Here is a 54840-nt window from a genome sequence, read left to right on the forward strand (position 1 = left end):
CCGCTATGGCGAGGAAGGGCCGCGGCAGACCCGCTGGTTCGTCGACGGCGTGGTCAAGCACCATCGCACGATCGAGACCTATGTCGGCACCCTGATCGCCGCCGGGCTGGTGCTGGCGCGGCTGGAGGAGCCCGGCCCGGTGCCGGAGGCGGTGGCGTCCCGGCCGGGGCTGGAGGAGGAACGCCGCCGGCCCCCCTTCCTGCTGCTTGCCGCGGACAAGCCGGCATAGCGGCCGCCGACCGCACGCCGTTCTTGTCATGAGAGGGCTGCGCTGCGACGCTGGCAAAGCCGGGGGCGCGGGCGTATAGCCTCACATCCGGTCCCGTCCGCAAGGGAGAGCGTGGGCGGGGGCGCAAGGTGCGGAGTGTACGGTGATGGCGGAACGGTGGACCCCTGACTCCTGGCGCGCGATGCCGGTGAGGCAGATGCCGCAATATCCCGACGCAGCCAAGCTGGCGGCGGCGGAGCAGACCTTGTCGAAATACCCGCCGCTGGTCTTCGCCGGCGAAGCCCGCTCGCTGAAGTCGGCGCTGGGTCGAGTCGCCGCGGGCAAGGCGTTCCTGCTGCAGGGCGGCGACTGCGCCGAGAGCTTCGCCGAGTTCCACCCGGACAAGATCCGCGACACCTTCCGCGTGCTGCTGCAGATGGCGGTGATCCTGACCTTCGGCGGCGGCCTGCCGGTGGTGAAGGTCGGCCGCATGGCCGGGCAGTTCGCCAAGCCGCGCTCCGCCGACATGGAGACGATCGACGGCGTCTCGCTGCCCTCCTACCGCGGCGACATCGTCAACGGCGTCGGGTTCGACGAGGCGTCGCGCATCCCCGATCCGGCCCGCATGGTGCAGGCCTTCAACCAGTCGGCGGCGACGCTGAACCTGCTGCGCGCCTTCGCCCAGGGCGGCTATGCCGACCTGCACAAGGTGCATCAGTGGAATCTGGGCTTCGTCACCCGGTCGCCGCAAGGTGAGCGCTACGAGGCTTTCGCCAGCCGGATCGACGAGGCGCTGGAGTTCATGGCCGCCTGCGGCGTCACCGCAGAGACCACGCCGGCGATCCGCGAGACCGATTTCTACACCAGCCACGAGGCGCTGCTGCTGCCCTATGAGCAGGCGCTGACCCGGATCGACAGCACCACCGGCGACTGGTACGACGTCTCGGCCCATCTCCTGTGGATCGGCGACCGCACCCGCCAGGCCGACGGCGCCCATGTCGAGTTCCTGCGCGGGGTGAAGAACCCGCTGGGCCTGAAATGCGGCCCGTCGCTGGACCCCGACGATCTGATCCGCCTGATCGACGCGCTGAACCCGGACAACGAGGCCGGGCGGCTGACCCTGATCGTGCGCATGGGCGCCGACAAGGTCGTCGACAAGCTGCCGCCGCTGCTGCGCCGGGTGCGCGACGAGGGCCGCACCGTGGTCTGGTGCTGCGACCCGATGCATGGCAACACCATCAGCTCGCCCTCCGGCTACAAGACCCGGCCGTTCGACCGGATCCTGTCCGAAGTGCGCGACTTCTTCGACGTGCACCGGTCCGAGGGCACCCATCCCGGCGGCGTGCATTTCGAGATGACCGGCGAGGACGTCACCGAATGCACCGGCGGCGCCCAGGCCATCACCGACGAGGCACTGTCGCTGCGCTACCAGACCGCGGTCGACCCGCGGCTGAACGCCAGCCAGTCGCTGGAGCTGGCCTTCCTGATCGCCGAGAAGCTGAAGCAGGAGCGCAGCGCCCAGGACGCGGCCCGCCGGGCCGCGGCTGCGGAATAGCAACCCAGGGAACGGCGTCCATGACCCCTTCGGTCGACGAACTGTCGCGCTGGACCGACAAGTATTTCCTGCGCACCAAAGGGATCGTGGAGCGCTTCGGCGACACCCGCGTCACCTATGCCGTGTTCATGCGCCGGCCGGTGGTGGCGGCGCCGCGGCTGGCGATCGAATGGCTGCAGCAGGTGGCGAAGGAGCGTGGCTTCACGGCCGAGATCGAGCTGCGCTACGCCGAAGGCAAATGGGTCGGATCGGGCGAGCCGCTGCTCTACATCACCGGCCCGCTGCGCCATCTGGTCGATTGCGAGACGGTGCTGCTGCAGAAGCTGGGCCCCGCCTGCGTCGCCGCCTACAACGCCTACACCATGTGCGCCGAGCTGTCCCGCGCCGCCTTCCTGGCGATGGATGCGCGGCATTGCGCCGGCACCGAGATGGCGGAGCTGATGGCCTATGCCGCCAGCGTCGGCTCGGCCCGCGCCCGGCGCAAGCACGACGCCAAGGGCTTCGTCGGCAATGCCACCGACGCCACGGCGCATTTCTTCGGCCAGACCGACGGCCTCGGCACCATGCCGCATGCCTTGATCGGCTATGCCGGGTCGACCATCCGTGCCGCGGAGATGTTCCACGAGGTGTTCCCGGACGAGGCGCTGACCGTCCTGGTCGACTATTTCGCCCGCGAGGTCACCGACGCGCTCGAGGTCTGCCGCCGCTTCCCGGACATGGCGGCGGCCGGCCGGCTGTCGGTCCGCATCGACACCGGCGGCGGCCGTTACATGGAAGGGCTGGACCCCGCCGCATCCTACGCGGTGCTGGAGCGCCACGTGCCCGAGGCGGTGCGCGGCTATCGCAGCGAGGAGGAGCTGCGCCACCTGATCGGCACCGGCGTCTCGGCCGCAGCGATCCACCATCTGCGCGACAGGCTGGACGAGGCCGGTTTCGGCAAGGTGAAGATCGTCGCGTCCAGCGGCTTCAGCCCGGCCAAGTGCCGGGTGATGGCGCTGGCCAAGGCGCCGATCGACGTGGTCGGCACCGGCAGCTTCCTGCCGGAGCGCTGGAGCGAGACCTACGCCACAGCCGACATCGTCGAATATGATGGCAAGCCGATGGTCAAGGTCGGCCGCGAATGGCTGCTGCGGCTGCGCCCGGACGGCAGCGCCCGGCCGGGGCCGGACACCATGGCGGGCTCCGGGATCTGACGGCCGGACTCAGGACGGCGACGGTTTGCGCCGCCGGGCGCGCGGCGTCTCGCCGTCCTCGTCATCGGTGTCGTCGACCGTGCCCCGCTCGATGTCGCGCTCGACCGAGGCGCTGAGCCGCTGGAACAGGCCGAGGCCGAGCATCATGCCGGTGCCGGCCACGATCAGCGCGGTCGGGTACAGCAGCAGGTTCACGTCGTCGCGGGCCACCTTGAAGATCACCACCAGGGCTTCGAGGAAGACGGCGATGATCATGGTCGAGATGAACTTGGTCAGGCTCTTGCGCACCTCTGAGGCGCGGCGCCGCTCCTGGCCGCGCGCGACCTCCTCCTCCAGCAGGTATTTGGCGACGTCGAAGACGGCGATGGCGATGATCAGATAGCCGATGACGTCCAGCATCGCGGTGTCGGTCGCGGCATGCGGCGTCTGGAAGGTCGTCACCACCGAATAGATCGCATAGCCGGTCAGCCCGGCGGCCAGAAGCATCAGGATGACGCTGACGAGAAAGAAGGCCAGGCGGGAAACCAGTTCCATGAATGCCTCCCGAAGGCGCGGCGGTGTGTGCCGACCCGCCGCGTGCTAGCTTCGGGCTGCCCTGTCTGCCGGAGCCCGATCGTTACGTGAACCACCGCTTGGCCACTCCGTTCCCTTTGCCCGCCGCCGTGGCGCCGGAGGTCCTGTGCCGGCCGATCCCCTGGCGCGACCCGGTCGACGCCTTCGCCGCGATCCGCCACCGGCCCCGGCCGGTGCTGCTCGATTCGGCGCTGGTCGACGGCACGCGGGGCCGCTGGTCGCTGGTCGCGGCCGATCCGTTCCGGTGGGTCGAGGTCGGCGCCGCGGAGGCGCCGGCCGATCCCTTCGGCGCCATCGCCGCGCTGCTGGCCCGGTATCGGGTCGAGCCCGATGGGGAACTGCCGCCGCTCGGTCCCGGCGCGATCGGGGTTCTCGGCTACGAGGCCGGGCGCTTCGCCGACCGCATGCCGGCGCCGCAGCCTGTCGGGCTCAACCTGCCGGACATCGCCTTCGGCCTCTATGACTGCGTCGCCGTGTTCGACGCGGTGCGGCAGCGCGCCTGGGTGCTGTCGACCGGCTGGCCGGAGGAGGATTCCGTGGGCCGCCGTCACTGGGCGCAGGCGCAGGCCGACGACCTCGCAGCAGCGATCGCCGGCGCCCCGCCGCTGCCACCGCCCGACGCCACGCCCCGCGGCGTCTGGCGGTCGGAAATGCCGGCGGATGGCTATCGCGACGGCGTCCGCCGGATCCGCGACTGGATCGCCGCCGGCGACATCTACCAGGCCAACCTGACCCAGCGTTTCCTGGCCGACCTGCCGGACGGGCTCGACCCGTTCACGCTGCACCGCCGTCTGCGCGCCCTGTCGCCGGCTCCCTTCGCCGCCTTCCTCGACCTGGGGCAGGGACGCTGGATCGCCAGCGCCTCGCCGGAGCGGTTCCTTGCCGTCGACCCGACGGGGCGGGTCGAGACCCGGCCGATCAAGGGCACCCGGCCGCGTGGCGTCGATCCGGCGACGGACGCGGCGCTGGCGGCGGAGCTGCAGGCCAGCGCCAAGGACCGGGCCGAGAACCTGATGATCGTCGACCTGCTGCGCAACGACCTGTCGAAGGTCTGCGCCGTCGGCAGCGTGCGGGTGCCGGTGCTGTGCGGGCTCGAGACCTTCCCCCGGGTCCATCACCTGGTCTCGGTGGTGGAGGGGCGGCTGGCGCCGGGGCGCGACGCGGTCGACCTTCTGCGCGCCTGCTTCCCCGGCGGCTCGATCACCGGCGCGCCGAAGATCCGGGCGATGGAGATCATCCGGGAGCTGGAGCCGGCGCGGCGCGGGCCCTATTGCGGCTCGGTCGTCCATCTCGGCTTCGACGGTTCGATGGATTCCAGCATCGTCATCCGGACGCTGTGTGGCGCCGGAGGGCAGGTCGCGGCCCAGGCCGGCGGCGGCATCGTCTATGATTCCGACCCGGACGCCGAATATGACGAGGCCATGGTGAAGGTCCGGCCGCTGCTGCAGGCCCTGGCGGGAGCCGGTTGATGCCCTGGCTGAACGGCCAGCTGCTGGCCGAAACGGCGCGGATCGACCCGGCCGATCGCGGCTTCACCCTCGGCGACGGGCTGTTCGAGACCATCCGGGTGCGCGACGGCGCCGCGGTCTGGCTGGACCGGCATCTGGCGCGGCTGGCCGAGGGCAGCGCCGTGCTGGGCATCCCGGCGCGCTTCGACGATGCCGCCTTGGCCGAGGCCTGCGCCGCGGTGATCGCGGCCGAAGGGATCGCGGCGGGGGTGTTGCGGCTGACCGTGAGCCGCGGGGTCGGGCCTCGCGGTGTGCTGCCGCCAGTCGCGCCGTCTCCGACCGTGCTGATCACCGGCGCGGCCGGGCTGCCGCCGCAGGGGCCGGTGGCGCTGGTCGTCGCCCGCGGCACCTGCCGCAACCAGGCCTCGCCGCTCAGCCGGGTGAAGTCGCTGAACTACCTCGACGCGGTGCTGGCCCGGCGCGAGGCGGCGGAGCGCGGCGCCGACGACGCGGTGATGCTGAACACCGCGGGCCGGGTGGTCGAGACCAGCATCGCCAACCTGTTCGCCCGGCTCGACGGAGCCTGGACGACACCGCCGGTGGCGGAGGGGGCCCTGCCGGGGATCATGCGGGCCGAGGTGCTTGCCCGATTGCGGGCAGGGGAGCAGCCGCTGATGGTCGAGGATCTGCAGCGGGCGGATGCGTTGCTGCTGACCAATGCCCTGTCGGTCCGTGCCGCGGCCCGGCTGGAGGGTGCGGCGCTGTCCGCCGGTGACGAGACGGCCGCCAAGCTGCGCCAGGAACTCGGGCTGGCAGCCAGATAGGGTTGAGCCGTCAGTGATACCAGCGGCCGTTGAGTTCGACTCTTCGCTCCTCCCGTCATGGCCACGCCCCTTCGGGGCTCGCCATGACGAGTCAATATTTCGAGCCGTTGGTATAAGACAGCTCTACAGCCGCGGATGGTCGGCGAAGAAGCGCCAGATATGCGGCGTGGCCGTGAAGCCGGGGGTGTCGGTGCCGTCCGGCCAGGCATGGATGCCGCCCTCGACCACGTCGAACCGCACCGCGGTCCCGGCCCGGCAGTCCGGATAGTCCTCCACCTTGATGCCCAGCACCGTCGCCCGCGCCACCGGCTGGGCCTGGCACCCGTCGAAGGCGGCCCAGAAGGTGACCGACTCCTGCACCGGTGGGAACTTGGCGCGGGCATAGCTCTCGCGCTCGGCGGTGCCCTTGAACGGGACCGCCTCGTCGTCGGTGCCGTGGATGTGGATCACGGAGACCGGGCGGCTCGGGGTGCAGGACGGCACCAGGATCGCGCCCGACACCACGGCGACCCCGGCGAAGATGTCGCCGGCCTCGCAGGCCAGGCGATAGGCCATCATGCCCCCGGCGGAGAAGCCTGCGGCATAGATTCGATGGCGGTCGACCGCGCGCTCCTGCTCGATCGTCGACACCAGGGCGCGCAGGAAACCGACATCGTCGGCGTCCTGCCGCATCGCCGCGCCGCAGCAGTCGCCGGCGTTCCAGCTGAACTGGCCGGCGGTCTCGGCGGTCGGCTTCAGGCGGCCGGTGCCGTTCGGATAGGCGACGATGAAGCCCTCCGCATCGGCCTCGGCGCTGAAGCCGGTCAGGGCGATGGCGCTGTCGGCGTTGGCGCCGCCGCCATGCAGCACCACCACCAGCGGCAGCGGGTTGCCGCCCGCCGCGGCCGGCGGCAGGTGCAGGGTATAGCTGCGGGAGACGCCGTCGACCGGCAGCGTCGCGTCGACATCCGTGCCGGCGGCGCGGCCGGGCGCCGTCGAGAGCAAGAGTGCGAGGATCGCGACCGGGAAAGCCAGCGCCTGGGAGAGCCGTCGAGTCATGTCTGCCGCTTCGGATAGGTTCGCCGCAGGATAGCGTGCGCGGCGCTGCCTCACGCCCGCGATGAAGGGTCGCGGAGCCGCCGCTATCCGCCGGCCCCGCCGTGGCGCTTGCCGGAATCCTGTGCCAGTTGCTCGATCAGCCCGACGAGCTCGCGATGCGCCGGGGTCGTGGGATTGCGCAGGACGGAAGTCGGCTGGTCCTCGGTCAGGCGGCTCAGCCGCGCCAGGGTGCGGATGCGCTGCCGCCGGGTCTGCTTCAGATCGGAGGAGCGGTGCCGGAACAGGATCCGGGCCAGCTCGCCGTCGCCGAACAGCTCGTTCAGCTCGGCGGCGGTCGTGTAGATCAGGAACAGCACCAGGATCCAGATCTGGATGAACAGGAACCGGTGCCAGGAGAACTGCTCGGCCAGGGCGGCGCCGAAGCCGACGACCTGGCCGGTCTCCACGATGTGGTGGATGAGGGCCTCGAGCAGCCGGGCGATGAAGACGAAGACCCAGTAGACGAAGGTCTTGAACAGGATCGGCAGGATCAGCGGCGCGTTGTCGAAGCGGCGCAGGAACGGCATCTTGTCGGCGACCAGCACCGCCTTGCCGACCACCAGCGCTGCCGTGGTCGCGACCAGGAAGTTGATCGACCGGGCGAGGTATTCGGACAGCACCAGGTTCTGCGTGAACACGATCAGGTTGAAGCCGACCAGGAAGAACAGGGTCGGCGGCAGGACGTGGCGGATCTCATCGCCGAGATGGCGGAGAATGCGGTGCAGGCGGCTGTCCTGCGCCGCCAGGGAAGTGCTGGCCATCGACCGTCTCCGGTGATCGGGATCGTTCCGGAATCCTGGCGCCGAAGCGGGGCGCGGCAAAGCATAATTCGCCGCGCCCCGTATGATCAGGCTGCGAGGGCAGTGGCCTCCGCAGGCGGCTGCGCCTCGGCCTCCAGCCGGGCGATCGCGGCGGCGAGGGGCAGCGACTCCTGCCGGCCGTCGCGGAAGCGCAGCGCCACGGTGCCGTCCCGCGCCTCGCGCGCGCCGATCGCGGCCAGCACCGGCACCCCGTCGGCATGGGCGTCGACGATCTTGCGCGACAGCCGCTCCGGCCGGGCGTCGAGGGCGACGCGCAGCCCCGCCGCCTCGAAGGCTTCGGCCACCCGGCAGGCCGGAACGGCGTCGTCGGCGCCGATCGAGGCGACGACCAGTTGCTCCGGCGCCAGCCACAACGGCAGCTTGCCCTCATGATGCTCGAGCAGGATGCCGATGAAGCGCTCCAGGCTGCCCAGCACGGCATGGTGCAGCATCACCGGCAGCTGGTGGTTGCCGTGCTCGTCGACATAGGCGGCGCCGAGCCGCTCCGGCATCACCAGGTCGAGCTGGATGACGCCGCATTGCCAGCGCCGGCCGCGGCTGTCGCGCAGGTGGAACTCCAGCTTCGGGCCGTAGAAGGCGCCCTCGCCAGGCAGTGTCTCGAAATCGAGCCCGGCCTGCCGCGCCGCATCCGCCAGCGCCGCCTCGGCCCGGTCCCAGACCTCGTCCGACCCGGCGCGCTGCGCCGGCCGCGTGGCGAAGGCGACGTCGAAATGGTCGAAGCCGAAATCGGCGTAGATCCGGCGCAGCAGGCTGCAGAACCGCGCCACCTCGGCCTCGACCTGCTGCTCCAGGCAGAACACATGGGCGTCGTCCTGCACGAAGCCGCGAGCCCGCATCAGCCCCTGCAGCGCGCCGGACGGCTCGTTGCGGTGCACGGCGCCGAACTCGAAATAGCGGATCGGCAGCTCGCGATGCGACCGCACGCGCTTGTTGAAGATCTGGACGTGGCCGGGGCAGCTCATCGGCTTCAGCGCCATGATCCGGCCCTCATCGGCCACGGCGTACATCTGGGCGCCGAATTTCTGCCAATGGCCGCTGCGGTTCCACAGGCCGCGGGCCAGCAGCTGCGGTGTCCGCACCTCGCGGTAGCCGGCCCGGGCCATGCGCCTTCGGACATGGTCTTCGACCACGCGGTAGAGCGCCCAGCCGCGCGGGTGCCAGAAGACCATGCCGGGGCCGTCCTCCTGCTGGTGGAACAGGTCGAGGCGGTTGCCGAGGCTGCGGTGATCGATGTCGTCCATGGGAAGTCTCCGTTGCGTTGGACCGGCGCAGGGAGAGCCCAGAAAGACCAAGGGCCCCGTCCGTTGCCGGCGGGGCCCTTTGGTGGTCGGCGAGGCACTGTCCGATCAGCGCACACGACCTCCGCACGACCCGCCTGTGGCGGTGGTCGTTTTGGTGGTCGCGGTAATCATCGAACGGATGGCGCTCATGACTTCAGTAGAGCCATGGCCGGCAGACGGCGTCAACTGCGATGCAACGCGGAGGAGGGCTGCCGTGTTGATGGGGCGGGACTTGTCACAGGCTGGGCGCTTCGCTATATTTGTCTCAAACGAGATCAAAGATCTCAAATGAGTTCGACGAGAGGAGCGGTTCGATGATGGCGCAAGAGGCGGCGGTGGTACCGCGCGGTGCCGAAGGGCGGTTGGCCCGGGCGGGGCTGAGCGCCTTCTTCAACATCGTCGAGGCCTGGGGGCTGAAGGACGAGGAGAAGCGCGTGCTGCTGGGCCGCCCGTCCAAGGCCACCTTCTACCGCTGGAAGGCCGGCGCGACCGGCCATCCCTCGGCCGACACGATGGAGCGGATCTCCTACATCCTCGGCATCTACCGGGCGCTGCAGATCCTGTTCAAGGACGCCAAGCTGGCCGATGGCTGGGTGCGACGGCCGAACATCGCCTCGCCCTTCGGCGGGCGCTCGGCGCTCGACCGCATGCTGTCGGGCAATGTCGCCGACCTGTTCGTGGTCCGCCGCTACCTGGATGCGGAGCGCGGCGGTTGGGGTTGATGCAGGCCGCCATTCCGGTCCGCCAGGTCGACTGGCCCGAATGCTGGCGCATCATTCCCAGCCGGTATCCGCCGATCGATCTGTTCGAGCGGGTGGCGCCGCCGGAGGATTGGGAGCTGCTGATCGAGCTCGAATCCCGGACCAACGACCGGCTGCGCGACCAGGTCGGGCAGATTTCGCTGGTGCCGCTGGAGGAGCGGATGAGCGGGGCGGGCACCAGCTTCATCATGGCGCCCTTCACCCATCTGCACCCGGACGGCAGCCGCTTCACCGACGGCACCTACGGCGCCTATTACGGCGCTGCGGCGCTGGACACGGCGGTGGCGGAGACCAGCTATCACCGCGCCCGCTTCTTCGCGGCGACGGCGACGCCGGCGACCACGATCGACATGCGGGTGCTGATCAACAGCCTGTCCGGCGAGCTGCACGATATCCGCGACCTGGGCGCCGAGCTGCCCGGCGTCTACGACCCGCTCGACTATTCGGCCGGCCAGGCCCTGGGGCGGCGGCTGCATGGCGACGGCGCCTTCGGCATCGCCTATGACAGCGTCCGCCACGACGGGGGGCAGTGCGCCGCGGTGTTCCGGCCGCGCAGCGTGCTGACCCCGGTGACCCAGGAGCGGCACCTGTCCTATCACTGGGACGGAACCCGGATCGCTGCAGTACACGAGATCCGGGCGCTGCAAACGTAGCGAGCCGCATAGCCGATCTCCGTTCGTTAGGGCTGGGAATATCGGGGCAGCCCACCGATATTGTGCCCCACGGTTTCACGAGGTTCGGTCGCGGCGCGGCCGTCGGGGTATTCGATGCAGGCACCGGTCGAGATCCGCACCACCGTCACCATCCCGATCCTGGACGGGGCGGTGAAGGGCGTGTTCCACACCTTCGACGGCTTCGCCGATGGCGGCGAGCATTTCGCCATTGCCCTCGGGCCGAGAGGCCGCGACGTGCCGCTGGTCCGAGTGCATTCCGAATGCCTGACCGGCGACGTCTTCGGCTCGCAGCGCTGCGATTGCGGTCCGCAGTTGAACGATGCCCTGCATCGCATTGGAAAAGAAGGCGGTTTCGTCCTCTACCTGCGGCAGGAGGGGCGCGGCATCGGCCTCTACGCCAAGCTCGACGCCTATGTGCTGCAGGACCAGGGGCTCGACACCTACGAGGCCAATGAGCGGCTGAACTTCCCGCATGACATGCGCGATTTCACCCCCGCGGCGCAGATGCTGCTGGCGCTCGGGGTGAAGCGGATCCGGCTGCTGACCAACAATCCCGACAAGGCGAAGCAGCTCGAGGCCGCCGGGATCGAGATTGTCGAGATCGTGCCGACCGGCGTCTTCGTCACCGAGCACAACATCCAGTACCTTGAAGCCAAGGTGAAGAAGCACGCACACCGGATTGATCTGTCGGATATTTCCGGTGGGGCCAAAGTGCTGCCCCTGGCTGTCGGCGACACCCCGGGGGTGCGCCGCCTGGGCAAGCCTTGACGCAGGCGGCCGCGCTCTCGCTGCGGCCGGGCTTCGGTTTCGGCGGCGTCCTCCGCGACACGCTGCCGGAGCCGCTGCGCGACGCGGCACCGCCCACCCGGACGGCGGGCGACGACGAAGCCTGGATGCTCGACACGCTGCGGACGGCGATGACCCATAACGGGCTGTCCGACCCCAACCCGGTGGTCGGCTGCGTCATCGTCCGCGACGGCCGCGTCGTGTCGCGCGGCGCCACCGAGCGGATCGGCGAGCGCCATGCCGAGCGCGTCGCGGTCGAGGCGATGGCCGATCGTGCGGCGTTCCGCGGCGCCACCGCCTATGTCACGCTCGAACCCTGCAGCCATCACGGGCGCCAGCCGCCTTGCGCCGACCTCCTGGCGTCGCTCGGCCTGGCGCGCTGCGTTGTGGCCCTGCGCGACCCGTTCCCGCTGGTCGACGGCACCGGCCTGGCCCGGTTGCAGGCGGCCGGCGTCGCCGTCAGCGTCGGGACATTGGCGCCTGAGGTGGCGGCCTGGCACGCGCCCTTTCTGCTGCGGCAGCGGCTCGGCCGGCCGCTGGTGGCGGCGAAATGGGCGCAGACGCTGGACGGCCAACTCGCCTATGACGACGGTGCCGAGCGCTGGCTGACCGGCAAGGCGGCGCGCGCCCACACCCATTGGCTGCGCCAGAAATACGACGCCATCCTGGTCGGCGCCGGCACCGTGCTGGCCGACGATCCCGCCCTGACCGTGCGCGACGCCGCCGGCGACCGGCACCGCCATCCCCTGCGCCTGGTCTACGACCCGAACGGCCGGGCCCTGGCCGCCCTGCCGCAGCGGCTGGAGCGCTGGAAGTCCGGGCTGCTCTCGGCCGACGCGCCGACCGTGTTCCTGCTGGGCGCCGCCGCGGCGCGGCAGGCGGCGGCGCTGGAGGCCCTATTGCCGCCCTCGGCCGCCCTGCTGGCGCTGCCGGACGGGCCGCCGGTCGACGCCCTGTTCGACGCCCTGGCCGGCCCGGCCATGGTGGCGCGGCTCGGCCGGCCGGTCGCTTCGGTCATGGTCGAGGGCGGCCCGCGCCTGCTCGGCCTGCTGCTCGAGGCCGGCCGCGTCGACCTGGCCCATGTCTTCATTGCGCCCGTGATCGGCGGCGGCCAGCGCAACCGCATCGCCTTTCCCGGCAGCGCCGCCGCGACACGAGACTGGCGGCCGATCGCGACCGCGGCCCTCGGCCCGGATCTTCTGGTCGAATACGTGTCGCCGGCCGTGGAATCGCATGTGGCGCGGCTTGTCGACGCCGGCATCGATCCGTCGCCACTTCGCCATGGCTAAACGGCGGCGCGCATTGTACCGTGCGCGCCCTGCGGTCCGGTGCGCCGGACCAGACCTGTGATGTCTCGGCCGGGCCAGCCCGAACCGACCGAATTTTGAGAGCTTGCCGTCGATGATGTATTTCGCCCCGTGGAAGAAGGTCACCATCCTGGTGGTGTGCCTCCTCGGCGTGATCCTGAGCCTGCCGAACCTCCTGCCGCGCAGCACGCTCGACGCGCTGCCGTCCTGGATCCCGGCGCGGCAGATGAATCTCGGCCTCGACCTGCGGGGCGGTTCCTACCTCCTGCTGGAGGTCGACATGAAGGCGGTGGTCGACGCCCGCCTCGCCAACATCCAGGATTCGATCCGCAGCCTGCTGCGGCGCGAGAACATCACCTACAGCGATCTTTCGGTGAACGACCATTCGGTCAATTTCACCCTGGCCGACACCAGCCAGGCCGAGCGGGTGCGCACGCTGCTGGCCGAGAACCTGCTGACCGGCGCCGTCGACCCGCTGGCCGGGGGCAAGCGCGACCTCGACATCAGCGTCGGCAGCGACGGCAAGGCCAGCCTGACCCTGACCGAGGTGGGGCTGCGCGACCGCGAGGCCCGGGCGGTCGAGCAGTCGATCGAGATCGTCCGCCGCCGCGTCGACGAGAGCGGCACGCGCGAGCCGCTGATCTCGCGCCAGGGGTCGAGCCGCATCCTGCTGCAACTGCCGGGCGAGCAGAACCCCGACCGTATCCGCCGCCTGCTGGGCCAGACGGCGAAGATGACCTTCCACCTGGTCAATCTCGACTACCAGCAGGGCCAACCGGTGCCGCCGGATACCGAGGTGCTGCCGATCGAGAATCCGCGGCCGGGCGAGCGGACGTCGATCGCCGTGCGCAAGCGGATCGAGGTCGACGGCGCCAACCTGACCGACGCCCGCGCCGGCACCAATTCGCAGAACGGGCAATGGGTGGTGAATTTCGAGTTCGACAGCGCCGGCGCCCGCCGCTTCGGCCAGGTCACCCAGGCCAATGTCGGCAAGCCCTTCGCCATCGTGCTGGACGACAAGGTCATCACCTATCCGAACATCAACGAGCCGATCCTGGGCGGTCGCGGCCAGATCAGCGGCAATTTCAGCGCCCAGAGCGCCAATGACCTGGCCGTGCTGCTGCGCGCCGGCGCGCTGCCGGCACCGCTGACCATCGTCGAGGAGCGGACGGTCGGCCCCGACCTGGGCGCCGACGCCATCCAGGCCGGCATCATCGCCGTGGCCGTCGGCTTCGTCCTGGTCATCACCTACATGCTGCTGGCCTACGGGCTGTTCGGCCTGTTCGCCAACATCGCCCTGGTCATGAACATGGTGCTGACGGTGGCGATCCTGTCGCTGCTTGAAGCGACGCTGACCCTGCCCGGCATCGCCGGCATGCTGCTGACCCTCGGCATGTCGGTCGATGCCAACATCCTGATCAACGAGCGATTGCACGAGGAGACGAAACGGGGGCGGTCGCCGTTCTCGGCGATGGATGCGGGCTTCAGCCGGGCCTTCGGCACGATCTTCGACGCCAACATCACCTCGCTGATCAAGATGGCGATCCTGTACACGCTGACCACGGGCCCGGTGCGCGGCTTCGCCGTCACCACCGGGATCGGCATCCTGACCTCGATGTTCACCGCCATCGTGCTGGTGCGGTTCATGATGGTCACCTGGATCCGCCGCAAGCGCCCCACCGTCCTGCCCGTGCTGAGGAAAGCGTGATGTTCTGGCTCCGTCTCGTCCCGGACGACACCAAGATCCCGTTCATGCGGGGCCGCATCGCCGGCCTCGCCACCTCGGCCTTCCTCAGCATCGCCTCGGTCGTCCTGTTCTTCCATCCCGGGCTGAACTACGGCGTCGACTTCAAGGGCGGCATCGCCATCGAGATCCAGACGCCGCAGCCGGCGGACTTCTCGGTGCTGCGCACCGGGCTCGAAGAACTCGGTCTCGGACAGGTCCAACTGCAGCAGTTCGGCTCGCCCAATGACGTGCTGATCCGGATGGAGGCGCAGCCGACCGAACAGCAGCAGCAGGTGGCGCTCGACACGGTCAAGAAGACCCTGACCGACACCGTGCCGGGCACGGTGATCCGCAGCGTCGATTCGGTCGGCAGCACGGTCTCGGGCGAGCTGTTCCAGAACGGCATGCTGGCGCTCGGCCTCGCCCTGGTCGCCATGCTGTTCTACATCTGGTTCCGCTTCGAATGGCAGTTCGGCGTCGGCGCCGTGGTCACCATGATCCTCGACGTCACCAAGATGATCGGGGTCTATGCCGTCACCGGCATGCAGTTCAACCTGACCTCGATCGCGGCGCTGCTGACCGTCCTCGGCTATTCGGTCAATGACAAGGTCGTGGTCTATGACCGGGTGCGCGAGAACCTGCGGCTCTACAAGTCGATGCCGCTGCGTCAGTTGATCGACCTGTCGATCAACCAGACGCTGAACCGCACCATCGGCACCTCGCTGGCCACCTTCCTGGCCTGCCTGCCGCTGGCGATCTGGAGCGGCGAGGCCCTGCAGCAATTCGCCATCGTGATCCTGATCGGCGTCGTCGTCGCCACCACCTCCTCGATCTTCATCGCGGCGCCGATCCTGCTGTTCCTCGGCGAGGACAAGCTGTTCCGCAAGAAGGCGCCGCCGGCGGCCCCGGCGGACGGCAAGCCGGCGGGCAAGGGGGCCTGATCCGGCGATGGCGGCGCGGCCGATCCTGATCGGCAGCGAGGTCTACCGGCATTCCAGCTACGGGCCGAAGCATCCGCTCGCCATCCCGCGGGTGTCGACCGCGCTCGACCTGATCCGGGCCCAGGGCTGGCTGGCCGAGGGGCAGTACCGCGACGGGCCGCTGGCAGGGCCGGGGGCGCTGACCCGGTTCCATCATGCCGACTATGTCGCCGCGGTGCAGGATGCCGAGCGCGATCAGGATCTCGATCCGGCGCGCCGGCAGCGCCACAATCTCGGTGGCATCGAGAACCCGATCTTCGGCGAGGTGTTCCGCCGTCCCGCCACGGCTTGCGGCTCCTCGCTGCTCGGCGCCGGCCTGGTGGCCGAGGGGGCGGTGGTCTACAGCCCGGCCGGCGGGCTGCATCACGGCCGGCCCGACCGCGCTTCCGGCTTCTGCTACTTCAACGACCCGGTGCTGGCGATCCTCGACCTGCTGGACCGGGGCGTCGACCGCATCGCCTATCTCGACGTCGACGCCCATCACGGCGACGGGGTGCAGGACGCCTTTGCCGGCGACCCTCGGGTGCTGACCGTGTCAGTGCATGAGGCGAAGCGCTGGCCTTTCACCGGCGCCGTCGAGGACCGCGGCGGCGGCAACGCCCGCAACCTGGCGGTGCCGCGCGAGCTGAACGACGACGAGATGGCGGCGGTCCGCGACCAGGCGCTGCTGCCGCTGGTCGAGCGGTTCCGGCCGCAGGTCGTGGTGCTGCAATGCGGCGCCGATGCGCTGCACGATGATCCGTTGAGCCGCCTGTCGCTGTCCAACCGCGCCCTGTGGGACGTGGTGGCGGCGGTGCGCGACGTCGCGCCGCGCCTGCTGGTGCTCGGCGGCGGGGGCTACAATCCCTGGACCGTGGGCCGCTGCTGGGCCGGGGTCTGGGCGGTGCTGAACGGCCTCGACCCCGCGGCGCCGCTGACGGTGGAGTCCTGCGCGGTGCTGGCCGGCCTGTCCTGGTCGCGCCGTCGCGGCACCCCGCCCGAACCCGACTGGTTCGACCGGATGGACGACCCGCCGCGGCCGGGCCTGGTGCGGCCGGAGGTCCAGGCTGCGATCCGTGCCGTCATGACCCCCTGACGAGATGGGACGACCGATGAAGACGCTCCTCGCCGCTTTCGCCCTGCTGCTTGTCGCCGCCGGCCCCGGCTCGGCGCAGGAGGCGACCCAGCCGAAGACCAGCGACCTCACCATCGAGACCGCGGCCGGCAAGAGCTTCCACTTCACGGTCGAGCTGGCGCTGACGCCGGAGCAGCAGCAGCGCGGCCTGATGTTCCGCGAGAAGATGGCGCCGGACGCCGGCATGCTGTTCGTGTTCGACGGGGCCGAGCCTCGGGCCTTCTGGATGAAGAACACGCTGATCCCGCTGGACATGATCTTCATCCGCACCGACGGGACGATCGCCAACATCCTCGAGAAGGTCCCGCCGCAGACTCTGGACCCCCGCACCTCCGACGGGCCGGCCAAAGCGGTGCTGGAGCTGAACGGCGGCATCGCCCGCTTCCTCGACATCAAGCCCGGCGACCGGGTGGTCCACCCGCTGATCGCCGCGGTCAAGGGCTGAGGTCAGCGCGGCTTGGTGGTTTCCTCGTTCGGGCCGGGCAGGGGCGGGGCCCAGCCGCGGCCGGCGGCGATCATGCAGGCCTGCCCGTCCGGCCCGGTATAGATCAGCGTCCAGCTCTGCCCCCTGGGCGCCGCGAACAGCTCGACCCGGCCGCCGCTGTTGGCGGTGCCGGCGCCGGCCGGCGTTTCCTGGAAGCTGCGCGCCAGATAATCCACGACCACGTCGTGCGGGCCGCAGGAGGCCGGCGCCGCCTCGACCGGGGCCGCCAGAAGAATACAGGAAAGTGCGATCGCGGCCGCACGGGCCATGCCTGCCTCGAAGCCGTGTTGGAGTCTCTGCGGCCGGGAGGCCAGGAAAACGATATAATCGGCTCGCCTCGGCCAGACCAGCCGGATCGGAGGCAGCCTTGCGCCGGAAATCGCTGATCCGGCCGTGAAAGGGCGACACTATTGCGGGCCGAGGGGAATGCCGGACACCAGGACTGAGATCGAGCCGAGGCTGCGGGAGGCGGCGCCGCCGCCCTTGCCTGCACCGGCCCGGACGGCGCGCAAGGCACCCCGCCGGCGTCGCCTCCTGCTGGGTCTGCTGATCCTCGCCCTGCTGGCCGCCGGCGGGGCCTGGTACCGCTGGGGCCGGGCGGCGGCGCCCGACCAGCTCTGGCTCACCGCCACGGCCGAGCGCGGCGACATCGAGGATGCGATCACGGCGCTGGGGACGCTGCAGCCGGTCAGCTATGTCGATGTCGGCACCCAGGTCTCCGGCCAGCTTAGGACCCTGCATGTCGCGATCGGTGACCGAGTGAAGGCCGGCGACCTGCTGGCCGAGATCGATCCCACCGTCTACCAGTCGCGGGTCGAGGCCGACCGGGCGCAGATCGCGAACCTCGCAGCCCAGCGGGCCGAGAAGGAGGCGCAGCTGCTGCTGGCCCGGCAGCAGGCCGAGCGGCAGCGGAATCTGAAGGCGTCCCGCGCCACCAGCGACGACGCGCTGCAGGTGGCCGAGGCGGCTTATGCCGCGGCCCAGGCCCAGCTCGACGCGATCGATGCCCAGACCCGGCAGATTCAGTCGACGCTGAAGGGCGACGAGGCAAATCTCGGCTACACCAAGGTCTACGCGCCGATCGACGGCACGGTGGTGTCGCAGTCGGCGCGCCGGGGCCAGACCCTGAATGCCAACCAGTCGGCGCCGATCATCGTCCAGGTCGCAGACCTCGCGACCATGACCGTCGAGGCGCAGGTGTCCGAGGCCGATGTCAGCCGGTTGCGGCTCGGCATGACCGCCTATTTCACCACCCTCGGCATGCCCGACAAGCGCTGGTACGGGGCGCTGCGGCAGATCCAGCCGACGCCGGAGGTGGTCAACAACGTCGTGCTCTACAACGCGCTGTTCGACGTGCCGAACCAGGACGGCGCGCTGATGACGCAGATGACGGCGCAGGTGTTCTTCGTCTCGGCCGCCGCCCAGGACACGCTGCTGGTGCCGGTCTCGGCCCTGTCGGGCCTGTCGCCCGGGACCTCCTCGGCCGCGCCGGGGCGGGCCACGGCCCGCGTGCTGAAGCCGAGCGGATCGATCGAGACCCGCATGGTCAGTGTCGGCGTCACCAACCGGGCGCAGGCGGAGATCCTGAGCGGGCTGGAACCGGGCGAGCAGGTCATCACCGGCTCCCGTCGTCCGAACGCCGAGCCGGCCCCGAGCCAGACCCGGCGCCCGAGGATCTGATGGACATCCGCGAGCCGATACCGATGACGTCCGGCCAGGCCGCCGTCCGGCCGCTGGTGTCGCTGCGCGACGTCACCAAGACCTATGTCAACGGCGACCTGGCGGTGGAGGTGCTGCACGGCATCTCGCTCGACATCCACCCGGGCGAGTTCGTCGCCATCATGGGCGCCTCGGGCTCCGGCAAGTCGACGCTGATGAACATCCTCGGCTGCCTCGACCGGCCGACCACCGGCACCTACCGGGTCGACGGCACCGATGTGGCGACGCTGGACCGCGACGCCCTGGCGCATCTGCGGCGCGAGACCTTCGGCTTCATCTTCCAGAGCTACAACCTGATCCCGTCGGCGACCGCAGCCGAGAATGTCGAGGTCCCGGCGATCTATGCCGGCATCGCCGCCGCCGAGCGGCGCGAGCGGGCGGAGCAGCTGCTGGGTTCGCTCGGCCTCGCCGACCGCACCGGCCACCGGCCGAACCAGCTGTCGGGCGGCCAGCAGCAGCGGGTGTCGATTGCCCGCGCCCTGATGAATGGCGGCCGGGTGATCCTGGCCGACGAGCCGACCGGGGCGCTGGACAGCCGCAGCGGCGCCGAGGTGATGGCGCTGCTCAAGCGGATGAGCGAGGCCGGCCGCACCGTCATCCTGATCACCCATGACCGGGCGGTGGCGGAGCATGCGAACCGGCTGATCGAGATCCGCGACGGGCACATCGTCGGCGACAGCGGCGCGCGCGGACCTGCGGCGGTCGTGGCCGCCGGCGATGCGACCCGTGGCGGCGATGCCGGCACTCTCGGCGTTGCCGACATGGCGGAGGCGGTGAAGATGGCGCTGCGGGCCCTGCGCGCCAATCTGTTCCGCACCATCCTGACCCTGCTCGGCATCGTCATCGGCGTCGGCGCGGTGATCGCCATGCTGGCCATCGGCGACGGCGCGAAGCAGTCGGTGGTCGACCGCATCTCGGCCATGGGCACCGACCTGCTGCTGATCCGCCCGGCCCAGAGCAACAACCGCACCACCGACGGCGTGATCGCGACGCTGGTGCCGGAGGATGCCGAAGCGCTGGCAGAGCTGCCGAACGTCGCCGCCGCGGTGCCGGAGCTGATCGGCACCGTCACCCTGCGCTATGGCAACACCGACTACTCGACCCAGGCCGATGCCACGACGCCGGACTTCACCCGGGCCCGCGACTGGTCGGTCGAGCGCGGCAGCTTCATCTCGGCGGGGGACCAGGCCAGCTATGCCCCGGTAATTGTGCTGGGCCAGACCGCGGCGCGGATCCTGTTTCCGGACGGCGCCGACCCGCTGGGCCGCTATGTCCTGGTCAACAACATCCCGTTCCAGGTGATCGGACTGATGGCGGCGAAGGGTGCGACGCCCTACGGCGCCGACCAGGACGACATCGTGTTCATGCCGTTGTCGACCGGCAGCCTGCGGGTGTTCGGCAAGCGCTTCGTCCGCTCGATCACGGTGCAGGTCGAGGACACGGCGCTGATCGACCAGACGCAGGCCGATGTCCAGGCGCTGCTGGAGGCCCGGCATCGCCGCCAGGACGTGCAGATCCGCAACATGTCGTCGCTGATCGAGACCGTCTCGGCGACCCAGAACACGCTGACCATCCTGCTCGGCTCGGTCGCCGCCATCTCGCTCTTGGTCGGCGGCATCGGGGTGATGAACATCATGCTGGTCAGCGTCACCGAGCGCACGCGCGAGATCGGGGTACGGATGGCGACCGGCGCCCGGATGCGGGACATCCTGCAGCAGTTCATCACCGAATCCGTGGTGGTCTCGGCGATCGGCGGCGCCATCGGCGTGGTCGGCGGCCTCGGGGTGGCGGCGGCGCTGCAGGCCTTCGGCACGCCGATCCTGTTCTCGCCCGGGCCGGTTCTGCTGGCCTTCGGCTGCGCCTTCCTCACCGGTCTGATCTTCGGCTACATGCCGGCGCGCAAGGCCGCCACCCTCGACCCCGTCGTCGCCCTGTCCGCCGAGTGACCATGTCCTACCGCTTCCATCGCCCTCTCGCGGCGGTCCTGGCCGTCGCCCTGCTGGCCGGCTGCGCCGGGCCGGAGGACGACAGGCCCGCGCTCGACATCCCCGGCGGCTGGAAGGCGGAAGGGCCGGCCGGCACCACCTGGCCGGAAACGGGCTGGTGGCGCAGCTTCGGCTCGTCCCAGCTCGACGGGCTGATCCTGACCGCCCAGCGGAACAACCAGGATATCGGCGCCGCCGTCGCCCGGGTGCTGCAGGCCGACGCCCAGGCGCGGATCGCCGGCGCGCCGCTGCTGCCCAGCGTCGGCGCCACCGGCGACGCCTCGCATTCGGTGTCGCCGGAGCGCGCCAGCAGCTTCGGCACAGGTTCCAGCCGGACGATCAGCGACCAGTTCTCGGCCGAGCTCTCGGCGAGCTACGAGATCGACCTCTGGGGCAAGAACCGGGCGGCGCTGCAATCGGCGCAGGCCTCGGCCCTGGCCAGCCGCTACGACCGCGACACCGTCGCCCTGACGGTCACGTCCAGCACCGCCACCACCTACATGCAGGTGCTGGAATTCCAGGACCGGCTGGCGATCGCGCGCGACAACCTCGCCAATGCCCAGCAGGTGCTGAACGTGGTGCTGGCGCAGGAGGCGGCGGGCGCGGCCTCGGCCCTCGACGTGGCGCAGCAGCGCACGGTGGTGGCGCAGCAGAAGGCCGCGATCCCGCCGCTGGAGCAGCAGCGCCAGCAGACCGAGACCACGCTGGCCCTCTTGCTCGGCGAACCGCCGGAGCGCCTGTCGATTGAGCGTCAGTCGCTCGACGACCTCAAGATCCCGGTGGTGGCCGCGGGCCTGCCGTCCTCTCTCCTCGACCGCCGGCCGGATATCCAGAACGCCGATGCGCAGCTGCTGGCCGCCCGGTTCAACGCGAAGGAGGCGAAGGCGCAGCTGTTCCCGTCGATCCAGCTGACCGGCTCGGGCGGGGTCCAGAGCGCGGCGCTCGGCACCCTGTTCAACTCCGCCAACACGCTCTACAGCCTCGCCGCCTCGCTGACCCAGCCGATCTTCGAGGGCGGTGCCTTGCGGGGCCAGGTTCAGCTCACTGAGGCGCAGTACCAGGAGCTGGGGCAGACCTATGTGAAGACCGTGCTGGCCGCCTTCGGCGATGTCGAGAACGCGCTGATCGCCACCCAGCAGACCGGGCTGGCCTACCAGGCGCAGCAGGAGGTGGTGGCCCAGGCGCGCGAGGCGTTCCGCCTGTCCGATGCGCAGTACCGGGCCGGGGCGGTCGACCTGCTGACCGTGCTGAACGCGCAGCAGAGCTACTTCTCCGCCCGCGACCAGCTGGTCCAGGCCAAGTCGAACCGGCTGCAGGCCGCGGTCGCCCTGTACAAGGCGCTGGGTGGCGGCTGGTCGGCCGGATCGGTGGCCGTCGCTACCTCAAAATAGGTATGGGAGGTTCCTCCAAACGGAGCATGGGGCCCGTCCGGAATTCCGTCACGTTGCCGACCGATGCTAGGCTTTGCATCGCAGCATCCGGGCAGGGGGACTCCGGATTGGATGGGTTGGATCGTACGGCCCTCCTGATTGACCGCATCTATGCGGCACTGGTCGGGGAGATCGGCTGGGAACTGGTTCTGCACGAGGTCGCGACCTGCCTGCCGAATGGCAAGGCGGCGCTTTTCTTCCACGACCTCGACAGCGGCAATGGTGCATTCTCGGTGAACACCGGCTTCTCGGCGGACGCGGTGGTTGCCTATAGCAGCCATTTCAGCCGGGTGAATCCGTGGATGCCGGCAGCGGCGCAGCGCCCGGTCGGGTTGGCAGTGCGGGCGGAGCAGATGCTGCCGCGCAGTGAGCTCCAGCGGACCGAATTCTACGCCGATTATCTGACCCCGAACGGCCTCGGCACCGCCGTAGGAGTCACGGTGTACAAGGAGGAGCGCTGCAACTTCATGCTCAGCGTGCTGGGCGCGGAGGCCGACGACGCCACCGTGGACCGTGCCCGCGCGCTGCTGGGCCAGCTGGCGCCGCATCTGCGCCGGGTCTTCGCCTATTACCGCCGCTCGCCCCAGGCCGGCGCCGCATTGCATGGCGGCCTGTCGGTGCTCGACCTGCTCGGCATCGGTCTCGTACTCGTCGCGCCGGACCGCAGGATCCGCCACTGCAACCAGGCGGCGGAAGCTCTGATTGCCGCCGGCGGCGCGGTCGGCCAGGACGGAGAGGGCCGTCTGCGCTTCTCCTCGCCCGATGTGACGGCCGCCCTCGACCGCGCCTTGGGAACGATCCGCATGGGCCTGTCGCGCGGCCTGCTCGACACCCAGCTGCTGCGGCGCGACGGTGGCCGGCCACCGTTGCGCGTCCGCTTCGTGCAACTCGATCCGTCTTCGGTGCAGGCCTTCTTCGCCGGCGCCGCGGCGATGGTGCTGATCGAGGACCCGGCGATCTCCTCCGTCGCCGCACGGATCGAGAGCGCCCGCGCCGCCTATGGCCTGACCGCGGCCGAGCTGCGTGTGGCGCGGCGGCTGATCGAGGGGCTGACCCCGGCCGAGATCGCCGCGGTCGACGGCGTCTCGCCGCTCACCGTGCGCAGCCAGCTGAAGAGTATCTTCGCCAAGACCGACACCCGCCGCCAAGCCGAGGTGGTGCGGAAGCTGTCGGCGGGGGTGCTGTAGGGGAGGGGCTACACCGTACAGCGGATCAACCGGCGAGGCTCCGCAGCCGCGATGTCCAGCCGGCGAAGAAGGCGCACTCGGCTTCCATTCGGGACAAGCCTATCCGTTGGGCCGCGATCGGCCCGTGCAGGGTCTTCCGGTAGTGCGGCGCTTTGAGCTCACGCTCCAGATGGGCGGCCGGATTGGAGTTCGGACGCTCATTGATGTGTTCGGGCGAGGCGGCTTGACTCCTGATCGCCGCCAGACTGGGTTCCGCCCTCTTCCATTCTGACTGGACGCCCGCCAACGTGGCTACGTCGCTGAACAGCAGGGCCTCAAATTCATAAGGCTGAATGTAGGGAATGAACCGGTCGGGCCGGCATCCGGCCTCGCCGACGATATCGGCATGGAATGCGGTGGCAAGCAGTTCCAGCCGTTGCTCGAGATCGGTCAGAGCCTTGGCCTCGGCCGCTTTCGGAAACCGCTTGTCCAGCCTGTGGAGGTCGAACAGGGTCGTGACAACCGGGGAGCTCTTATTCGCAAGGAACCGGCAGAGAGCACGCCGGACCCGCTCATAATTCAGGGCGCCGCCGCTATGGCCGGGCGAGGTCTCGATGAGCTTGGCTGACAAGGTCAGCCCTTGCCCGGACAGAGAGGGTGCCAGGACATCGCGAACAAAGGTTTCCTCGGTCTGCCCTTCACAGACGACGAAGACAAGCATCATCGCGCGGGCCTGCCCCCCAGGATATTGCGCTTCCACAATTCGCCCAGGCTGTACTCCTCCAACCACTCGCCCAGCCCGTCGGCATCGAGGCGTTTCAGCGTCGTGGCGCCGTCTTGCCGCTCGGCGACGACCACATCGGCAGGGGTGAAACAGTTGAGCAGCTCGACCGATTGCGTCGAGACGATCACCTGCTTGGTCTCGGCGACCTGGCGGAGCATGTCGGCCAAGAGATTGATGGCATAGGGGTGCAGGCCGAGCTCCGGCTCGTCGATCAGGACCGTGTCGGGCAGCAGCGTTTCCGGCTGCAGCAGCAGGGTGGCCAAGCATATGAAGCGAAGCGTACCGTCGGACAGCATATGGGCCTTGTAGGGCGTGTCCGGATCGGTCTGCTCGAACCACTCCAGCTCGATGGGGTCCGGCAGCGGATCGCGAATGTTGAAATCGCCGAAGAACGGCGCCGCCAGCTTGATCGTGTCGACGATCCGTCGATAGACCTCCGGAAACCGCGACTGCAGCATCGCCAGATAGGCAGCCAGATTGTCGGCAGCCGGCTTCAGGCGCAGATTATCGTTGCTGTGGTGGGGCCGCTTTACGGCCGCCGAATCGCCAGTGTCATGGAAATGATACTGGCGCCAGCTCCGCATCGCGGTTCGCACATAGCTGCTGACGGGCTGCCGGTCATCCCGCAGCTTGGCTTCGTCATGGGCTGCTCCGAGAGGAATAGGCTTGGGCCCGAAATCGCGTTGGACCCAGACCTCCTCCCGGCCGAAGATCAGTCGGTTGTCGGCCGTGGGGGTCAGGCCGATGCGGTAGCCATTGGTGAAGCCGTGAAATGCATCGAAATAGACTTCGATATCGAGTTGCCGCGTCTGCTTCCGACCGCCGAACAAGAGCGCGTCCGGCCCGCCTTGCTGCTGCACGAAGGTCTGGAGGTTGCCGTTGGCCAGGGCGGCCAGAAATCTGAACGTGCTGATGAAATTGCTTTTGCCTGCGCCATTGGCCCCGATCAGGACGTTGAGGCTCCGAAGCTCGAATTCCTCCAGATTCGCGATGGACTTGTAGCCGCGGATGGTGACGGTCTTCAGCTTCATCAATCGTCCTTCGCGAAGGCTGACGCCTCCGACCTTCGCCCGGCGTCATCAGATAGGAAAACGCAGGCCTTGGCCAGCGCCGCCTCGCCGTAAGGACGATGGGGGGCTTACCCTTCGCCCGCGCCCCGCTTCCGCGCCAAGGCCACGCCGTCGCCGATCGGGATCAGCGAGAAGTCGACCCGCTTGTCGTCGCGCAGCATGGCGTTGACCCGGCGGATCGCCTCGGTGCCAGGCGTGCGGTCGGCGGGGTCGGCCACCCGGCCGCTCCACAGCGCGTTGTCGACCAGCAGCAGCCCGCCGGGGCGCAAGAGGCCGATCGCCGCTTCGACATAGGCCGGGTAGTTGTCCTTGTCTGCATCGACGAAGACCATGTCGACCGTGCCGGCCCAATCCGCGCGCGTCAGCTCTTCGAGCGTGTCGAGGGCCGGCTGCAGGCGCAGCTCGATGCGGTCGGCGACACCGGCCTCCTGCCAGTAGCGCCGGGCGACCGAGGTCCATTCGGCGCTGACGTCGCAGCACAGCAGCCGGGCTTCCGGCGGCAGCGCCAGCATCACCGCCAGCGCGCTGTAGCCGGTGAAGGTGCCGATCTCGACCAGCCGGCGGGCGCCGAGCATCCGGGCCAGCAGGGCCATGAACTGGCCCTGCTCCGGCGTGATCTGCATCCCGGCCCGGTCGGCCGCGACCCGGCGCGTCTCCTGCCGCAGCCGGGCCAGGATCTCCGGCTCGCGCAGCGAGGCGTTGAGCAGGTAGGTCTGGAGAGCGTCGTCGAGGCCGATGCTCATGGCGTCACATGCACGCTGGGGTTGCGCTGCACCGGCACCGGCCGGCGCAGCTCGTTGCGGATCTTCATCGCCTCGAACACCGGGGCGGTGCCGGGGCGCGGCACGAAGCGGCCTTCGCCGCGCTGCACCTTCAGCTCCTTGTTCTCCCACACCACCTTGCCCTGGCTCAAGGTGATGACCGGCAGGCCGCGCACCTCCATGCCCTCGAACACATTGACCTCGATGTTCGAGTGCTGGGTGTCGGCGCTGATGGTCTTGGTCGCCGCCGGGTCCCAGACCACGAGGTCGGCGTCGGCGCCGGGCGCGATCACGCCCTTCTGCGGGTAGAGGTTGAAGATCTTCGCGGCATTGGCCGAGGTGGCGGCGACGAACTCGCTCGGGGTCAGCCGGCCGGTGTTGACGCCGTGGGTCCACAGCACCGCCATGCGGTCCTCGATGCCGCCGGTGCCGTTCGGGATCAGGGTGAAGTCGTCGATCCCCATCCGCTTCTGCTCGGTCCGGAAGGCGCAGTGGTCGGTGGCGACAACCTGCAGGCTGCCGGCGGTCAGCCCGTCCCACAGCGACTTCTGGTGTTCCTTGGAACGGAAGGGCGGGCTCATCACCCGGGCGGCGGCATAGGCCCAGTCCTTGTTGCGATACTCGCTCTCGTCCAGGGTCAGGTGCTGGATCAGCGGCTCGCCATAGACCCGCTGGCCATTGGCGCGGGCACGGGCGATCGCCTCATGCGCCTCGCGGCAGGAGGTGTGGACGATATAAAGCGGCACGCCGGCGGCGCCGGCGATCATGATGGCGCGGTTGGCGGCCTCGCCCTCGACCTCGGGCGGGCGCGACAGGGCGTGGCCCTCCGGCCCGGTGATCCCGGCCTCGAGCAGCGCCTTCTGCAAGAGCCAGACGATGTCGCCGTTCTCGGCATGCACCATCGGCAGGGCGCCGAGCTCGCGGCAGCGGGTGAAGCTGTGCATCAGCACGTCGTCATCGACCATCAGGGCGTTCTTGTACGCCATGAAGTGCTTGAAGCTGTTGACGCCGTGCTCGGCCACCAGCGTGCCCATCTCCTCCCGCACCTGGTCCGACCACCAGGTGATGGCGACATGCAGCGACCAGTCGGAGACCGCCTTCTCGCCCCATTCGCGCCACTGCCGGTAGCCGTCCAGCAGACTCTGCTGCGGGCCGGGGATGCAGAAGTCGATGATCATGGTGGTGCCGCCGGACAGCGCCGCGGCGGTGCCGGTGTAGTAATCGTCCGCCGCCACCGTGCCCATGAACGGGAACTGCATATGGGTGTGCGGGTCGATCCCGCCCGGCAGCAGGTAGCTGCCCGAGGCGTCGATCACCCGGGCGCCGGTCGGGGCGGCGAGGTCGGGGCCGACGGCGACGATCCTGCCGTCGTCGCAGATCACATCGGCGCGGAAGCTGCGGTCGGCGTTCACCACTGTGCCGCCCTTGAGTGCGATCGTCATGGCCGGCGCTCTCCTGTTGTCGCGTGCCTTGTCCCTGTTGCCGGGCAGAGTGGGACGGATCGCGAGGCGAGGCAAGATCGATCCTGACCGTTTGGTCAGGGCCGAGCCAGGACGAAAAAAGCCGGGACCCGAGGGGCCCCGGCGAGGTCAGGGAGGAAAGCGGCTCATGCGGAGCCGATGGATACGTTACGTATCTTCAGTTGAGGTGTCAATACATATCGTATCGTTTTCGATCAGTCGCGCATCACCCATTTGACCGGCACCGCCCATTCGATCGCGACGTCGGAGATCAGCGGCGCGTTGTAGCTGAACAGGGTGAAGAAGCCGGGGCCGCTGCCGCGCATCAGGATCTTGACGAAAGTCCGGCCATCGGCCAGGCGGATCACGCATTCGCGGCCGATCAACTGGTCCGGATCGGCCTGGACGTTGCGGTAGTAGATGATGTCGCGGTCGCGGAAGGCGGGGGCCATCGAATCGCCGCGGACGATGACGGCGACGGTGTGCTCGTCGGCCGCCGGCGGGGCGTCGGCCTCGTCGATCCGTTCGGTCGACTGGTCGCCCTCGAACATGTGGATCTCGGCGCCGGCGCCGACATGGCCGACCACCGGCACCATCGGCCGCAGGCCCGCCGGCGCGCCTTCGCCGGTCAGCAGCCAGGCCTCGGAGACGCCGAACGCGGCGGCGTAGCGCCCGGCGGCGTCGCGGCGCAGGCCGCGCAGCCCGGATTCATGGGCGCGGTAGGTGATCGGGCTCCAGCCGAAGGCACGGGCGGCGTCCGCCGCGGTCTCGTGACCGGCCTTGGTCCGCGCCAGCACCAGGCGTTGATGCGGTTCCAGCATGCGCGGGATTTAGCACGTTTTGTAATCTGCGGACAATTCATTTCGTATTGCCTTAACGAGATACGAAACGTATCGTCATTCCATGGAAGAGATCATCGCAACCTTCGACGACCTGTTCACCCGATGGCCGAGGCTGGGCTATCTCTCGGCCGATCTCGGCGTCTCGCCGCAGCATCTGCGGATGATGCGGGTGCGCAGATCGATCCCGGTGCGGTTCTGGCCGCGCCTGGTCACCGCCGCCGCCAGCCGCGGCATTGCCGGCCTCGACTACGAGCTGCTGGTCCGGCTGCACATCCCGGAGGAGCCGCAGTGCCCCGCGCCCGCCATTCCGACATGGAGACCTTCATGAGCACCCTGCCGACCCTCGAGCAGATCGAGGGCATGCCGATCGCCGCCGTCGCGGCGCTGCCGGCCGAAGCGCTGGCCCAACTGGTCGACGATCTCGTCGTCCTGGTCGAGCACAGCCGCCGGCTGCAGGCGGTGATCGCCGCCGCGCTGGCCCTGCGCAGTGGCCGGCCCGCCCTGCAGGTCGCCGGCGGCCGCGAGGTCGAGCGGTGGCTGCGATGAGCGAGCTGCGCAGCAGCCTGGCGTGGCGCCAGCTGCGCCGGCCGTTGGAGGCTGAGCGCCTGCGCCGGATGCGAGCCGAGGCATGGCAAGGCCAGGGCGTCGTCGTGCTCAGGCCGGAAGATGTCGAGGACGACTGGATCCGCCAGGCGATCGTGAACGAGGCCGACCGCCTCTACGGCAAGCGGAAGACGGAGCCGTGACGGCGAATGTGCCGTCAGGCCTTGCCGCCGAACAGCGCCTCGGCCCGGCGCCGCATCTCCTCCGGCGCCACGTCCTCGATGTGGGTGGCGATGCTCCAGACATGGCCGAAGGGGTCGACCACCGTGCCAAGCCGGTCGCCGTAGAACTGGTCGGCGACCGGCCGCGCCAGGGTGGCGCCGGCGGCCAGGGCGCGCTCCACCACCGCGTCGACATCCTCGACATAGAGGTGCAGCGACACCGGCGTTCCGCCGATGGCAGGCGGGCTGGACCAGCCGGTCTCCGGCATCTCGTCGGCCAGCATCACCAGGCTGCCGCCGATCGTCAGCTCGGCATGGCCGATGGTGCCGCCGGGCGCATCCATGCGCAGCCGCTCGGCGGCGCCGAAGGCGGTGCGGTAGAAGTCGATCGCCGCGGCGGCGCCGCGGACGATCAGATAGGGGGTGAGCGTGGGATAGCCGTCCGGAATCGGCTTCACCTGCGCGGCCATGGCCTCCTCCCTGAGAAGAGCATCAGCGCGTTCGGTCGCGCCCTGCGGCGATCATACAGGATGTGCGCCGGGGCGGGCAGGGTGGGGCAGGACGGTGCGATCGCCGATCGCGGCATCGCCGCCTCCGGCAGCACTCGTGCCGGGCAGCAATTCCCGCACCGACCGGATGATGCGATCCGGCCGGATGATCGATTCCGGCGGCAGGCCGTCGCCGGTCCCGTCGACCCAGATCGCATGGATGCCCAGGCGCTGCGGCGCCGCCACCTCCCATTCCAGGTTGTCGCCGACCATCCAGGCCTCGGCAGGATCGATCCCCAGCACCTGCAGGGCATGGCGGTAGGCGCGCTCCTCCGGCTTGCCGAAGCCGTGCTCGCCCTCGATCTGGATGTGGTCGAACCGGTGCGCCAGGTCGAAGCGCGTGATCTTGGCGCGCTGGGCTTCGGCCGCGCCGTTGGTGACCAGAGCCAGGCGGACGCCGAGCGCCCGGAAGCCGTCGACCACGCCATGGGCATCCGGAAACAGATGCATCTGCTCGTCGCGATAGGCGGTGAAGCGGTCGGCGAGACGGTGGAGGACCGCGGCGGCCGGGATCGGGCGGCCGCCGGCGGCAAGAGTGTCGAAGGCACCGGCCACGATCAGGCGCCGGGCCTCGCCGATCTTCTGGCGCCAGATCCGGTGGCGCTCCGCATCGGCCCAGAAGCCGCGCGAGAAGGCGCCGATTGCGGCGGCGATCTCGGCGGAGGACCAGGGGGCCAGCGCCTCGGAGAATTCGGCGGCGACGGCGAGCCAGGCGACGTCCGGCCGGCCATAGGCGGAGATCAGCGTCTCATCGAGGTCGAACAGGATCGCGCGGGGCAGCAGCATCTGTGGCCGTCGGTCGGCGGAGGAACGCTGCATTTGCGCCGGGCCTGCCGTCCGGCGCAAGCGTATCCCCTGCGGTCAGGGCCGCGGCGGCTTCGCCCGTGGATGCTTCTGGGAGGGACGATGGGGACGATCCTCCTCGATCCGGATGTGCCGGTCCTGCGCGTCCGGCCGGCGGATCGAGGAGGCGAAGCGGCCCGCGGCGTGGCGGGCGATCTCGACCCGGCTCTGCCGCTCGGCGATCTCGATCCGGCCGATCTCGGCCTTGGTGACATGGCCGCGGCGGCACAGGAAGGGCAGCAGCCAGCGCGGATCGGCGTTGTTGGCGCGGCCGACATTCAGCCGGAACCAGACCGATTCGCCGTCATCCTCGCGGGGCGCGCCGCCCTCGCGGGCGGGACGGGGCGGGCGCCGATCGGCCGAGGCGGAGCGCTGCTCGGGCGGCGGCGACAACTCCTCCGGCGCGGGCAGGAGGCTGCGATGCAGGCGGACCAGGGCGACGGCGAGATCCTCCGGGCTGCGCTCGGCCAGGAGGGCGCGGGCGCCTGCAAGGTCCTCTTCCGTCGCCGGCTCGGCCAGGACCGTGTCCTGGGCCAGCCGAGCCTGGTCGCGGGCGCGGATCTCGTCCGCCGCCGGCGGCGGCGACCAGGCCGCCTCGACCCGGGCGGCGCCGAGCAGCCGTTCGGCCTGGTAGCGGCGGTTGAACGGCACCAGCACGACGCTGACGCCCTTGCGCCCCGCCCGGCCGGTGCGGCCGCTGCGATGCTGCAGGACCTCGGCGTCACGCGGCAGCTCGGCATGGATGACCAGGCCGAGATCCGGCAGGTCGAGCCCGCGCGCCGCGACGTCGGTGGCGACGCAGACCCGCGCCCGGCCGTCGCGCAGCGCCTGCAGCGCCCGGTTGCGCTCGACCTGGCTGAGCTCGCCCGACAGCGCCGCCACGGCGAAGCCGCGCTCCAGCAGGTTGCCCTGCAGGCGGCGCACCGCCTCGCGGGTGGAGCAGAACACGATGGCGCCGCGCGCCTCGAAGAAGCGCAGGATGTTGACCACGGCGCGCTCCGCCTCATGCGGCGCGACCGGCATGGCCCGGTATTCGATATCGCGATGCGGCTCGTCGCGCGCCGACATGGCGATGCGCAAGGCATCGTGTTGGAAGCGCCGGGCGAGGGCGATGATCTCCTTCGGCAGCGTGGCCGAGAACAGCAGGGTCCGGCGCTCCGTCGGCGCGGCGTCGAGGATCGCCTCGAGATCCTCGCGGAAGCCGAGGTCCAGCATCTCGTCGGCCTCGTCCAGCACCACGGCGCGCAGGGCGGAGAGGTCGAGCTGGCCGCGCTCGATATGGTCGCGTAGGCGCCCGGGCGTGCCGACGACGATGTGGCAGCCGGCGGAGAGCAGGCGCTGCTCGCGCCGGGCGTCCATGCCGCCGACGCAGGCCAGGACGCGGCCCCCGGCCGGCTGATACAGCCAGTCCAGCTCGCGCTGGACCTGCAGCGCCAGCTCGCGGGTCGGGGCGATCACCAGGGCGATCGGCGCCCCGCCCGGACCGAGGCGCTCGGCATCCCCGAGCAGCGTGCGGCCGAGCGCCAGGCCATAGGCCACGGTTTTGCCGGATCCGGTCTGGGCCGAGACCAGCAGGTCGCGCTCCGCATTCTCGGCTTGCAGCACCGCGGCCTGGACCGGGGTGGGCTCGGCATAGCCGCGTTCGGACAGGGCGCGCAGCAGGCTGGCGGGGGCGGGGGAAAAAGGCATGTCGCACAAGACCCTAGGTTCGAGCCGTGGCGGACACTGCTCCTGGGAATCCCGACCTTCCAATGCCGCAGGACGGCCGCCGCATCGCTGCGGGCCGGTCCAACGGCGGGAGATCTCTGGATCGTCGCGCGCATCGATACGCGACCCGGGCGCCGCGCACAAGGGCTGCACCGCCCTCGGGGTGCGACGGTTTCGCCCTGCCGATCACGATCGGCGCCGACGGGCGCGGTCGATCGCCCGGCTCACTCGGCCGCCGATGATGCTGCCGCGGGGATCGGCGCGGCGGGACCGGCGAGGCTGCCTTCGAAGAGGGGCCGCGACCTGCCGATCTCCCCGGCGAGATAGTCGAGGAACACGCGCACCCGGGCAGATTGGCGCAGGTCGGGATGGGTCAGCAGCCAGAGATCGGCCGCGAAATCGGGATCGGGCGGGGCGAGGCGGACCAGCGAGGGGCGGACATCGCCGATGAAGCAGGGCAGATGCCCGATGCCGAGCCCGCTCTCGACCGCCTCCGCCAGGCCGAGGACGGTGTTGACCTTGTACACGACCCGCTCTGGCGCGACGTGCTGCCGGACGAAGCGCACCGCCTTCAGCCCCGCGAGGTTGTCGCCGAGCGACACCCATGGCCGGTCGGTGAGATCCTGCAGGGCGGGGAATTCGGGCCGCGGGAAATCGGCGGCGCGCCCATAGAGCGCCCAGGCGATCCGGGCGACGCGCCGCCCCACCAGCGTCTCGGGCGGGCGGTCCGTGGCCCGGATCGCGACATCCGCGTCGCGCTTGGACAGGTTCAGGGGCTCGTTGCTGAGCACGACGTCCAGCCGGACATCGGGGCACTGGCGCTGGAACCGCGCGAAGAGCGGGGTCAGCAGGTGGATCAGCAGGGAATCATTGGTGGTGACGCGCAGCTCGCCGGCCGGCGAGATGGTCCGCCCCGAGACCTTGCGGGTGAAGCCGGTGATGTCGTCGTCCACCCGGGCCGCCAGCTCCACCATCTCCTCGCCGACCGGCGTCGGGACGTAGCCGGAGCGGTGCCGTTCGAACAGCGTTGTGCCGAGCGCCTGCTCGACCTGCCCGAGGCGGCGGAAGACGGTCGAGTGGTTGAGGCCGAGCTGCGCTGCCGCCCCCTGCAGCCCGCGGGCGTCCGCGATGGCCTTGATCAGCCGGAAATCGTCCCAGGAGATGTTGCTGAAGGGCTCGCCCATATCCTTGATCCTGCTCGCCTCGCGGAGGGTGATGGGGACAGGCTGTCCCTTTCCGCTCTGCAAGGTGGATTGCCTTGCTGCAGGAGCATCTTTGCACGTACGCAAACGTTCGGCCATCGGCTTCCGGCGCATCCGGTACTATCTCATGGCTCAGGCGGGCCGGTCGGGCCTGCAGTTCGGAGGCACATCATGCGCAGCAGCGGCATTCATCACGTCACGGCGATCGCGGGCGCCGCCCAGCGGAACCTCGACTTCTACACGCGGGTGCTCGGGCTCCGCATGGTCAAGAAGACGGTCAATTTCGACGATCCCGGCACCTACCACTTCTACTACGGCGACGAGACCGGCCAGCCCGGCACGATCCTGACCTTCTTCCCCTGGGCCCATGTCGCGCCCGGACGCCTCGGCGTCGGCGAGACCCAGGAGACGGTGTTCCGGGTGCCGGAAGGGGCGATCGGCTACTGGGTGCAGCGCTTCGTCGAGAAGGGCGTGCCGCATCAGGCGATCGAGCAGCGCTTCGGCGAGACCGTGCTGGCCTTCAAGGACCCGGACGGCATGCGCCTCGCGCTCGTCGCGGTGCCGGGGATCGAAAGCGAGCCGGCCTGGGCCGGCGGCGAGGTCCCTGCGGAGCATGCGATCCGCGGCTTCCACAGCGTCAGCCTGCTGCTGGAGGATTCGGCGCCGACCGGCGCCGTGCTGACCGACGTGTTCGGCTTCACCGAGGTCGGGCGGGAAGGGACCGTTGTCCGCTATCGGGCCGGCGACACGGCGATCGGCGGCATCGTCGATCTCCGCGCCGCCGGCGGGTTCCTGCCCAGCCGTCCCGGCGCCGGGTCGGTCCACCACATCGCGTTCCGCGCGGTCGACGATGCGGCCCAGGCCGAGATGGTGCAGCGGCTGGTCGAGAACCACCGGCTGCTCACCACCGAGCAGAAGGACCGCAACTACTTCCGGTCGGTCTATTTCCGGGAGCCGGGGCATGTGCTGTTCGAGATCGCCACGGACATTCCGGGCTTCGCGGTCGACGAGCCGGCGGACACGCTCGGCCAGGCGCTGAAGCTGCCGCGGTTCCTGGAGCCGCGTCGCGCCGAGATCGAGCGGATCCTGCCGGCCGTCGCCTGACGGACGAAACCTTGCCGGACGCTGCTGTCCCTGCGGCGTCCGGACTCCCTCTCTCGCCAGGAGCATGCGCGATGACGCAGGCGCAACCCTTGTCCTTCATCCACCGGTTCGTGCCCGCCGAGCGGCCGGGCGTGCCGCCGCTTCTGCTGCTGCACGGCACGGGCGGCGACGAATCCGACCTGCTGCCGCTGGGGCGTGCCGTCGCCCCGGGTTCGGCGCTGCTGTCGCCCCGCGGCAAGGTGCTGGAAGGCGGGATGCCCCGCTTCTTCCGCCGGCTCCGCGAGGGCGTGTTCGACGAGGAGGATGTCCGGGCCCGGGCGCATGAGCTCGCGGATTTCGTCGCGGAGGCCCGTGCGGCCCATGGCCTGCCGGCCCCGGTGGCGCTCGGCTTCTCCAACGGGGCGAACATCGCCGCCGCCATGCTGCTGCTGCGGCCGGAGGCGCTGGCCGGCGCCATCCTGCTCAGGGCGATGGTGCCGCTGGGCGATCCTCCGGCCGCGGATCTGGGGGGCAAGCCGGTCCTGCTGCTGTCGGGCCAGATGGATCCGATCGTCCCGGCCGACAATGCGGCCCGGCTCGCCGGGATGCTGCGGGGAGCCGGCGCCGCGGTTCAGCATCGGATCATGCCGACCGGCCATGGCCTGTCGCAGGACGATGTCGCGGCCGTGAGCACCTGGGTGAGGGAGGTGACGGCGGCATCGCTCGCGTAACCCGGGCTGTCGCAGGCGGCTAGGCCTGGGACGAGTATCCTCCGTCGACCGGGATCGCGGTGCCGGTGACGAAGTCGGACGCCCGGCTCGACAGGTAGACCGCGGTGCCCGCGAGGTCTTCGGGCACGCCCCAGCGCCCCGCGGGAGTGCGCGCCAGGACCCGGTCATGCAGATCGGGGACCTCGATCTTGCCCTGCTGGGTCAACTCGGTGTCGATCCAGCCGGGCAGGATGGCATTGACCTGGATGCCGTGCCGAGCCCAGGCGGCGGCACAGGCCTTGGTGAACTGCACCACGCCGCCCTTGCTGGCGCTGTAGGGGGCGGCGAAGGAGGCGCCGAAGAGCGAGGTCATCGACCCGATGTTGATGATCTTGCCGGCGCCTTGGCGCTGCATCGCCGGGAACACCGCCATGGTGGCCAGGAAGGCGCTGGTCAGGTTGGCGTCGATCAGGGCCCGCCACTCCTCCAGCGAATACGCCTCGGGCGCCTTGCGCCAGTTGGTGCCGGCATTGTTGACCAGGATGTCGATCCGGGCGTGGCGCTGCAGCGCCGCCTCGGCGAAGGCGTGGCATTCCGCCTCCAGGGTCACGTCGGCGGCGGCGCCCGAGGCCTCTCCGCCCAGCGCCGCGATCTCGGCCACCGCGCGCTCGGTCTTGGCGGCATCGCGGCCGACCAGCAGCAGCGCGGCGCCGGCCCGGGCCAGGCCGCGGGCGATGCCCAGGCCGATGCCGCCATTGCCGCCGGTGACGATGGCGACCTTTCCGGTCAGGTCGAACATGGAAGCTCCTGGCGTCGTCGACAGAGAGGAAGGAAAGGGGCGCTCAGGCCTTCGGGGCAGGGCGTGCCTGCTCCTCGAGGATCCGCTGCTTGATGATCTCGCGCAGGGTCTGCGCCAGGTTCGGCGTGGCGCTGGAGCACATCACCATGATCACGCAGGGCCCGTCGCCAACGGCGAGGTAGCCGTGCTTCATGGTGCTGTCGAGATAGACGCTGTCGCCCGGCTCCAGCTCGATCGGCTCGTAGTATTCGCTGTAGAGCCGCATCCGGCCCTGCAGCACCTCGACGAACTCCTCGCCGACATGCGAGCTCAGGCCGCCCATCTGCTCCGGCTCGGTGGCGCGGACCTCGATGCGGATCGGGATGATCCGCTTGTGGGCGACGTCGGAGCACAGATAGGTGTAGCTGTAGAACTCGGTGTCCAGCCGCTGGCCTTCGTGCTGGCGGCTGACGCTGCGCCGGGCCACCACCACGGCCGGGGCCGCGGCCTCGCCGGGTGAGAACAGGTCGGCGATCTCGACGCCCAGGCCGCGGGCCAGCTGCAGGATCTTGTCATAGGTCGGCGACAGCAGGCCGTTCTCGATCTTCGACAGGGTCGAGGCGGAGATGCCGGTCATGGCGGCGACATCGGCCAGGGTCCAGCCGTGATGGGCGCGGCGCTCGCGCAGCAGCCGGCCCAGCGGCGGCAGGTCGTCGGTCATGGCTCGAACTCGGTCATCCGGCGCAACGGCCCTCCAGGCGTCCGGGCGGCTCATCGGCGCGCCGCCATGCTGTCCTTCAACGACAACGCGCCCAGCACCGCAAGCGTCATCGTCGCCAGCAGCACCAGGGCCACCAGCGCGTTCACCTCCGGCGTGAAGCCGACCCGCATCATCGCCCACAGCCGGATCGGCAGGGTGGCGTCGCCGCCGACCAGGAAGAAGGTCACCAGCGTCTCGTCGAAGGACAGGGTGAAGGCCAGCAGCGCCCCGGTGACGATGGCCGAGCGCAGCTGCGGCAGCACCACGAACAGGAAGGTCTGCAGCCCGGTGGCGCCGAGGTCCAGCGACGCCTCGATCTGGCTGGTCTCCAGGCTGTCCAGCCGGACCGAGACCATGCGGTACAGGATCGCCAGCACCAGCACCGTGTGCCCGATCGTGACGGTGACCAGGCTGCGCTCGATCCCCAGCTCGCGGAACGCCACCAGCAGCGAGATGCCGGTGATGATGCCGGGCAGCACGAAGGGCAGGAAGATCACGAATTCGACGAAGGGCCGGCCGCGCCGCGCCCCGGTCTTCATGTACCAGGCCAGGCCCAGCGCCAGCACCAGCGCCATCAGCACCGAAGCGGCCGCCACCATCAGCGTGTGGCCCAGGGCCGCCAGCATCTCCGGATTGTCGGTCAGGCCGGCATACCAGTGCAGGCTGAAGCTGGACCAGTCGATCGACTGGCCCTTCAGGTCGAAGAAGCTGGTGGTCACCACCGCCAGGGCCGGGCCGTACAGCGCGGCGAAGACCAGGGCGGCGACCAGCCACAGGACGGTGATGACGATGCGTTCCGCCGCGGTCATTTCACCCTCGCATGGCGGGAGACGAGCGCGGCCAGCCCGATCACCGCGGCCACGGCCAGCAGCAGCACCACGGCCAGCGCGGCGCCGAAGGGCCAGTTGAAGGCCATGCCGAACTGGCTCCAGATCGCCCGGCCGAAGGTGAAGCCCTGGTTGCCGCCGACCATCTGCGGCGTCAGGAAGTCGCCCAGCGCCAGCACCATCACGAACAGCCCGCCGACGATCGACCCCGGCAGGCTCAGCGGCAGCACCACGGTGCGGAAGGTCTGGCCCGGCCGGGCGCCGAGATCGGCCGAGGCGGCGGCCAGCGATGGCGGGATCCGCTCCAGCGACAGGAAGATCGGCAGGATGGCGTAAGGCAGGTAGATCACCGCCATGGTGATCATCACCGCCGTCTGGTTGAAGATGAACAGCTTGCTCGGCGCGTCGAGGATCCCGGTCGACACCAGGGCCCAGTTCAGGAAGCCGTTGAAGCCCAGAATGCCGCGCATGGCGTAGATCTTGACGATGTAGTTCATCGCCAACGGGATGACGCTGAACAGCAGCATGAAGTAGCGGATCCGCCCCTCCAGCCGCCAGATCAGATAGGCGATGATGTAGCCGAAGACGAGGCCGATCGCGGCGACGATGCCGGCCAGCTGCAGCGTGCCGAGGAACACCCGGATGTAGCTGGACTGGTCCAGGAAGGCGGCATAGTTGGCCAGGGTGAACTCATGCACCACCCGGCCGTCGGCCATCGACCAGAAGCCGGTCAGCAGGAAGGCGGCCAGAGGCGCCAGGATCAGCGCCGCCGGCAGGCCGTAGACGGCGATCCGCGGCAGCCAGCGGCCCAGGGCGCGGGCGGCGGGCGACCCAGCGCCGAGGTGCCCGGCCGGGTCCGCGGGGGCGAGGGTGTCGGCCATGGCCATTCTCACGCCCCCAACACACTGACATCGGCGTCGGACCAGAACACCGAGATCGGGTCGCCGACATCGGCGCCGCCGTCGAATTCCGGCGTCGGCAGGCGGATCTTGACGCTGGAACCGGTGCCGCCCAGCCGCACCACGATCTGGGTGGTGGCGCCGAGGAAGGTCAGGCTCTCCACTGCGCCTTCCGCCGACCGCCGCTCCGCGCCCGGCCGCAGGCTCAGGCTTTCCGGCCGGATGGCGACAGCGGTCGGGCGGCCGGACGCTGCCAGGGCATGCCGGCCCAGCGGGCTGTCGACCGCAGCGGCCCCGGCGGCGCGGGCCGGCAGCAGGTTGTTCTCGCCGAAGAACCGGGCCACGAACTCGCTGCGCGGGCGGTAGTAGATCTCCCTCGGCGTGCCGACCTGCTCGATCCGGCCGTGGTCCATCACCACGATCCGGTCGGACATGGCGATCGCCTCCTCCTGGTCGTGGGTGATGAAGACGAAGGTGGTGCGGATGCGGCGCTGCAGGTCCTTCAGGAACTCCTGCATCGACCGGCGCAGCCCGGCATCCAGGGCGGCCAGCGGCTCGTCCAGCAGCACCACGCGGGGCTCGCAGATGATGGCGCGGGCCAGGGCCACGCGCTGGCGCTGGCCGCCGCTCAGCTCGCCCGGATGGCGGGCCGCCTTGTCGGCCAGGCCGACCACCGCCAGTGTGTCGGCCACCCGCCGCTCCACCTCCGCCTTTGGCCGGCGCCGCATGCGCAGGCCGTAGCCGACATTGCGGGCCACGGTCATGTGCGGGAACAGCGCATAGTCCTGGAACACGGTGTTGAACGGCCGGCGGAAGATCGGCGTGCCGGTGATGTCGGCCCCGTCCAGCAGGATCCGGCCGGTGCTCGGGGCGGTGAAGCCGCCGAGCATCCGCAGGATCGTGGTCTTGCCGGAGCCGGAGGGGCCGAGGATGGTCAGGAACTCGCCGTCGCCGATCTCCAGGTCGAAGGGCTGCAGCACGGTGACCGGGCCGTAGGATTTGCCGACCCCGGCGAGGCGGATGAGGCTTCGGAATGTCATGGCGGCCCTGGCGCTCAGTTGGCGGGTGTGGCCTTGATTTCGTTCCACAGGTCGATGCGTTTGGAGAAGCTCTCCGGCGCCTGCAGGAACACCAGCTTGTCGGCATAGGTCAGGCCGATCGCCTGGTTGGCGCCGGCGTCGGTGGTGTTGCCGTAGCCGGTCTTCTCGCTGATATAGGTGCCGACTTGTCTGTCCAGCATGGTGTCGATCCAGGCCTGGGCCAGGGCGGTGTCGCGCGCGCCGGCGCTGATCGCCCAGCAGTCGATCCAGCCGATCGCCCCTTCCTTCGGGATGGTCAGCGCGGCGTCGATGCCCTTCTTCTGCAGCTGCGGCACCTGCGGCTCGCCCATCGACATCATCAGGTCGATGCCGCCCTGGGCGAAGATGCTGACGCCGTCATCGAAGCCGGCGTAGTAGGACAGCACCGTGCGCTTCTGGTCGATCAGCTTGGACTTGATCGCGGCGAACTGCTCGTCCGTCAGGTTGAATGGGTCCTTGATGCCCAGCGTCAGCGCGGTGGTGACGATGGCGTTGTTGGCATCGTCCATCGCCAGCACCCGGCCCTCGTATTTCTCGTCCCACAGCACGGCCCAGCTGTCGGGCGGGGTGGGGAAGGCCTTCTTGTCGTAGATCAGCGGGATCGACCCCCAGGCGAAGGGCACGGCGTAGGTCTTGCCGTCGAACACGATGGCCGAGACGTCGCGGAAGGCGGGCAGCAGGTTGCCGGCGTTCGGGATCTTCGCCAGGTCCACCGGCTGCACCAGCTTCTCCTGCACCAGCCGCTTGTAGGACGAGGTCTCGATGGCGATGACGTCGTAATCCTCGCCCTTGGACGCCGTCATCTTGGCGAAGATCTCGTCGACGCTGCCGGTGTAGGTGATCTTGGCCGTGGCGCCGGTCTTCTGCTCGAACGCCTTGACCCAGGGCTCGTCGGCATAGCCCTCCCAGGTCAGCACCCGCAGCTCCTTCTCCGCTGCCGCGGCGGGCAGGGCCGTGCCCAGCGCCGCCAGGATGCAGGCGCCCATGACGAACTCGCGCCGTCTCACCATCTCAGCCTCCTGTTCATTCGTTCTTGACGTCAGACCACGGGACCGCCCAGCGGGCGGTCCGGGTCGGCATAGTCCACCGACGTGCGGTGCCAGCCGGCCGCATGCTTCTCCCAGTACAGCGCCTTCAGCCGGGCGCTGACCGGCCCCGGCCGGTCGTTGGCCATGATGTGGCCGTCGACCCGCGACACCGGCATGACGCCGCCGGCGGTGGTGGTGCAGAACATCTCGTCCGCCTGCAGCAGGTCCTCGCGCCGCAGCGGCGCGATCCGGGCGGGCAGGCCGATCTCGGCGCACAGCTCCAGCACCGAACGGCGGGTGATGCCCTCCAGCGATCCGCGGTCCGGCGTCAGCACCGCACCGTCGCGCACCACGAAGACGTTGAAGCCCGGCCCCTCGGTGACGAAGCCCTCGGCGTCCAGCAGCACGGCGGTGTCGGCGCCCTGGTCATGCGCTTCCAGCAGGCCGCGGGTCAGGTCGCCCCATTGGTAATTCTTGATCGTCGGATCGACCGAGGCGCTGGCGACGCGCGGGATCGAGGCGATGTGCAGATGGGCCCCGCGCGCCTGCACCGCCGCCGGGATCACGTCGATCCAGGGGATGGCATAGGCGATGAAGCTGTTGTCGCAATCGGCCGGCCGGCGCGACCCGAAGATGCGCGGCCGGCCCCGGGTGCAGATCATGGCGACATAGGCATCGCGCAGGCCGGACAGGGCGACGCAGCGGGCCAGGATCTGCGCGATCTCCGCCCGGCTATGCGGCGGCGCCAGCCGCATGCCGGCCAGGGACCGCTCGAACCGGTCGAGATGGTCGGCCAGGCGGAAGAAGCCGCCGTCGCGCACATGGACCACGTCGTAAGTGACGTCCGACCGGGTGAAGCCCCAGTCCAGCACCGAGATCTTCGCCTCGGCCGCCGGCACATAGGCGCCGCCGACGAAAGCCGCCCCGGCCGAGAAATCCGTCCCCGTCATGTCCGCCCCGTTGTCATCCGATTGCCGTGCAGCATGCGCAACGAATGTCTGATTGGCAATGAGAAATTTCGTATACGAATTTTTCTTTGACCTTCGGAAATCGCCGCTGCAATCTTCAGCGAGACACGGCAGCCGCAGAACGGGGAAGCGAGAATGGTTTCAGCGACGGATAGGGTGGGGCTCGGCCCGACGGGGCTGCGGGTCACCCGGCTCGGCCTCGGCACGGCGCCGCTCGGCGGCCTCTACGAGCCGGTCAGCGATGCGCTGGCTGAGGAGACGATCGCGAGCGCCTGGGACCTCGGCCTGCGCTTCTTCGACACCGCGCCGCAATACGGCAACGGCCTGTCGGAGCAGCGGCTGGGCCGCTTCCTGGCCGGCAAGCCGCGCGACAGCTACGTGCTGGCGACCAAGGTCGGTCGGCTGCTGCGGGTGCCGCTGCAGCCCGAGGCGCAGGAGGATGCGTTCTACAAGGGCACGCCGCCGGAGCGGCCGGTGTTCGACTTCAGCTATGACGGCGTGATGCGGTCGCTGGAGGAAAGCCTGGAGCGGCTGGGCGTCGACCGCGTCGACGTGCTGCACATCCACGACCCGGACGACCATTACGACGCCGCCATTGCCGGCGCCTATCGCGCGCTCGACAAATTGCGGGCCGACGGGGTGATCGGCGCGGTCGGGGCCGGCATGAACCAGGCGGAGATGCTGGCCCGCTTCGCTCGCGACGGGGTGTTCGACTGCTTCCTGCTGGCCGGCCGATACACGCTGCTGGAGCAGCGGTCGCTCGACGACTTCATGCCGCTGTGCCAGGCGCGCGGCATCGGCGTGATCATCGGCGGCGTCTACAACAGCGGCATCCTGGCCAACCCGGCCGCGGGAGCGAAGTTCAACTACCAGGACGCCGACCCGGCGCTGATCGCCAGGGCGCAGGCGCTGGACGCGGTGTGCCGGCGCCACGGCGTGCCGCTGAAGGCCGCGGCGATCCAGTTCCCGGCAGCGCATCCGGCCGTCGCCTCGATCCTGACCGGAGCCCGCAACCCGGCCGAGCTGGCGGAGAACGAGGCCCTGTTCCGCCACCCCATCCCGGCCGATCTCTGGGCCGAGCTGCGCGCCGAAGGGCTGATCGCCCCGGCGGCACCGACGCCATGATCTGCAACGACCGATACGAAGGAGCCGCGACATGCTGATCGGCATCGACCCCATCCTCGGCCCGGACATCCTGCACGGCCTGCGGGCCATGGGGCATGGCGACGAGCTGGTGATCGCCGATGGCAGCTTCCCGGCCGAGACCGTGGCCCGGCGGCTGGTGCGGGCGGAAGCCGCGGGCCTGGAGCGCATGCTCAAGGCGGTGCTCAGTGTGCTGCCGATCGACGAGTCCGAACCCGACCCGGTGATGGGGATGGAGGTGATCGGCGAACCGGCGATGGTGATGCCGGCCCACACGCTGATCCGCGACGCTCTCGCCGGAGCATCGGGTGGTGGCGTCCAACTGACGCTGCTCGAGCGCTTCCGGTTCTACGAGCGGGCGAAGACTGCCTTCCTCGTGATCGCGACCGGGGAGCGCCTGTTCTACGGCAATGTGATCATCCGGAAAGGGACCGTCCCGCTGCCATAGACACTCGCGGGACGCGGTCCGCCGATCGTCAGCGAGCGGAGCGTGGGCCATCGAAGGCGGCTTGGCGCGTATGGAGCACGCTTCGCGTTCTGACGTGTCCGCAAGTGCCAAGCTCTACAATATTATGTTAAATACTTACGGCTAAGCTGCGGCCCGGGATCCGCATTCCGAGGCATGCCGCGTCAATGCGTTGGGATGGAGGGGAGGGTGGTCGTCCGTCCTTGCCTGCTGCGCGCGCTGGCCCTGTGGATGGCAGGCCTGGCGATCGGGGTCGTTCATGCCGGCACGGCGGAGGCGGCCGGGCCGCCGGGCCAGCCCGGCATCTTCGTCGAGGTCGTCGCCCAGGGCCTGACGGGCGAGGTGACGGGGCTCCCCGAACTCGACGAACTGACCACCGTCCCCGGCTATCCGGTGATCCTGCGGGGGATGACGCCGCTCGGCCTCTACGGCAAGCCGCTGCAGATCACGGTCACCCCGCCGCAGACGATCAAGCCGCCGGACGGGACCGAGGCGCCGGAGGAGATCCCCGACAATGACTGCCCGGCCAACTTCGTCTTCGTCGGTCCGATGGAGGCCCTGCCGCCGACTGTGATCGACGTTGTCGCCGATGTCGACGGCAGCTTCGAAACCGAGTTCACACCGAAGACGATCGGCACCCATGAGGTCGAGGTCCGCGACCCCGAGCAGGGGCAGACGGGCGAGAGCAGCTTCGAGGTCGCCGACCTCAGCGACCTGGTCGACGAGCCCGACTGCGCCAAGAAGGACGAGGCCGACAAGCACGGGATCGAGGCCGAGGCGGAGCAGCTGACCGAGACGACGGGGGCGATCATCGACGCGCTCGCCGGCAAGTTCGACGACCTTCCCGCCAGCCCGGCCAAGGATGAGGCGAAGGCGAAGCTGGCCGAGCTGCAAGGTGCCATGAAGGCGTTGCGCGACCAGGGCAGATCGCCGGAATGGGTGAACGGCGTGGGCCATCTGGTGACGCTGCAATCCGTCGCGTCGGAGATGCGGGTCGCGACCATGGGGCTGTCGGTTCCCCTCAAGACCTGGCACGCCGTCGCCAAGCGCGCGAACGCCCGCGCCTCCGCGGTGCTGGCCGAGGTGACGCGCAAGAACCTCCTGTGCGACCAGCTCGACGTCGCGATCAACGGCCTCAAGGCGGTCGACTTCTTCCTCGGCCTGCTGACCAAGCCCGTCAACTATTTCATCGATTGGGGGAAGGAGAATTTGCCGACGAAGCTGGTGAGCATGATCCCGGCGGTCAAGCGCACCAAGGCCGGCACCGAGGCGGTCGAGACCTCGTGGAAGGGCATCACCACCTTCGCGCCGCTGCGGCAAGATGCGGCCAAGAGCCATTACAAGGTCGAATTCGCGGGCGGGGTCAACAAGATGGCCTATGCGATGAGCGCCTTCATGATCAGCCGCATGTTCGAGCGCTACTGCCAGACCTTCCAGGGGCCGGTCACCGGCAAGATGACCGCGGAGTTCCGCCAGTACGCCAAGCTCTACTGGACCTACACCGTCGAGATCAAAGGCGACCTGATCCTGCGCTATCCGAAGGATGCGAAGGGCGATGCGATCGCGCTGACCGGCGAGATCATGGGCAACGCGATGTCGTTCCGGTCCTGGGACAACGCCATCCCGGTGCTGTTCCCGGAGCTGGCCCAGGGCACCGTCCTGAAGGCCGTGCGCCAGGATCCGATGGGCCTCGGCGACATCAAGGTGCTGAACGAGACGCAGCGGCTGAAGGACAAGAAGATCCTAGGACAGGACATCGCGAGCCTGAACCCGCTGACCACGATCCTCGACCAGGGCGGCCCGCTCGTGCGGCTGGGCTTCACGCCGAACTTCTTCCGCGTGCCGGTCCGCGGCGACCTGCGGGGCGACACGCTGCGGCTCGAGGTGCTGCCGGCGGCGGTCGATTTCGACGACGCGCGCACAAAGGTGCTGGTCCTGATGCTGCCGGTCCTCTCTATGCGGATCACCCTGCAGGACTATGCTCTGCCGTTCAAAGGCGCGCAGTTCCTGATGCTCCGGGCGATGAATGATGGGCCGGCGGAGTTCACCGTGCAGCGCTCCGGCACCACCATGACGATCGCCCGGCAGTTCGAGCGCCGCAAGCCGGGCGACGAGGCTACGGGCGTCTACAATCTGTCGGTCAAGGCCTGCAACCCGTCCTGCTGAGGGACGCCGTTCCGGTCCGGATGGTCTTGGGGGGTGCGATGCGGATACTGGTCGTCCTGGCAGCCTTGGCGGTCCTGCTGGCCGCGCCCGCGGGCCGGGCGGAAACAGACGCCGACCAGCTGTGGCAGCGCGTCGTCGCCGCCTATGACGCGCTCGGCACCTACAGCGACAGCGGCGAGATCGTCACCGAATACGGCTCCGGCACCGCGGTGGAGATCCGCGAGCGGCACCGCTTCAAGACCGCGCTCAAGCGGCCGCGGCAGTTCTATTTCGAGTTCAACGAGGATCCCGACGCCGGGGCCGATCGCTTCGTCATCTGGTGCGAGGGGGCGGAGTTCAACAGCTGGTGGCTGACGACCAAGGTCCATGACGTCTATCCCCAGGGCAAGGGCATCGACGCCTTCGCCGTGGCCTCGCTGCCGACCAAGGGCACGGCGGTCCTCATCCCCGGGCTGCTGTTCGGATCGGCGGGGCTGCAGGGCCCGCTGCACAGCCTGGAGGATCTGCGGCTCGACGGCAGCGAGCGGATCGATGGACGCGACCACATCAAGCTCAGCGGCATCGTCCGCGAGAAATACGGCACCAGCTACGTGTCGAGCGAATATCCCGCCACGCTATGGATCGACCGGGACAGCCTGCTGATCCGCAGGATTCTCCAGGATACGCCGCTGGGCGGCGGCGGCATCAACCGCAGCCTGACGACCCTCGATCCGGTTGCCGGCCCGGAGGTCGACGACGCCGCGTTCCGGTTCTCGCCGCCATGACCGGCGCCGCGCCGGTCCGGAGGGTGGGGTGGCGGAGCCTCCTGCTGCTCGCATCGCTCCTGCCCTTCGCCGCGGCCGCATGGGCGGAAGCGCCGCGGCCGACCGTCATCGTCGTCGATGCCTCCGGCAGCATGAGCGCCGCAATCGGTGGCGTCCCGCGGCTCGACGCGGCGCGCGGCGTGCTGGGCGAGATGCTGGCGCACTGGCCCGCGGCCGCGCCGGTCGGCCTCCTCGCCTATGGCCATCGCCGCAGCAGCGACTGCAGCGACATCGAGGTACTGTCGCCGATCGGCCCGCCCGACACGGCGGCGCTGGGCCGGCGGCTCGCCACGCTGCGCGCCCGCGGCAAGACCCCGCTCGCCGCCTCGCTGCAGCAGGCCGCCGGCATGCTGCAGGCCGCCGGTGGCGGCGGCACCATCATCCTGGTGACCGACGGGATCGAGACCTGTCACCCCGACCCTTGCGGCGTGGCCGCCGCCCTGCGGGCCGCCGATGCGGCCCTGTCGATCCGCGTCATCGGCTTCGCCGTCGAGGCGAAGGACGAGCAGCAGCTGTCCTGCATCGCCTCGGCCGGCGGTGGTGACTATCGCACCGCGGCCGATGCCGACAGCCTGCTGGCCACCCTCGACACCGCCGCGCGCGCGGCGACCGCCCCCGCGCCGGAGCCCGTGCCGCCCCAGGCCGAGTCGGCACCCGCGCCCGTCGAGGCGCCCGAGCCGGTGAAGACGGCGCGGGTCGGCATCGTCGCCGTCATTCCGGGCGAAGGCCCGGTTTCCGATATCGCGCTCGACTGGCGCGTCACCGGCGGCGAGGGCCCCGAGCCCGTCCGCTACGAGGGCCGGACCAGCCTGGTCGAGCTGACGGTGCCGGCGGGCCGCTACGCCATCGCGGCCGCGGTCGGCAATGTCGAAGCGCATCGCGATGTCGAGCTTGCCGGCGATGCGGCCCGGATCGAGGTGCCGTTGGCGGCGGGGCGCCTCAAGGCGCAGGCGGTGCCGTACAAGGGCGCCGAGCCGATCGCCGAGGGGCTGCGCTGGACCCTGGCGCCGCTGGACGGCCAGGCGGCGGTCGAGGTGCCGGCGGTGGCACGGCCGGCGCTGCTGCTGGCGGCCGGGCGCTACCGCCTCGGGGTGGAGCATCAGGGGCGGCGGTCGGATCAGGAGGTAACAGTGGCCGCCGGTCATCCGCTCGATCTCGCGCTCAGCCTGCGGTTGGGCGAGCTGAAGCTGTCGGCCGCGCTGGCGGAAGACGGCGAGCCGCTGACGGATTGGCGCGGCCTGGCCTGGCGCGCCCTGGCGCCGGACGGCACCGCTGCGGCCGAGGCGGTCCAGGAGGCGGCGCCGCTTTTCGTCCTGCCCTCCGGCCGCTACCGGGTCGAGCTCGCCGTTGCCGGCACCACCGTCTTTCGGGACGTCGAGATCGAGGAAGGCGCGCAGCGGGAGGCGCGCATCGTGGTTCCGACCGGCAGCCGGATTCTGACCGCCGCCCTCGGCCCGGGCATCGATCCCTTCAGCGACTGGCGCGACACCAGCTGGACCGTCACGGCGGTGGACACCATCGGCATCGCCCCGGGAACGGCGCTGATGCAGGACCAGCCCGTCGCCAACCCGACCGTGCCGCTGCTGCCCGGCCGCTGGCACATCGCGGTGAAGAGCGGGGTGGCGACAGCCGAGCGGGACCTGGTGGTCGCGCCGGACACCGAGGAGACGGTGCGGCTCGACCTTCTGGCCGGGCGTCTCGGCGTGTCGGCGCTGCCGGAGGAGGGCGCGGCTCCGCCGGCAAATATCGTCTTCGAGTTCCATCCCGTCGCCGCCGATGGAAGCCTCGGCCCCGCAGCGTTCTCCGGCGGCAGCAGCCAATCCCTGGAAACCATCCTGCCGGCCGGTCGCTGGCATGTTGCCGCGGTGGCCGACGACGATCGACGCGCCGAGGCGATGGTCGACCTTGCCGCCGGGGACGAGAAGCTGCTCGAGATGACCTTGGCCGAAGGAAAGTAGCGAGGTCCCGTCTGGGTTGCAGCCGGATGTTCCATGCCGGCCGTGGTCATGAGCTGGACGCCGGCGCCGATGCGGCCACCACATCGGAGCGGGGGATCGAGCCCCGCTCCGACGCAGACAGATCGCCCTCCTATGGTCCTCAAACCTCGGCGACGTCAGAAGTCGAATTTGTCGATGTTCTCCTTGGTGAAGACGAAGGGCGCTCCGAGCAGGATCTCGCTGCCGTTGACGACGGTGAGATCGCCCAGCTTGCCCGCCTTCACCGAGGTCGCGCCGGGCTTGAGCGTGCCGTCGGCCACGGCCCGCAGCACGTACATGGCGGCGTAGCCCAGGTCGACGGGGTTCCACAGCACCACCGACTTGACGCAGTCCTTCGCCACATAGGGCTTCATGGCGTTGGGCGTGGCCAGGCCGACCACGGCGATCGAGCCGCATTTGCCGGCCTGGGTGACGGCCTCGGCCGAGGCCGGCGTCGCCACGCTGGTCATACCGACGATGCCCTTGAGCTCGTCGCCATGCTTGTTGATCAGCGTCGTCGCCTGGTTGAAGGACAGGATGTTGTCTTCCTGGGCCTCGACCGTCTCCAGCCACTTCAGCTTCGGGTGGCACTTCTCGGCATAGGCCGCCATCTCGGCGATCCAGCGCGCCTGGTTCGGCGTGGTGAAGGTCGAGGTGACGATGGCGAAGGAGCCGTCCTCACCGATCTCCTTCGCCAGGTTGTCGATCAGCGATTTGGCGATGCCGTTGAACTCCGCCTGGTTGACGAACCACTGGCGGGCGTCCGGCGTCGAATTGGCGTCGTAGCCGACGACGTTGATGCCCTTCGACAGGGCCTTCTTCAGCACCGGCGCGATCGCGACCGGGTCGTTGGCGGCGAACAGGATGCCGTCGACGCCGCTGGTGATGGTGTTGTCGATGAAGGTGATCTGCTCGTCGATATTGGCCTTGGTCGGGCCGTCGGTCTTGGCGCTGACGTTGCCGAGCTCCTTCGCCGCGTCGGCGATGCCCTTCGAGGTCGCGTTGAAATAGCCGATGCCGATCAGCTTCGGAATGTCGACCACAGTGATCTTCTTGCCGGCGCGGTCCGGCGCGCCGGTCGGGACCCCGCCGTCATAGGGCTTCGCCGCGGCCGCGGCGGCCGTCGCATCGCAGGCCAGCGGGCTGGTCGGCAGGTCGTCCCCGCCGGTCCAGGCCGATTCCGCCCGCGCCGCACCGGCGGCAAGCAGCACGCCGAATGCAAGGGCCCAAGTCGTCCGCCTCATGTCATCTCCTCCACTGTTGGCGGGCCGGACTCCGGCGAGGCCCGCATTTCTTGGTCAGCCGTCGCCGTCGCGGCGGAACAGGTTGCCGATGAGAATGGCGAGGATCAGCACCACGCCGATCACGACGATGGTGCCGTCGCCCTTCACCCCGGCCAGGGACAGGCCGTTCTTGATGGCCTGCATCAGGATAAGGCCGAGCACCGTGCCGATGACCGTGCCGCGTCCGCCGAAGATGCTGGTGCCGCCGAGGACGACGGCGGTGATGACGTCGAGCTCCAGCCCCGTGCCCATGTCCGAGCGCGTGGTCGACACCCGCGACACGAAGACCACGGCGGCGAGCCCGGCCATCAGGCCCGAGCCGGTGTAGATCAGGAGCTTGGTGCGGTCGACGCCGATGCCCGAGAAGCGGGCGGCGGTCTCGTTGGCGCCGACCGAATAGGTCGAGCGGCCGAAGGTGGTAAGGCCGAGGATCACGGCGGCGGCCACCGTGACGGCCAGCAGGATCCAGAGCTGCGAGGGGACGCCGAGCGCCTCGCCCTGGCCGAGGCCGAAGAACCAGTCCGGATAGCCGCGCACCGAGCGCGCCTGGCTGATGCCCTCGGCCAGGCCGCGATAGAGGGCGAGGGTGGCCAGGGTGGCGATCAGCGGCGGCACCCGGAAGCGGGTGATGATCAGGCCGTTGACCAGCCCCGCCACGGCGCCGACCACCAGCGCCAGGGCCATCGCCGCGGGCAGCGGCAGGCCGAGGGTCTTCCAGAACACGCCGAGCAGGATGGCGCAGAGTCCGAGGATCGAACCGACCGACAGGTCGATGCCGCCGGTGACGATGACGAAGGTCATGGCCAGCGCGACAAGCCCGACCTCGGCCATCAGCCGGCCCTGGTTCAGCAGGTTATCGAGGGTGAAGAAGCGGTCCGACTGGGTGGCCAGAAGGGCGAGGGCGATGGCGACGAGGATGGCGAGGATCGTCTCGTGCCGGAGGAGGAAACGCAGCGACACCGGCGCCCCTCCTCAGATCGCGACGCGCCGGCGCCGCACCATGTCGGCGAGCACCGTGACGAGGATGAGGAGGCCGAGCACGGCGCGGAGCCAGTAGGCCGACACGTTGAGGAAGATCAGCGCCGAGCCGATGGTCGCGAACAGGAGGGCGGCAAGAGTCGAGCCGATCACCGTGCCCATGCCGCCCAGGATCGACACCCCGCCGATGACCGATGCGGTGATGACCGTGAGCTCGAGATTGGGCGGCACGGTCGACTGGATGACCTGGAGCTGGGTCGCGAACAGCACGGCGGTGATGCCGGCGAAGACGCCGTGAATGGCGAAGACGGCGACGGTCGTTGTCTCGATCCGGATGCCGGTCGCCCGCGCCGCCTCGGCATTGCCGCCGATGGCATAGATCGACCGGCCGAAGGCCGAATAGCGCATCCAGAAGGCGGTGAGGAGCGTCAGCACGACCATGAAGTAGATCGGCAACGGCAGGCCGAAGAGGCGCTTCTGGGCGATCAGGTAGTCGGCCGGCAGGTTGGTGATCCAGGCGCCGTCGGTGACGCTGATCAGGCCGCCCTTGAGGATCGACAGCATGCCGAGCGTCACCACGATCGACGGGATGCGGGCGTAGGCGACGAGGCCGCCGACGAAGGCGTTGACCACCACGCCGGCGAGGATCGGCGCGGTCCAGGCGACCCAGACCGGATAGCCGCCGACCGCGAGCGTGCCGGAGAGTGTCGCGAGCACGCCGATCAGCGAGCCGACCGACACGTCGATATGACCCGAGATGATCACCAGGGACATGCCGAGCGCGGCCACCGCGATATAGGCGTTGCTCGAGAAGATGCTGGTCAGGTTGGTGTCGCTGAGGAAGCGCGGGTTGACCGCGCCGACCACGACGAAGAGTGCGACCAGGGCGCCCAGGATGACCAGTTCCTGGCCATAGGCTCCGAGGAAGCGACCGAGCCGTCCGCTCCGGGCCGATGAGCGGGCCGCGGCCGTGATCGTGGTCATCAGGCCGCCTCCGCCGGGTCGCCGGATCGCGTCATGGCGGCGCCGACCGCATCGGGCGTCGCCTCCGCCCGGTCGAAGGTGGCGGCGATGCGCCCGCCGCTCATGACCAGGACACGGTCGCTCATGCCCAGCACCTCGGGGAGCTCACTCGAGATCAGCAGGATGGCGAGGCCCTGGGCGGCGAGCCCGCTGATCAGGGCATGCACCTCGGCCTTGGCGCCCACATCGATGCCGCGCGTCGGCTCGTCGAGGATCAGGATGCGCGGCTCGGTGGCCAGCCATTTCGCCAGCACCACCTTCTGCTGGTTGCCACCGGAAAGCTGGCGGACCGCCTGCTCCGGCCCGCGGGTGCGGATGCCGAAGCGCTTGATGGCGTCGCGGGCGAGGGCGCTTTCGCGCCGCAGGTCCACGATCGAGGCCTTGGCGATGCGGCCGAGAACGGCCAGCGACACGTTCTCGCGCACCGTCTGCGGCCGGATCAGGCCCTGCAGTCCCCGGTCCTCCGGCACATAGGCGATGCCCAGGTCGCGTGCCTGGCCCGGCCCGCCGATCGCCACCGGCTTCCCGTCGAGCAGGATCTCCCCCGCCGTGGCCGGGGTGATGCCGAAGACGGTGAGCGCCAGTTCGGTGCGGCCCGAGCCGACCAGCCCTGCGATGCCCAGGATCTCGCCGGCATGCAGCGACAGCGAGATGTCCTGCACCGTTGTGTTGTACGAGACGTTGCGCAGCTCGAGCACGGTCGGCCCGATCGCCGCCTCGCCCTTGGGAAACAGCTGTTCGATCGAGCGGCCGACCATCATCGACACCAGCGTCTTCTCGTCGACCTCGCCGATCGGCCGGGTGCCGATCAGGGCCCCGTCCCGCAGCACGGTGACCCGGTCGGCGAGGGCGAAGATCTCCGCCATGCGGTGGCTGACATAGACGATGCCGACGCCCTGGCCGCGCAACCGGCGCACCACGTCCATCAGCCGCTTGACGTCGGCGTCCGCCAGCGCCGCCGTCGGCTCGTCCATGATGACGAGGCGGGCGTTCCAGGACAGCGCCTTGGCGATCTCGACCCGCTGGCGGTTGGCGACGGAAAGGCTGCCCACCCGGACATCGACGTCGAGGTCGTGGCTGTCGAGCGAATCGAGCAGCTCGCGCGCTCTGATCCGCATCGTCTCCCAGTCGAGCCCACCCCAGGACCGGCGCGGCGCATGGCCGAGGAAGATGTTCTCGGCCACCGTGAGCTCGGGGAACAGCAGCAACTCCTGGTAGACCGTGGCGATACCGGCCTGCTGCGCTTCGCGCGGCGAGGAGAAGCTCGCCGGCCTGCCGTCGACGCGCAACTCCCCGGTGTCCGGCCGGTGCACGCCGGCGAGGATCTTGATCAGCGTCGACTTGCCGGCGCCGTTCTCGCCGAGAAGGGCGTGCACCTCCCCGGGGCGCACGTCGAAGCCGATATCCCGGAGCACCGTCAGCCCGGCGAAGGATTTGGAGATGCCCGCCAGCTCGACGACCGGGGGCTTGGCGCGCTCATCCATGGTCGGCGCCCTTTATCCTCATCGCCATGGGTGGCGTTTCCCGTCCCTGTCGATCCGCTTCTGAAAACCGCCGGTGTGCTGGAGCGCGACGCGCGGCAAGTTGTCTCCTAATTGTCTGATGATCAGATCACGAAAGCGGCCTTATTGCCACCACCTCCGGAGGCCGCTCCTTCAAGGAATTTGGAACCCGATCGGTCACCTGGGAACACGACCGGAACACCGGTCGGGACCATGCCGGGACTTCCCGGTTCACCGTCCCTGGGGAGACCGGCGCCTTCTTGTTGCGGGCCCTGTCCACGCGGCGCTCCCCTACGATCCTCGCGACCAGATCGTCGTCGATCTCGGACAGCAGCCTTCCCGGTTCGACGCGCTTCACCAGCCGCGCGAGCCACCGGTCGACGTCGTCGCCGGACGCCTGGTGCTGAGCGATCTCCTGATAGAACCGCTCCGCCGCTTCGTTCATGGTCATCGGCCGGCGCCGGATCGCGCCGATCGCCGCCTCTATGCGCTTTGCAGCTTCGACCTGCTGTGCCGCTGCTCGGTTCTTCGTGCCCGTGCTGCCATGAAATCGTAGGCCCCGAACGACGAAGTCGTAGTGATAGTTCCTGCCGATCGGCGCGGCCGACGCCCAGCGCCGTGGCGCCAGCTCTGATCCCGTCCTCGACCTCTTCCACGAATGGCGGGCTCTCCATGCAGAACTGGATGCCTGGCAGGACGACTGGCAGAAGAAGGAGGGCGTCATGCTTCGCACCGTCGGCATGCCGCGCGTTCTCGTACCGGTGCCGGGCAAAATCGAACCAGTCTCGGCCTGTGAACCCGCCGAGATCGACGAGTTGCTCGAGGATCTGCCTGGAACGGAGGAGCTCCGCCCGAGTTCGAAGCGCACCGTCGCCGCTGGGAGATGGCGGCAAGTGCGATCGGTCTCGGTCAGGTGGAGGAGCGTGTCGACCTCGCTTGGGATCGCTGGGACGCCCTTACCGAGACCATCTGGCAAACGCGCGCGGGCAGCTTGGCCGGTGCCGCCGCGAAACTCGCCATGGTTCTCTCCGCCGGTCAGTCCCGATTCGACGATGACGAGTTCCCCTGGCCACCCTTGCGCTCCGTCCTCGCGGATCTCCAGCGCATCGGAAAACTGCCCGACAGTGTGGTGTCGACCTCACGATAAATGATCCGCGTGATCGTCGCTGTTGTACGCGACAGAGGCGGCTCGGGCGTGAATAAACTGTAAGAGCTTCTGAAAGTCCTGGACTCGCTGAGTGGCTGCGACAACAGTCGCTCGTTGATTCTCAAGGAGAACAGAAATGGCGGAGGAGACTTCCCTCGGGCTGCAGCAGGGAGCGGCGGACAAGACGCGAAAGCTGACCGTGCAGATCGTTGCTGCGCATGTGGCTCACAATAATGTTGCGACAAACGACCTGCCGGCACTGATCGATCAGGTCTACAGCGCCCTCAGCGGCCTCGGGAAACCTGTCGAGCCGATGCAGGAGCGGCCGCAGCCGGCCGTGCCGATCAAGAAGTCGATCACGCCCGACTACATCGTCTGCCTCGAGGACGGCAGGAAGCTGAAGATGCTCAAGCGGCATCTGAAGACCGCCTACAACCTCACGCCGGACGAGTACCGGGAGCGTTGGGGACTGCCCGCCGACTACCCGATGGTCGCGCCGAACTACGCCAACCAGCGCAGCGCATTGGCGAAGACGATCGGGCTCGGGACGCGTCGTCTGGTACAAGCCGCCGCGCCGGCCCCGCAGCCGACTGCCCCGCAGACCCGCCGCAGCCGCAAGGCTAGCTGAGAGTCTAGATCCGGCGCTCGCGGGCATGACCACGAGCGCCGGTGCCGAGAGACACCGCTCCGGAGGTCGCGATTATCACCTCCGCCGGCCCATGATTGGCGTGTCCTGACCCGCGCGGTGCTTCCGGTTTGTCCCCATTCCTGACATTCAGCGGCCTGCCGGGCTTCTCAGAAGCGGACATGCCTCACCACCAAGGCGGCTCCAATACCGGACCTCAGGCGGGGCCCGGCATCTTCTCTTAGGGCGCTGGATCAATGAAGTGCTTCAACTTGGCGCGCTACATCCCGAACGCAAGGTTCTTCGAGCAAAAACAGGCGCATACGCTAGCAAACCTATGCAGCTAAGGGCACGCAACATCATGGCGTTAGCGGATGTTGCGCACCACTTGCGCGCCAGTCTCCGGAGAGGCGGCGCCTATCTGCCGAGAACGGCACCACCGCACGAGCGTTCGCTCGGCTTCCAGCTTGCGAAGCTGAAGGATCGACTCGCGCGCGTGGGGAG

Annotated in this window: 53 protein-coding genes and 1 pseudogene (1 of these 54 only partly in view); 28 read left to right on the forward strand and 26 right to left on the reverse strand. The window is 69.6% G+C overall.

The window, feature by feature from the left end; genetic code table 11:
* From FFK22_RS12360 to FFK22_RS12370, 3 genes are all read left to right on the forward strand, one after another.
* Window positions 1-229 carry the final stretch of a bifunctional 2-polyprenyl-6-hydroxyphenol methylase/3-demethylubiquinol 3-O-methyltransferase UbiG gene (locus FFK22_RS12360; RefSeq protein ID WP_138889904.1) on the forward strand. It extends 521 nt beyond the left edge of the window, so the window shows 229 of its 750 coding nt (coding positions 522-750); the start codon falls outside the window, past its left edge; the stop codon is at window positions 227-229.
* Window positions 230-374: 145 nt separating this feature from the next.
* Window positions 375-1763, forward strand: a complete 1389-nt coding sequence (locus FFK22_RS12365; RefSeq protein ID WP_138889905.1) for a class II 3-deoxy-7-phosphoheptulonate synthase — start codon at window positions 375-377, stop codon at window positions 1761-1763.
* 20 nt (window positions 1764-1783) lie between these two features.
* A complete protein-coding gene (locus tag FFK22_RS12370; RefSeq protein WP_138889906.1) occupies window positions 1784-2956 on the forward strand; it encodes a nicotinate phosphoribosyltransferase in 1173 nt (390 codons plus the stop codon).
* Between the two features lie 9 nt (window positions 2957-2965).
* Here FFK22_RS12370 and FFK22_RS12375 read toward each other — a convergent pair whose 3' ends face one another.
* The gene (locus FFK22_RS12375) at window positions 2966-3490 is read right to left on the reverse strand and encodes a GNAT family acetyltransferase (RefSeq protein WP_138889907.1); all 525 of its coding nucleotides are present in this window, start codon (window positions 3488-3490) and stop codon (window positions 2966-2968) included.
* Window positions 3491-3576: 86 nt separating this feature from the next.
* Between FFK22_RS12375 and pabB the strand changes: the two genes are divergently transcribed.
* Both pabB and FFK22_RS12385 read left to right on the forward strand, forming a co-directional pair.
* Window positions 3577-4998 (forward strand): aminodeoxychorismate synthase component I, encoded by a 1422-nt coding sequence (pabB, locus tag FFK22_RS12380; RefSeq protein ID WP_221938554.1) that lies wholly within the window; start codon window positions 3577-3579, stop codon window positions 4996-4998.
* Window positions 4998-5801, forward strand: coding sequence for an aminotransferase class IV (locus FFK22_RS12385; protein WP_138889909.1), 804 nt, complete (start codon window positions 4998-5000; stop codon window positions 5799-5801). The genes pabB and FFK22_RS12385 overlap by 1 nt, the downstream gene beginning before the upstream one ends.
* Window positions 5802-5924: 123 nt before the next feature.
* Here the strand turns inward: FFK22_RS12385 and FFK22_RS12390 are convergent, their stop codons facing one another.
* The 3 genes from FFK22_RS12390 to thrS form a co-directional block, all read right to left on the reverse strand.
* The gene (locus FFK22_RS12390; protein WP_138889910.1) at window positions 5925-6839 is read right to left on the reverse strand and encodes a PHB depolymerase family esterase; all 915 of its coding nucleotides are present in this window, start codon (window positions 6837-6839) and stop codon (window positions 5925-5927) included.
* Between the two features lie 83 nt (window positions 6840-6922).
* Window positions 6923-7639 carry a hypothetical protein gene (locus FFK22_RS12395; RefSeq protein WP_138889911.1) on the reverse strand — a complete coding sequence of 239 codons (717 nt, stop codon included), beginning with the start codon at window positions 7637-7639 and terminating at the stop codon, window positions 6923-6925.
* Between the two features lie 86 nt (window positions 7640-7725).
* Window positions 7726-8940, reverse strand: coding sequence for a threonine--tRNA ligase (gene thrS / locus FFK22_RS12400; RefSeq protein WP_138889912.1), 1215 nt, complete (start codon window positions 8938-8940; stop codon window positions 7726-7728).
* Between the two features lie 353 nt (window positions 8941-9293).
* Here thrS and FFK22_RS12405 point away from each other — a divergent pair, with 353 nt between their 5' ends.
* From FFK22_RS12405 to FFK22_RS12435, 8 genes are all read left to right on the forward strand, one after another.
* Entirely contained in the window at window positions 9294-9701 is a 408-nt protein-coding gene (locus FFK22_RS12405) for an MbcA/ParS/Xre antitoxin family protein (RefSeq protein WP_221938555.1), read from the forward strand.
* Window positions 9701-10393, forward strand: a complete 693-nt coding sequence (locus tag FFK22_RS12410; protein WP_138889913.1) for an RES family NAD+ phosphorylase — start codon at window positions 9701-9703, stop codon at window positions 10391-10393. Before FFK22_RS12405 ends, FFK22_RS12410 begins: the two co-directional genes overlap by 1 nt.
* Window positions 10394-10507: 114 nt before the next feature.
* Complete coding sequence (gene ribA / locus FFK22_RS12415; RefSeq protein WP_138889914.1) at window positions 10508-11182, forward strand: GTP cyclohydrolase II; 675 nt, start codon at window positions 10508-10510, stop codon at window positions 11180-11182.
* Window positions 11179-12489, forward strand: a complete 1311-nt coding sequence (gene ribD, locus FFK22_RS12420) for a bifunctional diaminohydroxyphosphoribosylaminopyrimidine deaminase/5-amino-6-(5-phosphoribosylamino)uracil reductase RibD (protein ID WP_138889915.1) — start codon at window positions 11179-11181, stop codon at window positions 12487-12489. The genes ribA and ribD overlap by 4 nt, the downstream gene beginning before the upstream one ends.
* A 112-nt stretch (window positions 12490-12601) precedes the next feature.
* Entirely contained in the window at window positions 12602-14215 is a 1614-nt protein-coding gene (gene secD, locus FFK22_RS42890; RefSeq protein ID WP_186002435.1) for a protein translocase subunit SecD, read from the forward strand.
* Complete coding sequence (secF, locus tag FFK22_RS42895) at window positions 14215-15174, forward strand: protein translocase subunit SecF (RefSeq protein ID WP_186002436.1); 960 nt, start codon at window positions 14215-14217, stop codon at window positions 15172-15174. Before secD ends, secF begins: the two co-directional genes overlap by 1 nt.
* Window positions 15175-15181: 7 nt before the next feature.
* Window positions 15182-16288 (forward strand): acetoin utilization protein AcuC, encoded by a 1107-nt coding sequence (locus tag FFK22_RS12430; RefSeq protein WP_138889916.1) that lies wholly within the window; start codon window positions 15182-15184, stop codon window positions 16286-16288.
* A gap of 16 nt (window positions 16289-16304) precedes the next feature.
* On the forward strand, window positions 16305-16772 hold the full coding sequence (locus FFK22_RS12435; RefSeq protein WP_221938556.1) for a DUF192 domain-containing protein: 468 nt from the start codon (window positions 16305-16307) through the stop codon (window positions 16770-16772).
* Window positions 16773-16774: 2 nt separating this feature from the next.
* Here FFK22_RS12435 and FFK22_RS12440 read toward each other — a convergent pair whose 3' ends face one another.
* A complete protein-coding gene (locus FFK22_RS12440; protein ID WP_138889918.1) occupies window positions 16775-17080 on the reverse strand; it encodes a hypothetical protein in 306 nt (101 codons plus the stop codon).
* A 157-nt stretch (window positions 17081-17237) separates the two neighbouring features.
* Here FFK22_RS12440 and FFK22_RS12445 point away from each other — a divergent pair, with 157 nt between their 5' ends.
* The 4 genes from FFK22_RS12445 to FFK22_RS12460 all read left to right on the forward strand — a co-directional run bounded on the left by FFK22_RS12445 (window position 17238) and on the right by FFK22_RS12460 (window position 23132).
* On the forward strand, window positions 17238-18491 hold the full coding sequence (locus FFK22_RS12445) for an efflux RND transporter periplasmic adaptor subunit (protein WP_138889919.1): 1254 nt from the start codon (window positions 17238-17240) through the stop codon (window positions 18489-18491).
* Window positions 18491-20476: a MacB family efflux pump subunit gene (locus FFK22_RS12450; RefSeq protein WP_306770101.1), complete on the forward strand. Its 1986-nt coding sequence runs from the start codon at window positions 18491-18493 to the stop codon at window positions 20474-20476. The genes FFK22_RS12445 and FFK22_RS12450 overlap by 1 nt, the downstream gene beginning before the upstream one ends.
* A gap of 2 nt (window positions 20477-20478) precedes the next feature.
* Window positions 20479-21906: an efflux transporter outer membrane subunit gene (locus FFK22_RS12455; RefSeq protein ID WP_138889920.1), complete on the forward strand. Its 1428-nt coding sequence runs from the start codon at window positions 20479-20481 to the stop codon at window positions 21904-21906.
* Window positions 21907-22022: 116 nt separating this feature from the next.
* Window positions 22023-23132 (forward strand): helix-turn-helix transcriptional regulator, encoded by a 1110-nt coding sequence (locus tag FFK22_RS12460; protein ID WP_186002437.1) that lies wholly within the window; start codon window positions 22023-22025, stop codon window positions 23130-23132.
* Window positions 23133-23157: 25 nt separating this feature from the next.
* On the opposite strand, the gene FFK22_RS12465 is transcribed toward FFK22_RS12460, so the two are convergent.
* From FFK22_RS12465 to FFK22_RS12485, 5 genes are all read right to left on the reverse strand, one after another.
* Window positions 23158-23835 carry a DUF4276 family protein gene (locus FFK22_RS12465; protein WP_138889922.1) on the reverse strand — a complete coding sequence of 226 codons (678 nt, stop codon included), beginning with the start codon at window positions 23833-23835 and terminating at the stop codon, window positions 23158-23160.
* Complete coding sequence (locus FFK22_RS12470) at window positions 23832-24926, reverse strand: AAA family ATPase (protein ID WP_138889923.1); 1095 nt, start codon at window positions 24924-24926, stop codon at window positions 23832-23834. Before FFK22_RS12470 ends, FFK22_RS12465 begins: the two co-directional genes overlap by 4 nt.
* Window positions 24927-25033: 107 nt before the next feature.
* Window positions 25034-25708, reverse strand: a complete 675-nt coding sequence (locus FFK22_RS12475; RefSeq protein ID WP_138889924.1) for an O-methyltransferase — start codon at window positions 25706-25708, stop codon at window positions 25034-25036.
* Window positions 25705-27168, reverse strand: coding sequence for a dihydropyrimidinase (hydA, locus tag FFK22_RS12480; RefSeq protein ID WP_138889925.1), 1464 nt, complete (start codon window positions 27166-27168; stop codon window positions 25705-25707). The genes FFK22_RS12475 and hydA overlap by 4 nt, the downstream gene beginning before the upstream one ends.
* A 233-nt stretch (window positions 27169-27401) precedes the next feature.
* Window positions 27402-28007: an XRE family transcriptional regulator gene (locus FFK22_RS12485; protein ID WP_138889926.1), complete on the reverse strand. Its 606-nt coding sequence runs from the start codon at window positions 28005-28007 to the stop codon at window positions 27402-27404.
* An 82-nt stretch (window positions 28008-28089) separates the two neighbouring features.
* Between FFK22_RS12485 and FFK22_RS12490 the strand changes: the two genes are divergently transcribed.
* From FFK22_RS12490 to FFK22_RS12500, 3 genes are read left to right on the forward strand one after another with little or no spacing between them, the layout of a single operon-like run.
* Window positions 28090-28356, forward strand: a complete 267-nt coding sequence (locus FFK22_RS12490; protein WP_138889927.1) for a hypothetical protein — start codon at window positions 28090-28092, stop codon at window positions 28354-28356.
* A complete protein-coding gene (locus tag FFK22_RS12495) occupies window positions 28353-28574 on the forward strand; it encodes a hypothetical protein (RefSeq protein WP_138889928.1) in 222 nt (73 codons plus the stop codon). The genes FFK22_RS12490 and FFK22_RS12495 overlap by 4 nt, the downstream gene beginning before the upstream one ends.
* A complete protein-coding gene (locus tag FFK22_RS12500) occupies window positions 28571-28774 on the forward strand; it encodes a hypothetical protein (RefSeq protein ID WP_143956811.1) in 204 nt (67 codons plus the stop codon). Before FFK22_RS12495 ends, FFK22_RS12500 begins: the two co-directional genes overlap by 4 nt.
* A 14-nt stretch (window positions 28775-28788) precedes the next feature.
* On the opposite strand, the gene FFK22_RS12505 is transcribed toward FFK22_RS12500, so the two are convergent.
* The 4 genes from FFK22_RS12505 to FFK22_RS12520 form a co-directional block, all read right to left on the reverse strand.
* Window positions 28789-29262, reverse strand: coding sequence for a VOC family protein (locus FFK22_RS12505; RefSeq protein ID WP_138889930.1), 474 nt, complete (start codon window positions 29260-29262; stop codon window positions 28789-28791).
* Window positions 29263-29313: 51 nt separating this feature from the next.
* A complete protein-coding gene (locus tag FFK22_RS12510) occupies window positions 29314-30126 on the reverse strand; it encodes an HAD family hydrolase (RefSeq protein ID WP_138889931.1) in 813 nt (270 codons plus the stop codon).
* A gap of 75 nt (window positions 30127-30201) precedes the next feature.
* Complete coding sequence (locus FFK22_RS12515) at window positions 30202-31872, reverse strand: DEAD/DEAH box helicase (RefSeq protein WP_138889932.1); 1671 nt, start codon at window positions 31870-31872, stop codon at window positions 30202-30204.
* Between the two features lie 242 nt (window positions 31873-32114).
* Entirely contained in the window at window positions 32115-33074 is a 960-nt protein-coding gene (locus FFK22_RS12520; protein ID WP_138889933.1) for a LysR family transcriptional regulator, read from the reverse strand.
* 189 nt (window positions 33075-33263) lie between these two features.
* Here FFK22_RS12520 and FFK22_RS12525 point away from each other — a divergent pair, with 189 nt between their 5' ends.
* Both FFK22_RS12525 and FFK22_RS12530 read left to right on the forward strand, forming a co-directional pair.
* Complete coding sequence (locus FFK22_RS12525; protein ID WP_138889934.1) at window positions 33264-34196, forward strand: ring-cleaving dioxygenase; 933 nt, start codon at window positions 33264-33266, stop codon at window positions 34194-34196.
* A gap of 71 nt (window positions 34197-34267) precedes the next feature.
* On the forward strand, window positions 34268-34906 hold the full coding sequence (locus tag FFK22_RS12530) for an alpha/beta hydrolase (protein WP_138889935.1): 639 nt from the start codon (window positions 34268-34270) through the stop codon (window positions 34904-34906).
* Between the two features lie 19 nt (window positions 34907-34925).
* Here the strand turns inward: FFK22_RS12530 and FFK22_RS12535 are convergent, their stop codons facing one another.
* The 7 genes from FFK22_RS12535 to FFK22_RS12565 are packed head-to-tail and all read right to left on the reverse strand — an operon-like array spanning window position 34926 to window position 41206.
* A complete protein-coding gene (locus FFK22_RS12535; RefSeq protein WP_138889936.1) occupies window positions 34926-35684 on the reverse strand; it encodes a glucose 1-dehydrogenase in 759 nt (252 codons plus the stop codon).
* Window positions 35685-35727: 43 nt separating this feature from the next.
* Window positions 35728-36384, reverse strand: coding sequence for a helix-turn-helix domain-containing protein (locus FFK22_RS12540; protein ID WP_138889937.1), 657 nt, complete (start codon window positions 36382-36384; stop codon window positions 35728-35730).
* Between the two features lie 50 nt (window positions 36385-36434).
* Window positions 36435-37232, reverse strand: coding sequence for an ABC transporter permease (locus tag FFK22_RS12545; protein ID WP_138889938.1), 798 nt, complete (start codon window positions 37230-37232; stop codon window positions 36435-36437).
* On the reverse strand, window positions 37229-38131 hold the full coding sequence (locus FFK22_RS12550) for an ABC transporter permease (RefSeq protein WP_138889939.1): 903 nt from the start codon (window positions 38129-38131) through the stop codon (window positions 37229-37231). Before FFK22_RS12550 ends, FFK22_RS12545 begins: the two co-directional genes overlap by 4 nt.
* Before the next feature lie 8 nt (window positions 38132-38139).
* Window positions 38140-39189 (reverse strand): ABC transporter ATP-binding protein, encoded by a 1050-nt coding sequence (locus FFK22_RS12555; protein WP_138889940.1) that lies wholly within the window; start codon window positions 39187-39189, stop codon window positions 38140-38142.
* A 14-nt stretch (window positions 39190-39203) separates the two neighbouring features.
* Window positions 39204-40238, reverse strand: coding sequence for an ABC transporter substrate-binding protein (locus FFK22_RS12560; protein ID WP_221938557.1), 1035 nt, complete (start codon window positions 40236-40238; stop codon window positions 39204-39206).
* A 29-nt stretch (window positions 40239-40267) separates the two neighbouring features.
* Window positions 40268-41206 carry an aminotransferase class IV gene (locus FFK22_RS12565; protein ID WP_138889941.1) on the reverse strand — a complete coding sequence of 313 codons (939 nt, stop codon included), beginning with the start codon at window positions 41204-41206 and terminating at the stop codon, window positions 40268-40270.
* A gap of 153 nt (window positions 41207-41359) precedes the next feature.
* On the opposite strand from FFK22_RS12565, the gene FFK22_RS12570 reads away from it, so the two are divergent.
* From FFK22_RS12570 to FFK22_RS12585, 5 genes are all read left to right on the forward strand, one after another.
* Window positions 41360-42349, forward strand: a complete 990-nt coding sequence (locus tag FFK22_RS12570; protein WP_138889942.1) for an aldo/keto reductase — start codon at window positions 41360-41362, stop codon at window positions 42347-42349.
* Between the two features lie 31 nt (window positions 42350-42380).
* Window positions 42381-42815, forward strand: coding sequence for an RbsD/FucU family protein (locus tag FFK22_RS12575; RefSeq protein WP_138889943.1), 435 nt, complete (start codon window positions 42381-42383; stop codon window positions 42813-42815).
* Between the two features lie 207 nt (window positions 42816-43022).
* Window positions 43023-44999 (forward strand): hypothetical protein, encoded by a 1977-nt coding sequence (locus tag FFK22_RS12580; protein ID WP_138889944.1) that lies wholly within the window; start codon window positions 43023-43025, stop codon window positions 44997-44999.
* A gap of 38 nt (window positions 45000-45037) precedes the next feature.
* Window positions 45038-45763, forward strand: a complete 726-nt coding sequence (locus tag FFK22_RS42900; RefSeq protein ID WP_186002438.1) for a hypothetical protein — start codon at window positions 45038-45040, stop codon at window positions 45761-45763.
* The gene (locus FFK22_RS12585; protein WP_186002439.1) at window positions 45760-47760 is read left to right on the forward strand and encodes a VWA domain-containing protein; all 2001 of its coding nucleotides are present in this window, start codon (window positions 45760-45762) and stop codon (window positions 47758-47760) included. The genes FFK22_RS42900 and FFK22_RS12585 overlap by 4 nt, the downstream gene beginning before the upstream one ends.
* A 155-nt stretch (window positions 47761-47915) precedes the next feature.
* Here FFK22_RS12585 and FFK22_RS12590 read toward each other — a convergent pair whose 3' ends face one another.
* The 5 genes from FFK22_RS12590 to FFK22_RS12610 form a co-directional block, all read right to left on the reverse strand.
* Window positions 47916-49022: a substrate-binding domain-containing protein gene (locus tag FFK22_RS12590; RefSeq protein ID WP_138889946.1), complete on the reverse strand. Its 1107-nt coding sequence runs from the start codon at window positions 49020-49022 to the stop codon at window positions 47916-47918.
* 54 nt (window positions 49023-49076) lie between these two features.
* Window positions 49077-50021 carry an ABC transporter permease gene (locus tag FFK22_RS12595; protein ID WP_138889947.1) on the reverse strand — a complete coding sequence of 315 codons (945 nt, stop codon included), beginning with the start codon at window positions 50019-50021 and terminating at the stop codon, window positions 49077-49079.
* A 12-nt stretch (window positions 50022-50033) separates the two neighbouring features.
* A complete protein-coding gene (locus FFK22_RS12600; protein WP_138889948.1) occupies window positions 50034-51023 on the reverse strand; it encodes an ABC transporter permease in 990 nt (329 codons plus the stop codon).
* Window positions 51023-52546, reverse strand: coding sequence for a sugar ABC transporter ATP-binding protein (locus tag FFK22_RS12605; RefSeq protein WP_138889949.1), 1524 nt, complete (start codon window positions 52544-52546; stop codon window positions 51023-51025). Before FFK22_RS12605 ends, FFK22_RS12600 begins: the two co-directional genes overlap by 1 nt.
* A 127-nt stretch (window positions 52547-52673) precedes the next feature.
* Window positions 52674-53288: a hypothetical protein gene (locus FFK22_RS12610; RefSeq protein ID WP_138889950.1), complete on the reverse strand. Its 615-nt coding sequence runs from the start codon at window positions 53286-53288 to the stop codon at window positions 52674-52676.
* 559 nt (window positions 53289-53847) lie between these two features.
* Between FFK22_RS12610 and FFK22_RS12615 the strand changes: the two are divergent.
* Window positions 53848-54264 (forward strand): annotated as a pseudogene (locus FFK22_RS12615) (MucR family transcriptional regulator); the annotation flags it as partial.
* Between the last annotated feature and the right edge of the window lie 576 nt (window positions 54265-54840).

The organism is Mycobacterium sp. KBS0706, from assembly GCF_005938675.2.
In the GTDB taxonomy this organism is placed as follows: Bacteria; Pseudomonadota; Alphaproteobacteria; order DSM-16000; family Inquilinaceae; genus Inquilinus.

What these genes read in the sequence shown, in the direction of transcription:
- FFK22_RS12365 (WP_138889905.1), top strand. Translation starts at nt 375, where the DNA reads ATGGCGGAACGGTGGACCCCTGACTCCTGGCGCGCGATGCCGGTGAGG.
- FFK22_RS12370 (WP_138889906.1), top strand. Translation starts at nt 1,784, where the DNA reads ATGACCCCTTCGGTCGACGAACTGTCGCGCTGGACCGACAAGTATTTC.
- FFK22_RS12375 (WP_138889907.1), bottom strand. Translation starts at nt 3,490, where the DNA reads ATGGAACTGGTTTCCCGCCTGGCCTTCTTTCTCGTCAGCGTCATCCTG.
- FFK22_RS12385 (WP_138889909.1), top strand. Translation starts at nt 4,998, where the DNA reads ATGCCCTGGCTGAACGGCCAGCTGCTGGCCGAAACGGCGCGGATCGAC.
- FFK22_RS12390 (WP_138889910.1), bottom strand. Translation starts at nt 6,839, where the DNA reads ATGACTCGACGGCTCTCCCAGGCGCTGGCTTTCCCGGTCGCGATCCTC.
- FFK22_RS12395 (WP_138889911.1), bottom strand. Translation starts at nt 7,639, where the DNA reads ATGGCCAGCACTTCCCTGGCGGCGCAGGACAGCCGCCTGCACCGCATT.
- thrS (WP_138889912.1), bottom strand. Translation starts at nt 8,940, where the DNA reads ATGGACGACATCGATCACCGCAGCCTCGGCAACCGCCTCGACCTGTTC.
- FFK22_RS12405 (WP_221938555.1), top strand. Translation starts at nt 9,294, where the DNA reads ATGATGGCGCAAGAGGCGGCGGTGGTACCGCGCGGTGCCGAAGGGCGG.
- FFK22_RS12410 (WP_138889913.1), top strand. Translation starts at nt 9,701, where the DNA reads ATGCAGGCCGCCATTCCGGTCCGCCAGGTCGACTGGCCCGAATGCTGG.
- ribA (WP_138889914.1), top strand. Translation starts at nt 10,508, where the DNA reads ATGCAGGCACCGGTCGAGATCCGCACCACCGTCACCATCCCGATCCTG.
- secD (WP_186002435.1), top strand. Translation starts at nt 12,602, where the DNA reads ATGATGTATTTCGCCCCGTGGAAGAAGGTCACCATCCTGGTGGTGTGC.
- secF (WP_186002436.1), top strand. Translation starts at nt 14,215, where the DNA reads ATGTTCTGGCTCCGTCTCGTCCCGGACGACACCAAGATCCCGTTCATG.
- FFK22_RS12430 (WP_138889916.1), top strand. Translation starts at nt 15,182, where the DNA reads ATGGCGGCGCGGCCGATCCTGATCGGCAGCGAGGTCTACCGGCATTCC.
- FFK22_RS12435 (WP_221938556.1), top strand. Translation starts at nt 16,305, where the DNA reads ATGAAGACGCTCCTCGCCGCTTTCGCCCTGCTGCTTGTCGCCGCCGGC.
- FFK22_RS12440 (WP_138889918.1), bottom strand. Translation starts at nt 17,080, where the DNA reads ATGGCCCGTGCGGCCGCGATCGCACTTTCCTGTATTCTTCTGGCGGCC.
- FFK22_RS12445 (WP_138889919.1), top strand. Translation starts at nt 17,238, where the DNA reads ATGCCGGACACCAGGACTGAGATCGAGCCGAGGCTGCGGGAGGCGGCG.
- FFK22_RS12450 (WP_306770101.1), top strand. Translation starts at nt 18,491, where the DNA reads ATGGACATCCGCGAGCCGATACCGATGACGTCCGGCCAGGCCGCCGTC.
- FFK22_RS12455 (WP_138889920.1), top strand. Translation starts at nt 20,479, where the DNA reads ATGTCCTACCGCTTCCATCGCCCTCTCGCGGCGGTCCTGGCCGTCGCC.
- FFK22_RS12465 (WP_138889922.1), bottom strand. Translation starts at nt 23,835, where the DNA reads ATGATGCTTGTCTTCGTCGTCTGTGAAGGGCAGACCGAGGAAACCTTT.
- FFK22_RS12470 (WP_138889923.1), bottom strand. Translation starts at nt 24,926, where the DNA reads ATGAAGCTGAAGACCGTCACCATCCGCGGCTACAAGTCCATCGCGAAT.
- FFK22_RS12475 (WP_138889924.1), bottom strand. Translation starts at nt 25,708, where the DNA reads ATGAGCATCGGCCTCGACGACGCTCTCCAGACCTACCTGCTCAACGCC.
- hydA (WP_138889925.1), bottom strand. Translation starts at nt 27,168, where the DNA reads ATGACGATCGCACTCAAGGGCGGCACAGTGGTGAACGCCGACCGCAGC.
- FFK22_RS12485 (WP_138889926.1), bottom strand. Translation starts at nt 28,007, where the DNA reads ATGCTGGAACCGCATCAACGCCTGGTGCTGGCGCGGACCAAGGCCGGT.
- FFK22_RS12490 (WP_138889927.1), top strand. Translation starts at nt 28,090, where the DNA reads ATGGAAGAGATCATCGCAACCTTCGACGACCTGTTCACCCGATGGCCG.
- FFK22_RS12495 (WP_138889928.1), top strand. Translation starts at nt 28,353, where the DNA reads ATGAGCACCCTGCCGACCCTCGAGCAGATCGAGGGCATGCCGATCGCC.
- FFK22_RS12500 (WP_143956811.1), top strand. Translation starts at nt 28,571, where the DNA reads ATGAGCGAGCTGCGCAGCAGCCTGGCGTGGCGCCAGCTGCGCCGGCCG.
- FFK22_RS12505 (WP_138889930.1), bottom strand. Translation starts at nt 29,262, where the DNA reads ATGGCCGCGCAGGTGAAGCCGATTCCGGACGGCTATCCCACGCTCACC.
- FFK22_RS12510 (WP_138889931.1), bottom strand. Translation starts at nt 30,126, where the DNA reads ATGCTGCTGCCCCGCGCGATCCTGTTCGACCTCGATGAGACGCTGATC.
- FFK22_RS12515 (WP_138889932.1), bottom strand. Translation starts at nt 31,872, where the DNA reads ATGCCTTTTTCCCCCGCCCCCGCCAGCCTGCTGCGCGCCCTGTCCGAA.
- FFK22_RS12520 (WP_138889933.1), bottom strand. Translation starts at nt 33,074, where the DNA reads ATGGGCGAGCCCTTCAGCAACATCTCCTGGGACGATTTCCGGCTGATC.
- FFK22_RS12525 (WP_138889934.1), top strand. Translation starts at nt 33,264, where the DNA reads ATGCGCAGCAGCGGCATTCATCACGTCACGGCGATCGCGGGCGCCGCC.
- FFK22_RS12530 (WP_138889935.1), top strand. Translation starts at nt 34,268, where the DNA reads ATGACGCAGGCGCAACCCTTGTCCTTCATCCACCGGTTCGTGCCCGCC.
- FFK22_RS12535 (WP_138889936.1), bottom strand. Translation starts at nt 35,684, where the DNA reads ATGTTCGACCTGACCGGAAAGGTCGCCATCGTCACCGGCGGCAATGGC.
- FFK22_RS12540 (WP_138889937.1), bottom strand. Translation starts at nt 36,384, where the DNA reads ATGACCGACGACCTGCCGCCGCTGGGCCGGCTGCTGCGCGAGCGCCGC.
- FFK22_RS12545 (WP_138889938.1), bottom strand. Translation starts at nt 37,232, where the DNA reads ATGACCGCGGCGGAACGCATCGTCATCACCGTCCTGTGGCTGGTCGCC.
- FFK22_RS12550 (WP_138889939.1), bottom strand. Translation starts at nt 38,131, where the DNA reads ATGGCCGACACCCTCGCCCCCGCGGACCCGGCCGGGCACCTCGGCGCT.
- FFK22_RS12555 (WP_138889940.1), bottom strand. Translation starts at nt 39,189, where the DNA reads ATGACATTCCGAAGCCTCATCCGCCTCGCCGGGGTCGGCAAATCCTAC.
- FFK22_RS12560 (WP_221938557.1), bottom strand. Translation starts at nt 40,238, where the DNA reads ATGGTGAGACGGCGCGAGTTCGTCATGGGCGCCTGCATCCTGGCGGCG.
- FFK22_RS12565 (WP_138889941.1), bottom strand. Translation starts at nt 41,206, where the DNA reads ATGACGGGGACGGATTTCTCGGCCGGGGCGGCTTTCGTCGGCGGCGCC.
- FFK22_RS12570 (WP_138889942.1), top strand. Translation starts at nt 41,360, where the DNA reads ATGGTTTCAGCGACGGATAGGGTGGGGCTCGGCCCGACGGGGCTGCGG.
- FFK22_RS12575 (WP_138889943.1), top strand. Translation starts at nt 42,381, where the DNA reads ATGCTGATCGGCATCGACCCCATCCTCGGCCCGGACATCCTGCACGGC.
- FFK22_RS42900 (WP_186002438.1), top strand. Translation starts at nt 45,038, where the DNA reads ATGCGGATACTGGTCGTCCTGGCAGCCTTGGCGGTCCTGCTGGCCGCG.
- FFK22_RS12585 (WP_186002439.1), top strand. Translation starts at nt 45,760, where the DNA reads ATGACCGGCGCCGCGCCGGTCCGGAGGGTGGGGTGGCGGAGCCTCCTG.
- FFK22_RS12590 (WP_138889946.1), bottom strand. Translation starts at nt 49,022, where the DNA reads ATGAGGCGGACGACTTGGGCCCTTGCATTCGGCGTGCTGCTTGCCGCC.
- FFK22_RS12600 (WP_138889948.1), bottom strand. Translation starts at nt 51,023, where the DNA reads ATGACCACGATCACGGCCGCGGCCCGCTCATCGGCCCGGAGCGGACGG.
- FFK22_RS12605 (WP_138889949.1), bottom strand. Translation starts at nt 52,546, where the DNA reads ATGGATGAGCGCGCCAAGCCCCCGGTCGTCGAGCTGGCGGGCATCTCC.
- FFK22_RS12610 (WP_138889950.1), bottom strand. Translation starts at nt 53,288, where the DNA reads ATGACGCCCTCCTTCTTCTGCCAGTCGTCCTGCCAGGCATCCAGTTCT.